Origin of the sequence: Flavobacterium chungbukense (assembly GCF_020805785.1) — a bacterium.
GTDB classification, from domain to species: domain Bacteria; phylum Bacteroidota; class Bacteroidia; order Flavobacteriales; family Flavobacteriaceae; genus Flavobacterium; species Flavobacterium chungbukense.
The window spans coordinates 57672-115342 of record NZ_JAJGZV010000007.1; the positions used below are offsets into that span (position 1 = coordinate 57672).

At 32.3% G+C, this 57671-nt stretch carries 52 protein-coding genes and 1 tRNA gene (1 of these 53 only partly in view); 23 read left to right on the forward strand and 30 right to left on the reverse strand.

Annotation, left to right across the window (positions count from 1 at the left end):
* The 3 genes in view from LL966_RS18005 to LL966_RS18015 are tightly spaced (at most 39 nt apart) and all read right to left on the reverse strand, a layout consistent with a single transcriptional unit that may run on beyond the window.
* A protein-coding gene (locus tag LL966_RS18005; protein WP_229355145.1) for a bifunctional UDP-3-O-[3-hydroxymyristoyl] N-acetylglucosamine deacetylase/3-hydroxyacyl-ACP dehydratase crosses the window boundary here: on the reverse strand, positions 1 to 691 show its 5' portion. The gene continues 698 nt to the left of window position 1, outside the view; only the first 691 of its 1389 coding nucleotides appear in the window; the start codon lies at positions 689 to 691; the stop codon falls past the left edge of the window.
* Positions 684 to 1727, reverse strand: coding sequence for a UDP-3-O-(3-hydroxymyristoyl)glucosamine N-acyltransferase (gene lpxD / locus LL966_RS18010; protein ID WP_229355146.1), 1044 nt, complete (start codon positions 1725 to 1727; stop codon positions 684 to 686). The genes LL966_RS18005 and lpxD overlap by 8 nt, the downstream gene beginning before the upstream one ends.
* Before the next feature lie 39 nt (positions 1728 to 1766).
* Positions 1767 to 2996, reverse strand: a complete 1230-nt coding sequence (locus LL966_RS18015; RefSeq protein WP_229355147.1) for an HD domain-containing protein — start codon at positions 2994 to 2996, stop codon at positions 1767 to 1769.
* 226 nt (positions 2997 to 3222) lie between these two features.
* On the opposite strand from LL966_RS18015, the gene porX reads away from it, so the two are divergent.
* The 4 genes from porX to LL966_RS18035 all read left to right on the forward strand — a co-directional run bounded on the left by porX (position 3223) and on the right by LL966_RS18035 (position 7050).
* A complete protein-coding gene (porX, locus tag LL966_RS18020; RefSeq protein ID WP_229355148.1) occupies positions 3223 to 4776 on the forward strand; it encodes a T9SS response regulator signal transducer PorX in 1554 nt (517 codons plus the stop codon).
* 102 nt (positions 4777 to 4878) lie between these two features.
* Positions 4879 to 5286: a tRNA (adenosine(37)-N6)-threonylcarbamoyltransferase complex ATPase subunit type 1 TsaE gene (tsaE, locus tag LL966_RS18025; protein WP_229355150.1), complete on the forward strand. Its 408-nt coding sequence runs from the start codon at positions 4879 to 4881 to the stop codon at positions 5284 to 5286.
* 153 nt (positions 5287 to 5439) lie between these two features.
* Positions 5440 to 6639, forward strand: coding sequence for an alanine dehydrogenase (locus LL966_RS18030; protein WP_229355151.1), 1200 nt, complete (start codon positions 5440 to 5442; stop codon positions 6637 to 6639).
* Positions 6640 to 6675: 36 nt separating this feature from the next.
* A complete protein-coding gene (locus LL966_RS18035; RefSeq protein ID WP_229355153.1) occupies positions 6676 to 7050 on the forward strand; it encodes a DUF4258 domain-containing protein in 375 nt (124 codons plus the stop codon).
* Positions 7051 to 7204: 154 nt separating this feature from the next.
* Here the strand turns inward: LL966_RS18035 and LL966_RS18040 are convergent, their stop codons facing one another.
* Complete coding sequence (locus LL966_RS18040; RefSeq protein ID WP_229355154.1) at positions 7205 to 7870, reverse strand: uracil-DNA glycosylase; 666 nt, start codon at positions 7868 to 7870, stop codon at positions 7205 to 7207.
* A gap of 180 nt (positions 7871 to 8050) precedes the next feature.
* On the opposite strand from LL966_RS18040, the gene LL966_RS18045 reads away from it, so the two are divergent.
* Both LL966_RS18045 and LL966_RS18050 read left to right on the forward strand, forming a co-directional pair.
* A complete protein-coding gene (locus LL966_RS18045; RefSeq protein ID WP_229355155.1) occupies positions 8051 to 10204 on the forward strand; it encodes an endonuclease MutS2 in 2154 nt (717 codons plus the stop codon).
* 271 nt (positions 10205 to 10475) lie between these two features.
* Entirely contained in the window at positions 10476 to 10889 is a 414-nt protein-coding gene (locus tag LL966_RS18050; RefSeq protein WP_229355156.1) for a thiol-disulfide oxidoreductase DCC family protein, read from the forward strand.
* A gap of 327 nt (positions 10890 to 11216) precedes the next feature.
* On the opposite strand, the gene ettA is transcribed toward LL966_RS18050, so the two are convergent.
* The 3 genes from ettA to holA all read right to left on the reverse strand — a co-directional run bounded on the left by ettA (position 11217) and on the right by holA (position 14206).
* Entirely contained in the window at positions 11217 to 12908 is a 1692-nt protein-coding gene (gene ettA, locus LL966_RS18055) for an energy-dependent translational throttle protein EttA (protein ID WP_229355157.1), read from the reverse strand.
* A 47-nt stretch (positions 12909 to 12955) separates the two neighbouring features.
* Positions 12956 to 13138 (reverse strand): CAL67264 family membrane protein, encoded by a 183-nt coding sequence (locus tag LL966_RS18060; RefSeq protein WP_229355158.1) that lies wholly within the window; start codon positions 13136 to 13138, stop codon positions 12956 to 12958.
* Positions 13139 to 13201: 63 nt separating this feature from the next.
* On the reverse strand, positions 13202 to 14206 hold the full coding sequence (gene holA / locus LL966_RS18065; RefSeq protein ID WP_229355159.1) for a DNA polymerase III subunit delta: 1005 nt from the start codon (positions 14204 to 14206) through the stop codon (positions 13202 to 13204).
* A gap of 104 nt (positions 14207 to 14310) precedes the next feature.
* Here holA and LL966_RS18070 point away from each other — a divergent pair, with 104 nt between their 5' ends.
* Genes LL966_RS18070 through LL966_RS18080 form a run of 3 tightly spaced genes read left to right on the forward strand, consistent with a single transcriptional unit; the run spans position 14311 to position 16675 of the window.
* Positions 14311 to 14763, forward strand: a complete 453-nt coding sequence (locus tag LL966_RS18070; RefSeq protein WP_229355161.1) for a type I restriction enzyme HsdR N-terminal domain-containing protein — start codon at positions 14311 to 14313, stop codon at positions 14761 to 14763.
* A 26-nt stretch (positions 14764 to 14789) separates the two neighbouring features.
* The gene (locus LL966_RS18075; protein ID WP_229355162.1) at positions 14790 to 15809 is read left to right on the forward strand and encodes a glycosyltransferase family 2 protein; all 1020 of its coding nucleotides are present in this window, start codon (positions 14790 to 14792) and stop codon (positions 15807 to 15809) included.
* Between the two features lie 32 nt (positions 15810 to 15841).
* Positions 15842 to 16675 (forward strand): OmpA/MotB family protein, encoded by an 834-nt coding sequence (locus LL966_RS18080; RefSeq protein WP_113678730.1) that lies wholly within the window; start codon positions 15842 to 15844, stop codon positions 16673 to 16675.
* Positions 16676 to 16865: 190 nt separating this feature from the next.
* Here LL966_RS18080 and LL966_RS18085 read toward each other — a convergent pair whose 3' ends face one another.
* The 4 genes from LL966_RS18085 to LL966_RS18100 form a co-directional block, all read right to left on the reverse strand.
* Positions 16866 to 17486: an L-threonylcarbamoyladenylate synthase gene (locus tag LL966_RS18085; protein ID WP_229355164.1), complete on the reverse strand. Its 621-nt coding sequence runs from the start codon at positions 17484 to 17486 to the stop codon at positions 16866 to 16868.
* Positions 17487 to 17629: 143 nt separating this feature from the next.
* Positions 17630 to 18043: a hypothetical protein gene (locus tag LL966_RS18090; RefSeq protein ID WP_229355166.1), complete on the reverse strand. Its 414-nt coding sequence runs from the start codon at positions 18041 to 18043 to the stop codon at positions 17630 to 17632.
* A 1-nt stretch (position 18044) separates the two neighbouring features.
* Positions 18045 to 20384, reverse strand: a complete 2340-nt coding sequence (locus tag LL966_RS18095) for an ATP-dependent helicase (protein WP_229355167.1) — start codon at positions 20382 to 20384, stop codon at positions 18045 to 18047.
* A gap of 298 nt (positions 20385 to 20682) precedes the next feature.
* The gene (locus LL966_RS18100) at positions 20683 to 21450 is read right to left on the reverse strand and encodes a sulfite exporter TauE/SafE family protein (RefSeq protein ID WP_229355168.1); all 768 of its coding nucleotides are present in this window, start codon (positions 21448 to 21450) and stop codon (positions 20683 to 20685) included.
* Positions 21451 to 21574: 124 nt separating this feature from the next.
* On the opposite strand from LL966_RS18100, the gene LL966_RS18105 reads away from it, so the two are divergent.
* The gene (locus LL966_RS18105; RefSeq protein ID WP_229355169.1) at positions 21575 to 22099 is read left to right on the forward strand and encodes a DUF7935 family protein; all 525 of its coding nucleotides are present in this window, start codon (positions 21575 to 21577) and stop codon (positions 22097 to 22099) included.
* A 68-nt stretch (positions 22100 to 22167) separates the two neighbouring features.
* Here the strand turns inward: LL966_RS18105 and LL966_RS18110 are convergent, their stop codons facing one another.
* From LL966_RS18110 to LL966_RS18120, 3 genes are all read right to left on the reverse strand, one after another.
* Positions 22168 to 23076, reverse strand: coding sequence for a patatin-like phospholipase family protein (locus tag LL966_RS18110; protein ID WP_229355170.1), 909 nt, complete (start codon positions 23074 to 23076; stop codon positions 22168 to 22170).
* A 122-nt stretch (positions 23077 to 23198) separates the two neighbouring features.
* Positions 23199 to 25259 carry a M1 family metallopeptidase gene (locus LL966_RS18115; protein ID WP_229355171.1) on the reverse strand — a complete coding sequence of 687 codons (2061 nt, stop codon included), beginning with the start codon at positions 25257 to 25259 and terminating at the stop codon, positions 23199 to 23201.
* Between the two features lie 7 nt (positions 25260 to 25266).
* Positions 25267 to 25905, reverse strand: a complete 639-nt coding sequence (locus tag LL966_RS18120; protein ID WP_229355173.1) for a transposase — start codon at positions 25903 to 25905, stop codon at positions 25267 to 25269.
* Between the two features lie 85 nt (positions 25906 to 25990).
* Between LL966_RS18120 and LL966_RS18125 the strand changes: the two genes are divergently transcribed.
* Complete coding sequence (locus LL966_RS18125) at positions 25991 to 26734, forward strand: Dph6-related ATP pyrophosphatase (protein ID WP_229355175.1); 744 nt, start codon at positions 25991 to 25993, stop codon at positions 26732 to 26734.
* A 1-nt stretch (position 26735) separates the two neighbouring features.
* Here the strand turns inward: LL966_RS18125 and LL966_RS18130 are convergent, their stop codons facing one another.
* From LL966_RS18130 to LL966_RS18140, 3 genes are all read right to left on the reverse strand, one after another.
* Positions 26736 to 27128, reverse strand: a complete 393-nt coding sequence (locus LL966_RS18130) for a DUF4348 domain-containing protein (protein WP_229355177.1) — start codon at positions 27126 to 27128, stop codon at positions 26736 to 26738.
* Complete coding sequence (locus LL966_RS18135) at positions 27128 to 27667, reverse strand: DUF1697 domain-containing protein (RefSeq protein ID WP_229355179.1); 540 nt, start codon at positions 27665 to 27667, stop codon at positions 27128 to 27130. Before LL966_RS18135 ends, LL966_RS18130 begins: the two co-directional genes overlap by 1 nt.
* A 78-nt stretch (positions 27668 to 27745) precedes the next feature.
* Positions 27746 to 28150: a hypothetical protein gene (locus LL966_RS18140; RefSeq protein WP_229355181.1), complete on the reverse strand. Its 405-nt coding sequence runs from the start codon at positions 28148 to 28150 to the stop codon at positions 27746 to 27748.
* Between the two features lie 422 nt (positions 28151 to 28572).
* Here LL966_RS18140 and recG point away from each other — a divergent pair, with 422 nt between their 5' ends.
* Positions 28573 to 30681, forward strand: a complete 2109-nt coding sequence (gene recG / locus LL966_RS18145; RefSeq protein ID WP_229355182.1) for an ATP-dependent DNA helicase RecG — start codon at positions 28573 to 28575, stop codon at positions 30679 to 30681.
* A 334-nt stretch (positions 30682 to 31015) separates the two neighbouring features.
* Here the strand turns inward: recG and LL966_RS18150 are convergent, their stop codons facing one another.
* Genes LL966_RS18150 through LL966_RS18165 form a run of 4 tightly spaced genes read right to left on the reverse strand, consistent with a single transcriptional unit; the run spans position 31016 to position 33535 of the window.
* Positions 31016 to 31618 carry a PAS domain-containing protein gene (locus tag LL966_RS18150; protein WP_229355184.1) on the reverse strand — a complete coding sequence of 201 codons (603 nt, stop codon included), beginning with the start codon at positions 31616 to 31618 and terminating at the stop codon, positions 31016 to 31018.
* Between the two features lie 44 nt (positions 31619 to 31662).
* Positions 31663 to 32007 carry a hypothetical protein gene (locus LL966_RS18155; RefSeq protein WP_229355186.1) on the reverse strand — a complete coding sequence of 115 codons (345 nt, stop codon included), beginning with the start codon at positions 32005 to 32007 and terminating at the stop codon, positions 31663 to 31665.
* A 38-nt stretch (positions 32008 to 32045) separates the two neighbouring features.
* A complete protein-coding gene (locus LL966_RS18160; RefSeq protein WP_229355187.1) occupies positions 32046 to 32906 on the reverse strand; it encodes a histidine kinase in 861 nt (286 codons plus the stop codon).
* Positions 32907 to 32935: 29 nt separating this feature from the next.
* On the reverse strand, positions 32936 to 33535 hold the full coding sequence (locus tag LL966_RS18165) for a peroxiredoxin family protein (protein ID WP_229355189.1): 600 nt from the start codon (positions 33533 to 33535) through the stop codon (positions 32936 to 32938).
* Positions 33536 to 34022: 487 nt separating this feature from the next.
* On the opposite strand from LL966_RS18165, the gene LL966_RS18170 reads away from it, so the two are divergent.
* The 5 genes from LL966_RS18170 (at position 34023) to LL966_RS18190 (ending at position 41699) form a co-directional block, all read left to right on the forward strand.
* Entirely contained in the window at positions 34023 to 35081 is a 1059-nt protein-coding gene (locus LL966_RS18170) for an efflux RND transporter periplasmic adaptor subunit (RefSeq protein ID WP_229355191.1), read from the forward strand.
* Positions 35082 to 35173: 92 nt separating this feature from the next.
* Complete coding sequence (locus tag LL966_RS18175) at positions 35174 to 38272, forward strand: efflux RND transporter permease subunit (RefSeq protein WP_229355193.1); 3099 nt, start codon at positions 35174 to 35176, stop codon at positions 38270 to 38272.
* A 65-nt stretch (positions 38273 to 38337) separates the two neighbouring features.
* Positions 38338 to 39648 carry a TolC family protein gene (locus LL966_RS18180; RefSeq protein WP_229355195.1) on the forward strand — a complete coding sequence of 437 codons (1311 nt, stop codon included), beginning with the start codon at positions 38338 to 38340 and terminating at the stop codon, positions 39646 to 39648.
* Positions 39649 to 39838: 190 nt separating this feature from the next.
* The gene (locus LL966_RS18185) at positions 39839 to 40702 is read left to right on the forward strand and encodes a bestrophin family protein (protein ID WP_229355197.1); all 864 of its coding nucleotides are present in this window, start codon (positions 39839 to 39841) and stop codon (positions 40700 to 40702) included.
* Positions 40703 to 40775: 73 nt separating this feature from the next.
* Positions 40776 to 41699, forward strand: coding sequence for an AraC family transcriptional regulator (locus LL966_RS18190; RefSeq protein ID WP_229355199.1), 924 nt, complete (start codon positions 40776 to 40778; stop codon positions 41697 to 41699).
* Between the two features lie 74 nt (positions 41700 to 41773).
* Here LL966_RS18190 and LL966_RS18195 read toward each other — a convergent pair whose 3' ends face one another.
* Positions 41774 to 42148, reverse strand: a complete 375-nt coding sequence (locus tag LL966_RS18195; RefSeq protein ID WP_229355201.1) for a DUF779 domain-containing protein — start codon at positions 42146 to 42148, stop codon at positions 41774 to 41776.
* A 234-nt stretch (positions 42149 to 42382) separates the two neighbouring features.
* On the reverse strand, positions 42383 to 43888 hold the full coding sequence (locus LL966_RS18200; protein ID WP_229355203.1) for an aldehyde dehydrogenase family protein: 1506 nt from the start codon (positions 43886 to 43888) through the stop codon (positions 42383 to 42385).
* Between the two features lie 273 nt (positions 43889 to 44161).
* On the opposite strand from LL966_RS18200, the gene pheT reads away from it, so the two are divergent.
* Positions 44162 to 46582 (forward strand): phenylalanine--tRNA ligase subunit beta, encoded by a 2421-nt coding sequence (gene pheT, locus LL966_RS18205; RefSeq protein WP_229355205.1) that lies wholly within the window; start codon positions 44162 to 44164, stop codon positions 46580 to 46582.
* A 148-nt stretch (positions 46583 to 46730) separates the two neighbouring features.
* Here the strand turns inward: pheT and LL966_RS18210 are convergent, their stop codons facing one another.
* The 4 genes from LL966_RS18210 to LL966_RS18225 all read right to left on the reverse strand — a co-directional run bounded on the left by LL966_RS18210 (position 46731) and on the right by LL966_RS18225 (position 52210).
* A complete protein-coding gene (locus tag LL966_RS18210) occupies positions 46731 to 47105 on the reverse strand; it encodes a hypothetical protein (protein ID WP_229355206.1) in 375 nt (124 codons plus the stop codon).
* A gap of 37 nt (positions 47106 to 47142) precedes the next feature.
* Positions 47143 to 47967, reverse strand: a complete 825-nt coding sequence (locus LL966_RS18215; protein ID WP_229355207.1) for an N-acetylmuramidase domain-containing protein — start codon at positions 47965 to 47967, stop codon at positions 47143 to 47145.
* Complete coding sequence (locus LL966_RS18220) at positions 47964 to 50117, reverse strand: hypothetical protein (RefSeq protein WP_229355208.1); 2154 nt, start codon at positions 50115 to 50117, stop codon at positions 47964 to 47966. The genes LL966_RS18215 and LL966_RS18220 overlap by 4 nt, the downstream gene beginning before the upstream one ends.
* 77 nt (positions 50118 to 50194) lie before the next feature.
* Complete coding sequence (locus LL966_RS18225; protein WP_229355209.1) at positions 50195 to 52210, reverse strand: hypothetical protein; 2016 nt, start codon at positions 52208 to 52210, stop codon at positions 50195 to 50197.
* A gap of 263 nt (positions 52211 to 52473) precedes the next feature.
* Here LL966_RS18225 and LL966_RS18230 point away from each other — a divergent pair, with 263 nt between their 5' ends.
* From LL966_RS18230 to LL966_RS18245, 4 genes are read left to right on the forward strand one after another with little or no spacing between them, the layout of a single operon-like run.
* Complete coding sequence (locus LL966_RS18230; protein ID WP_229355210.1) at positions 52474 to 52905, forward strand: hypothetical protein; 432 nt, start codon at positions 52474 to 52476, stop codon at positions 52903 to 52905.
* Positions 52906 to 52912: 7 nt separating this feature from the next.
* On the forward strand, positions 52913 to 53560 hold the full coding sequence (locus LL966_RS18235; RefSeq protein WP_229355211.1) for a hypothetical protein: 648 nt from the start codon (positions 52913 to 52915) through the stop codon (positions 53558 to 53560).
* A complete protein-coding gene (locus LL966_RS18240) occupies positions 53533 to 54315 on the forward strand; it encodes a sensor histidine kinase (protein ID WP_229355212.1) in 783 nt (260 codons plus the stop codon). The genes LL966_RS18235 and LL966_RS18240 overlap by 28 nt, the downstream gene beginning before the upstream one ends.
* On the forward strand, positions 54305 to 54955 hold the full coding sequence (locus LL966_RS18245) for a response regulator transcription factor (protein WP_229355214.1): 651 nt from the start codon (positions 54305 to 54307) through the stop codon (positions 54953 to 54955). The genes LL966_RS18240 and LL966_RS18245 overlap by 11 nt, the downstream gene beginning before the upstream one ends.
* 1 nt (position 54956) lies before the next feature.
* Here LL966_RS18245 and LL966_RS18250 read toward each other — a convergent pair whose 3' ends face one another.
* Entirely contained in the window at positions 54957 to 55469 is a 513-nt protein-coding gene (locus tag LL966_RS18250; protein ID WP_229355215.1) for an adenine phosphoribosyltransferase, read from the reverse strand.
* Positions 55470 to 55581: 112 nt separating this feature from the next.
* On the opposite strand from LL966_RS18250, the gene LL966_RS18255 reads away from it, so the two are divergent.
* A tRNA-Arg gene (locus LL966_RS18255) sits at positions 55582 to 55655 on the forward strand.
* On the opposite strand, the gene LL966_RS18260 is transcribed toward LL966_RS18255, so the two are convergent.
* Together LL966_RS18260 and LL966_RS18265 are read right to left on the reverse strand one after the other, a co-directional pair.
* On the reverse strand, positions 55621 to 57171 hold the full coding sequence (locus tag LL966_RS18260) for a recombinase family protein (RefSeq protein WP_229355216.1): 1551 nt from the start codon (positions 57169 to 57171) through the stop codon (positions 55621 to 55623). The genes LL966_RS18255 and LL966_RS18260 overlap by 35 nt on opposite strands.
* On the reverse strand, positions 57168 to 57332 hold the full coding sequence (locus LL966_RS18265) for a hypothetical protein (RefSeq protein WP_180860250.1): 165 nt from the start codon (positions 57330 to 57332) through the stop codon (positions 57168 to 57170). The genes LL966_RS18260 and LL966_RS18265 overlap by 4 nt, the downstream gene beginning before the upstream one ends.
* Positions 57333 to 57671: the final 339 nt, after the last annotated feature.

The following is a 57671-nucleotide window of genomic DNA, read 5'->3' on the forward strand; positions in this document are numbered from 1 at the left end:
TCTTTAAATTCTCCATTGTAGACTCCGAAATCTCTTTATCTACATAAACAATTGCGTTATTTAAATCTCCTCCTTTAATTAAACCATGCTCTAATAAAGATTCTAGTTCATGTAAAAAACTAAATGTTCTTGAGCTTGCAATTTCTTGTTTAAAATCAGAAAGACTTTTTAGAGTAGCGTTTTGTGTTCCTAATACTTTAGTACCAAAGTCTACCATTGTAGTTACTTGGTATTCGTCACTTGGCATAACCAAAATTTCACTTCCTGTAGCTTCATCAGTAAACGAAATAACTTCTTTTACTACATAAACATTACGACTAGCATCTTGCTCTTCGATTCCTGCTTTTTCGATTGCTTCTACAAAATATTTTGATGAACCATCCATAATTGGTAGTTCAGAGGCATTCAATTCAATAATAATATTATCCAAATCACATCCAACTACAGCAGCTAAAACGTGCTCTGGAGTTTGAATTTTAACTCCTAATTTCTCAAGGTTAGTCCCTCTTTGAGTATTAACAACATAATTAGCATCAGCTTCAATGACTGGTTGACCTTGCAAATCTACTCTTACAAAAGTGAAACCATTATTAACGGGTGCAGGTTTAAAAGTCATTGTAACTTCTTTTCCAGTGTGTAAACCAACTCCTGTTAGCGAAATTTCATTTTTGATGGTCTTCTGTTTAACCATTATTTCCATTTTTTGGGTTTATTATTTGTTTTTTTAATTCTTCAACTTCGGCCACAATTTTAGGCAGATTCTTAAAATGAACATATGATTTATTAAAATCAGTATATCCAAGTGATGGAGTTCCTTGCAAAACTTCATCATCTTTAATGTTTCTTGCAACTCCTGACTGCGCCTGAAGTCTAACATTATTACCTATAATTAAATGACCTGCGATACCTACCTGACCTCCGATCATGCAGTTTTCTCCAATTTTTGTAGAACCTGCAACACCGCTTTGAGCAGCTATCACAGTATTTTTTCCAATTTCGACATTGTGAGCAATCTGAATCTGGTTATCTAACTTTACTCCTTTTCTAATAATTGTAGAACCAAGAGTTGCTCTGTCAATTGTTGTATTTGCACCAACATCAACATTATCTTCTAAAATAACATTCCCAATTTGTGGCACTTTACTGTATTCTCCATTTTCATTTGGCGCAAATCCGAAACCGTCGGCACCAATTATAACGCCTGAATGAATGGTGCAATTATTTCCAATAACTGTTTCTGAATAAATTTTCGCGCCAGCAAAAATGAATACATTATCGCCTATCACAACATTATCGCCAATAAAACTATTTGGATAAATTTTTACATTGTCACCTAAAACAACATTTTGACCAACATAACTAAAGCTTCCTAAATAGAGATTTTCTCCATATTTAGTTCCTTCAGACATAAATGACTGAGGTTCGATACCTGTTTTGTTTAATTTAACCTGATTATAAAAGTGTAAAAGTTTAGAAAATGCCGCATAAGCATCTTCCACTTTAATTAAGGTAGTAGTAATTTCTTGCTCTGGTACAAAGCTGTCGTTAACAATAGTAACGGTTGCTTTTGTACTATATATATAATTGATATACTTGGGATTAGCCAAAAAAGTAAGCGATCCATTTTCGCCTTCTTCGATTTTGGAAAGCTTAGAAACTTCTGCATTGGGATCCCCAACAACTTCTCCTTCTAAAATTCCTGCTATTTGTTCTGCTGTAAATTTCATCGCGACAAAAATATAAAAAATAGATTTTAAATGTTAATTTTAGATAAGTTGTTTTGGAAAACAGATATAATATTTTGTTACCAATTTAGATAACGATTTCAAATTCAGCTGATCAGAAGCTTCAACAACATCTTCAATTGTTTTATCTTTTTTCAAAATTCGAATAGGTTCCGCTTCTTTACTATAAGCTTGATTTTTAATTTTCCCTCTAAAAATAAAATAACCTGCGTCTAATTGACTGATATGATGCTGATTTGCAAATTTTTCTTTTAAAGATTGGGATTCTTCCACAGAAACTTTCTCAGCACTCATCTTGATTTTTAGTAAATCTCTATTTATGATCATCTTACTTAAAGTGCTCAATACAAAATCGTCATTTCGCTGCCACGCTTTTAAGGCACTAATGATATCAAAATCATCTAATTGCGAAAACAAATCAAGTCTTTCTGCATCAAAATTCTCAAGAGTTATTTTATTATGCATAAAATACGAAAGAGGCTCACTGCAAGGCAAATTGACTCCTTTTAAAATGAGTTCTTTTGCTCTCTTTAATACTTTCATCAAAATTAGTTCGGCAACTAAACTCGTTTTATGCAAATAGGCTTGCCAGTACATTAATCGACGTGAAAGCAGGAATTTCTCGACAGAATAAATTCCTTTTTCTTCGATAACTAATACATCGTTTTCAACATTCATCATCTGAATCAATCGTTCAGAATTCACATTTCCTTCTGCAACTCCAGTGTAAAAACTATCACGCTTTAAATAATCCATTCGATCCATATCTAATTGACTTGAAATCAATTGCAACATGAATTTTCTATGATACTCTCCTTTAAACACCTGAATTGCTAAACTCAATCTTCCATCAAATTCTTCGTTAAGCTGATTCATAAACAATAACGAAATTGCCTCATGATGAACATCTTCAACAATACTTCTCTCCATTGCATGAGAAAATGGTCCGTGCCCAATATCGTGCAATAAAATTGCTATCAATAAAGCATTTTCTTCTTCTTCTGAAATGACAACATCTTTAAAACGAAGCGTATCGATTGCTTTTTTCATCAAATGCATACATCCTAGAGCATGATGAAATCGGGTATGATTAGCGCCTGGATATACCAAATATGACAATCCCATTTGCGAGATTCGACGAAGACGTTGAAAATAAGGATGCTGAATTAAATCGTAAACAAGCTCATTCGGAATCGTGATAAAACCATATATGGGATCGTTGAATATTTTTAGTTTATTGATATGAGTCACTATTGCGATATTTTTTAGGTCAACAAATATAAGTAAATAAGTATAAAGAGGTTGGTGTTTTTTATTTAAAAATGAATGCCAAAATAGAGATGATTTTCAATATTATACATAAAAAAAAGATAAAAATCGAGTTAAAATCATCGTGATTCTTTAAGAACTTTATACTATTTTTAATACTTTTTAAGTTCTATAACTTTAAATTGCAGTAAAAATTATTAATTGATTTATGGATAAGATAAAAATACTTTGGGTCGATGATGAAATCGATCTTTTAAAGCCCCACATATTATTTCTAGAAAAAAAGAATTACGAAGTTACAACTTGTAATAATGGTCTCGATGCCATTGCTTTGTTTGAAGAAAACAGCTTCGATATTGTTTTTTTGGATGAAAACATGCCCGGAATGAGCGGATTGGAAACACTTTCTGAAATGAAAGAAAAAAAATCTGCTATTCCTATGATTATGATAACCAAAAGTGAAGAAGAATACATAATGGAAGAAGCCATTGGTTCTAAAATCGCCGATTATCTGATCAAGCCTGTAAACCCAAACCAGATTTTATTGAGTTTGAAGAAAAACTTAGAGGATTCAAGATTAATTACCGAAAAAACGACTTTAGATTATCAAAAAGAATTCAGAAAAATTGCGATGGAATTAGCCATGGTAAATTCTTATGAAGATTGGATTGAATTGTATAAAAAATTACTTTTTTGGGAATTAAAACTAGAAGACATCAATGATACGGCTATGATCGAGATTCTAGAATCTCAAAAAGTAGAAGCCAACTCTCAGTTCGGAAAATTTATAGAAAGAAATTACGAAGATTGGTTTGCTCCAAAAGCAGATAAACCAATACAATCGAATACTTTATTTAAAGAATTGGTTGTTCCAGAAATTAAAAAGAAAGACAAACCCATTCTTTTTGTTGTAATCGACAATCTTCGTTACGATCAATGGAAATCTTTCGAATCTGTAGTTTCTAATTATTACAAATTAGAAAAAGAAGTTCCTTATTACTCTATTCTTCCAACCGCGACACAATATGCCAGAAACTCAATTTTCTCAGGCTTAATGCCCTTAGAAATGGAAAAACAATTTCCGCAATATTGGAAAAATGATGTAGAAGATGGAGGAAAAAATCTTTATGAAGCTGAATTTTTATCTGCTCAATTAAAAAGATTGGGCTTAAATATCAAAGAAGACTATTTTAAAATCACTAATTATTCTGGCGGAAAAAAATTAGCAGAAAACTTCAAAGCCTTAAAAGGAAACGACTTAGTAACGGTAGTTTACAATTTCGTTGATATGCTTTCGCACGCTAAAACCGAAATGGAAGTTGTTAAGGAATTAGCTTCAGATGATAAAGCTTACCGTTCCTTAACACTTAGCTGGTTTAAAAACTCTCCATTATTAGAGATTATTCAGCAAGCACAACTTTTAGGTTTCAAATTAATCTTAACAACCGATCACGGAACAATTAATGTAAAAAATCCGTCTAAAGTTGTGGGAGATAAAAATACAAGTCTAAATTTGCGATACAAAACTGGACGTAGTTTAACATACGAACAAAAAGATGTGTATGTAGTTAAAGAACCTAAAACAATTGGCCTTCCTGCTATAAACATGAGCAGTTCGTTTATTTTTGCTAAGAATGATTTCTTTCTAGCATATGTAAACAACTACAATCATTATGTGAGTTATTATAAAAACACATACCAGCATGGTGGAATTTCGTTAGAAGAAATGATTATTCCGTTCTTGGTTTTTAATCCTAAATAAAAGTATATCGCCACAAATTTCACTAATTTCCACTAATTTTAATTTAAAAGAAAAATTAATTCGTGAAAATTCGTGAAATTCGTGGCAAAAATAAAACATACAATGAACATCGTTTTTTCATTAGATCAAATTCAAGAAGTTGCGCAGCAGATTATCGATTCAAATCCTAAAAAAATCATTCTTTTTAATGGAGAAATGGGAGTTGGAAAAACTACACTAATTAAACAATTGTGCAAAAGCTTAGGAGTTGAAGACGCAACAAGCAGTCCTACTTTTTCTTTAGTTAACGAATACTACACTACTAATAATCAGACAGTTTATCATTTTGATTTTTATCGATTAAATAAAGAAACGGAAGCACTCGATATGGGAGTTGATGATTATTTGTATTCTGGAAATTGGTGTTTTATAGAATGGTCAGAAAAAATTGCTAATTTAATTCCAGAAGAACATTCTACTATAGATATTGAATTGCTTTCAGACGGAAAAAGAGAGCTTAAATTAGCCTAAATCTTGATCAAATCCAAAGTTTACATAATTTGTAAATTACTAAAACAAGAACAATAAATTTCTTAACATTCTCGATATGCAGTATTAGCAGAATTTTTGCACTAATTTTAAAACTTTTTACGTAATTTGTACCTTTAATTTTTTGCACAATCCATGTCAATTACCTTAACTCCATTTACAAAACAACAATTAATACCACAGGAAGAAAAACTTGAGGTTGGTCGTTTTAAAAGAGAACTTTTTATAGGAATTCCTAAAGAAACAAGTTATCAGGAACGTCGTATTTGCTTAACTCCTGATGCTGTAAACTCACTTACATATGCAGGACACCGCGTTATGATTGAATCTGGAGCCGGAGAAAGTTCAAGTTACACAGACAAGGAATATGCAGATGCTGGCGCAGAAATTACAAAAGATGCCAAAAGAGTTTTTGGTTGTCCATTCTTATTAAAGGTAGAACCGCCAACATTAGCCGAAATTGAAATGATAAATCCTGAAACGGTTATTATTTCTGCAATTCAGTTAAAGACCAAAAAGAAAACATATTTTGAGGCGCTGGCACAAAAGAAAATCACAGCTCTTGCTTTTGAATACATTAAAGATGAAGATGGATCTTATCCTGCAGTAAAATCTTTAAGTGAAATTGCGGGAACTGCTTCAATCCTTATTGCGGCAGAATTAATGATTACTGACGAATTTGGAAAAGGACTTTTGTTTGGAAACATTACAGGCGTACCTCCTACTGAAGTTGTAATTTTAGGCGCTGGAACTGTTGGTGAATTTGCCGCAAAAACAGCAATTGGACTTGGAGCAAATGTTAAAGTTTTTGATAATTCAATTACAAAACTACGTCGTTTACAAAATAATTTAAATCAAAGAATTTTCACTTCAACTATACAACAAAAAGGCTTATTAAAAGCTTTAAGACGTTGTGACGTGGCAATTGGCGCAATGCGCGGAAAAGAACGTTGTCCGATTGTAGTTAACGAAACAATGGTGGAACATATGAAAAAAGGTGCGGTAATTGTCGATGTTAGCATTGATACGGGCGGATGTTTCGAAACTTCCGAAGTTACAACGCACGAAAAACCTACTTTTATAAAAAGCAATGTTTTACATTATTGCGTACCTAATATTCCATCAAGATATTCTAAAACCGCTTCATTATCAATTAGTAACATCTTAACACCATATCTTCATCAGATAGCCGAAGATGGTGGCATAGAAAGTGCCATAAGATGCAACAAGGGACTTAAAAATGGAATTTATCTTTATCACGGAATCCTAACTAATAAAGCCATTGGTGATTGGTTCGATTTACCCGATAACGATATTAATTTACTTGTATTTTAAGGGAAGTTTAATGTACCTTTGCAAAAAAATTATTTCATGAAGTTCGTACACCGTTTTGCATATTATTTGATTGGTCTTGTAATGGGATGTTTTGTTGTAGCAGCTATTTTTAGCGGAAAAGACACTCGTTGTAATTATTTTCCAAATGCTCGAGTTTTAAATAACCTTAGAACAAAACCTTTTCAATATTCCGAAAAAGCTGTTCAAACTTTAAATGAAAAATGGGTTGATACAGCAGATGTTAAAAACACATTGACTTACGGAGATGTCGATTTTGATAAAAGCAATGTTCCGTTCAATAAAGGAAAACTTTATATCATTGAAGGAAAAACAGTAAAAAATCAGGAAATTATTCTAAAAGTGGTGAATTATGAAAACAAAGCCGTTTTAGAAGAAATTATAAAAAAGTAATAAAAAATTAAGTCTTTTGTTTCTTGCAGATTATGCAGATTCAAAAGATTTTTTTTTGCAAAAGCATTTCTTGCAAAGACACAAAGACACAAAGACACAAAGTTTTTCTCTCTGTCTCTTTGTAACTCTGAAACTTTGTCCCTTTTAAAAAAAATTACCACTCAATTTCTTTTAATCCTTTCGATTTTAGAAATTCATTTGCTTGGCTAAAATGTTTATTTCCAAACCAAAAACCTCTGTTCGCACTCAAAGGTGAAGGATGTCCTGATTTTAAAATATAATGTTTAGAAGCATCTATCAAAGCTGATTTTTTCTGAGCAAATCCTCCCCAAAGTAAAAACACAACATTTTCTTTTTCAGCAGAAATTTGTTTGATAACGGCATCCGTAAATTTTTCCCAGCCTTTACCTTGATGGCTTCCTGCTTCAGATTGCCTCACGGTTAAAGTAGCATTTAAAAGAAAAACTCCCTGATCTGCCCAACGTTCTAAATTTCCTGTATTAGGTACAGGTATATTTAAATCACTTTCAATTTCTTTGAATATATTTTGAAGTGATGGAGGAAATGGAATTCCGTCATTTACAGAAAAACATAATCCATTTGCCTGATTTGGTCCATGATATGGATCTTGCCCAATAATAACAACTTTTACTTGATCAAAATGACAATGGTCAAAAGCTGAAAAAATTTGGCTTCCCTTCGGATAACAGATTTTAGTTGCATATTCCGTCTTTACAAAATCAATTAATTCATTAAAATAGGATTTTTCAAATTCTTCATTCAAAACGGGTTTCCAAGAAGGATGCATTTTTACGTCCATAATTTTTTTATGCTAATTTCAGAAATAAATACTTAAAATCAAAAATTCAAAACGCTAAGTAAAAATGAAAGCCAATCAAAAAACGCATAATTCATAACTTATCACTCATAATTAATAAGTAACAATTCACAATTGATGAATGTTTTCGTACTTTTGCCTTTACTTTCATAAAGTTATTAAATGATCAGTATTACCGAAAAAACATTACAAGACTTACAATTTCCAACCGTACTTGAAACCATTTCAGATGGATGCAACACCGATATTGGAAAAGAAAAGGCTTTGCAAATAAAACCAATTAGAGACAAAGAAGAACTGATGCAAACATCAGAGTATGTTTCTTCTTTTCAAAATAATAACGCAATTCCTAATCATGGTTTTGACGCCATTACACACGAAATTAAGTTTTTAGCTATTGAAGATAGTTTTCTTGAAGTAGGCAGTTTTAGAAAAATTGCCAATCTTTCTGCAACAACAAATGTCTTACTGAATTTCTTAAAAAAATTCAATGACTATTATCCAAATTTAAATGCTAGAGCTTCGCGTGTAGAATTAACCAAAGATATTATCACTTCGATCGATGCAATTGTAGATAAATATGGAGAAATAAAAGACAATGCTTCTCCAGCTCTTTCTGGAATCCGTCAGAATATGAATCTAGTTCGCGGTAAAGTCAATCAAAGTTTTGGTTCGGCTTTAACGCAATATAATGGTTTAGGATATTTGGACGATATTAAAGAAAGTTTTGTGCAAAACCGTAGAGTTTTAGCAGTTTTAGCTATGTATCGCCGTAAAGTAAAAGGTTCAATTTTAGGAAGTTCCAAAACTGGAAGTATCGCATATATAGAACCCGAAGCTACTTTGAAATATTCAAGAGAATTAGCAAATTTAGAATACGAAGAAAAAGAAGAAATTACAAGAATTTTAAAAAATCTATCCAACGTAATTCGCCCTTATCTTCCTTTATTAATTGAATATCAAGACTTTTTGAGCGATATAGATGTCGTTGCCGGAAAGGCAAAATATGCCAATCGCATCAACGGAATTCTTCCTGCAATTACAGAAGAAAGAAGATTGTTTTTTAGAGAAGCGTATCATCCCATTTTATATTTAAATAACAAACAAAAAAAGGAAATTACACATCCGCAGACCATTGAGTTAAAACAAGAAAACCGAATTATTGTAATTTCTGGACCAAATGCTGGAGGAAAAACCATTTCCTTAAAAACAGTTGGTTTATTGCAATTAATGCTGCAATCTGGAATTTTAATTCCAGTTCACGAAAGAAGTGAAACTTTCTTGTTCGACAGAATCTTGACTGATATTGGTGATAATCAATCTATTGAAAATCATTTAAGTACTTATAGTTACCGATTAAAAAACATGAATTATTTCTTAAAAAAATGCAACAAGAAAACCATGTTTTTGATTGATGAATTTGGTACAGGTTCTGATCCGGAATTGGGGGGAGCTTTAGCAGAAATTTTCTTGGAAGAATTTTATCATCGTGAAGCATTCGGAATTATCACGACGCATTATTCAAATTTAAAAATTTTAGCAAACGAATTGCCATACGCAACTAATGCGAATATGATGTTTGACGAAAAGTCTCTTGAACCAATGTACAAATTGGCTTTAGGTCAAGCAGGAAGTTCGTTTACATTTGAAGTTGCTCAAAAAAATGGAATCCCGTTTGGATTGATTAATCGTGCAAAAAAGAAAATCGAAGTTGGAAAAGTTCGTTTTGATAAAACTATCGCGACTCTTCAAAAAGAAAGATCGAAACTCGAAAAAACTTCTTTGAATTTAAAAGAAGAAGAAACTCGTGCTCGTGAGGAAAGTAAAAAGATGGAAAACATCAATACCAAAATCCAACAAAAATTAGAAAGCTATCAGGAATTATATGATAGTAATCAGAAGATAATTTATATAGGACAAAAAATTGATGATATTGCTGAGAAATATTTCAATAATAAAAACAAAAAAGAATTGATTGGAGAGTTCTTGAAAATTGTTGAGATTGAAAATTCAAAACGTAAAAAAGCAACTCCGAAAGAAGTAAAAGCAAAAGTTGAAAAACAAAAAGAAATTATTGCTGAAGTTAATGTAAAAGTTGAGGAAATTCGAAAAGAGAAAAAAGAAAAGAAACTCAAACCTATTATCGAAAAACCAAGACCTATTTTAAAAGTTGGCGACCGAGTAAGAATGCTTGACGGAAGATCCGTTGGAAGTATAGATGCTATTGAAAAAAATAAGGCAACTGTTAATTACGGAATTTTTACTTCTAAAGTAAGTTTGGAAGAATTGGAATTGGTTGAAGCTGTTAAAAAATAATATTTTTTAGTTTTTCAGTTCCAGTCGCAGTTTTAGACTGAAAAAGTGATAAATTTTAGTTAAAATTAAAATAAAGCGATTTTAGGGACGATTATATAAATTACAATAAAAGACATTAATAAATTTTAAAAGCTGATTAAAAAAGAGATAATGAAGTGGTTTTTTATTGATAAAATTTATTAAAAATAAAAATCTAATAAATTATTCTAATGAAACGCAATTGTTTAAATTTTTAGCGTTTATAATTAATACAACTAGATATACAATAATAATGGATGATATTCCAAATAATAAAAAAATAATTCTTTTTGATGGAGTTTGTAACCTCTGTGATTCTGCGGTGCAATTTATTATTAAGCATGACAAAAAAGATATCTTTAGATTTGTAGCCTTGCAATCAGAATTAGGAATTTCAATTTGTAAATATCTGGGAATTAGTTTTTCAAAAATGGATAGTATTATTTTGTACAATCCAGGTGTTGCCTATTTTTATAAATCTTCTGCAGTAATCGAAATAGCAAAACATTTTGGTGGCTTATGGAAATTAACTCCTGTTTTTAGAATCGTACCTATCTTCATTAGTGACAGAATTTACGATTATGTTGCGAAGAACCGCTACAACTGGTATGGCAAAAAAGAAAGCTGTCTAATACCAACTCCGGAATTGAAATCTAAGTTTCTTTAAGAAATTCCAAAATTCTGAAATCCCAAATTCCAATTTCCAATTTCCACAATATTGTCATTTCGACGAAGGAGACCCGAGCGATAGCGAACAGGCGAAGCAAATCTTCGCAAGTAACTCTGTAACGAAAACCTAATCTTTGTCGAGCTTCTCACGAAGATTTTTCCTCCATCGAAATGAAATACTTTATCTAAAAAATATATTGAATTCAAGCCCGACAGGTTTTAAAAACCTGTCGGGCTTTCTTTGCTGATATAATTCAAAATAAAATCCCAAACTCCGGTAAATTTGGAATTTGGGATTTTTTATCTTTGAAATCATTAGAACTTATTATCTAATCAATTTCTTGTATTTCAGACGTTTCGGAGTTAAATCACCGCCAAGACGTTTCTTTTTATTTTCTTCATAATCAGTAAAACTTCCTTCAAAGAAATAAACTTCAGAATCTCCTTCAAAAGCTAAAATATGTGTACAAATTCTATCTAAGAACCATCTATCGTGAGAAATAATTACAGCACAACCTGCAAAATTTTCTAAACCTTCTTCTAATGCACGAAGTGTATTTACGTCAAGATCATTCGTAGGCTCATCCAGCAAAAGCACATTTCCTTCTTCTTTTAATGTCATTGCTAAGTGCAAACGGTTACGCTCACCACCTGATAACATTGAAACTTTTTTATTTTGTTCGCCTCCACCAAAGTTGAAACGAGATAAATAGGCTCTAGAATTTACTTGCTTACCTCCCATCATGATCAATTCTTGACCGTCAGCAAAGTTCTCCCAAATCGATTTATTCGGATCAATATTAGAGTGCGACTGATCTACATAAGCGATTTTTACAGTCTCTCCAACTGAAAATTCTCCGCTGTCAGTAGCTTGTTCTCCCATTATCATTTTGAAAATAGTCGATTTACCAGCACCGTTTGGCCCGATAATTCCAACAATACCAGCTTGTGGCAAAGTAAAATTCAAATTATCATATAGTAATTTTTCACCAAACGCTTTTGCAACATTTTTGGCTTCAATAACATTAGTTCCTAAACGAGGACCATTTGGAATGTAGATTTCTAATTTTTCATCCAATTGTTTTTGATCTTCATTTAATAATTTGTCGTAGTTCTGCAAACGAGCTTTTTGTTTCGTCTGACGACCTTTTGCTCCTTGGCGAACCCAGTCCAACTCACGCTCTAAAGTTTTTCTACGTTTAGATGCCACTTTTTCTTCTTGAGCTAAACGATTTGATTTTTGATCTAACCAAGAAGAATAGTTTCCTTTCCATGGAATACCTTCTCCTCTATCTAGCTCTAAAATCCATCCAGCTACATTATCTAAGAAATAACGGTCGTGCGTTACTGCAATTACAGTTCCTGCATATTGTGCTAAATGTTGCTCTAACCACAGAACTGACTCAGCGTCAAGGTGGTTGGTAGGCTCATCTAAAAGCAATACATCTGGTTGTTGTAATAACAAACGACATAAAGCTACACGACGGCGCTCACCTCCAGAAAGGTTTTTGATTGGTGTATCACCTTCTGGCGTACGCAATGCATCCATTGCAATTTCTAATTTTGTATCGATTTCCCATGCACCTAAAGCATCAATTTTATCTTGCAAAGCTGCTTGACGGTCCATCAATTTATCCATTTTATCTGGGTCTGAGTAATTTTCTTCAAGACCAAATAAATCATTAATTTTATTATATTCTTCTAAAACCGCCATTGTTTCAGCTGCACCTTCGCGAACAATTTCGATAACAGTTTTAGAATCATCAAGAATTGGTTCCTGCTCTAAATAACCAACTGTATAACCAGGCTGAAAAACCACATCACCTTGGTAATTTTTATCAACTCCTGCAATAATTTTTAAAAGAGAAGATTTTCCAGAACCATTAAGACCCAAAATACCAATCTTTGCACCATAAAAGAAACTTAGATAAATATTTTTAAGTACCGGTTTGTCCGCTCCTTGATAGGTTTTACTCAATTTTTGCATTGAGAAAATTACTTTCTTATCGTCTGACATTTTTTATATTATTATATTAATTTTTATATTCTCAATTCAAATCTAAATTAAACTCTACCTTTTAACGCATTGAATACCCAAGCATTAGCAAAAAAACCAACTCCTACAGCACCAAATCCCCAGCCAGAAACATCACTGTATCTAAAGACTCCGAGAGCGATAAGCAACAATCCCATAAGTACCATTATAAAAGTAGCCCATCCTAAAATGGTATTTTTATTCATTCCCATAATTGTGTAATTATTTTAAGTAGTAAATTTTTTAGAAACGCAAATATCGTGAATTTTAACGGCTTAATTAAATATTTTATAAAGCATTTCTTTAAGTAAATCTGATTGAGGCAAAGCATTGGCTCCCACACCTTTGCTCTTTACATCAATATCTCGCAAAGCACCAACAATCTGACTTACTTTTCTCATTGGATAATTTTTTACTGCCAAATCATATTCTTTCAAAAAATACGGATTTACACCAAGAACGGCTGCAACATTTTTAGGATTCTTATCTTTTAATCCGTGGTATTTTAAAAGCTGTACAAAAAAACCAAATACCAATCCGGTAGTCATTACTAATGGATATTCCTTTGGATTGTGAGCAAAATTCTCTGCTATTTTATACGCGTTCAACTGATTGCGTTCTCCAATTGCTTTTCTAAGTTCAAAAACATTATAATCTTTACTAAAACCAATGTTTTCTTCAATGTGTTCCGCAGTAATCATCGTGCCTTGCGGTAAAATAATCTGCAATTTTTCAAGTTCATTATTAATTTTACTCAAGTCAGTTCCTAAAAATTCAACCAACATAGCATTTGCCTTTGGATCTATAGTATATTTTTTTCCAGCTAAAACGCGTTTTATCCAATCTCCAACCTGATTTTCGTATAATTTTTTGCTTTCGTAAACTATACCTTTCTGAGCTAATAGTTTTGTAACTTTTTTACGTTTATCAAGCGTTTTATATTTATAACAAAAAACCAAAACAGTAGTTTCCATCGGATTATCTACATAAGATTCAATTTTATCAATTGTTCTTGATAAATCCTGAGCTTCTTTAACAATAACAACCTGACGATCAGCCATCATCGGATAGCGTTTAGCTGTTGAAACAATTTCATCTATAGAAACATCTCTTCCGTACAAAACAGTCTGGTTAAATCCCTTTTCTTCTTCTGCTAAAACATTTTGTTCAATATATTCAGATAATTTATCTATATAATAAGGTTCTTCACCCATCAAAAAATAAATTGGCTTAATATTTCCGGCTTTTATATCATTAACGATTTTTACAACTTCGTCCATTAAATCTTTTGTTTCAAGTTTAAAGTTTCAAGTTACGTTTCAAAACTTGAAACTTTATCCCGAGACTTCGGGAGAAACCTAAAACTATTTTATATTTTTGCTTTATGCAGCGATTAAATTTTCCAATCTATAGTTTTCGATTCAAAAATAGCGAAAATAAAATGTCTATTTTTGATGAAATAAGAAAAAAATTTATAATTCTTACACCAGAAGAATGGGTCCGCCAGCACGTTGTTCATTTTTTGATGCACGAAAAAAAATATCCAAAATCGCTTATCAATGTAGAGAAAGTTTTAACTGTCAATGGATTAAGAAAACGTTATGACGTGGTAGTATTTAATTCCGATGGTACCATACATATATTAGTAGAATGTAAAGCTCCTAAAGTAAAAATTTCTCAAGCAACTTTTGATCAAATTGCACGTTATAATATGACAATGCAGGCACGGTTTTTGAATGTCACAAACGGACTAAACCATTTTTATTGTCAAATGGATTTTGAAAACGAAAAATATGAGTTTTTGAGAAACCTTCCTGACTATAAAGAAAACCATTAAAAACGAATAAATAACTAAAAATACTTTTGGATAAAATAGCAGTTGTCATTTTAAATTGGAACGGGGTAAAATTGCTTGAGCAGTTTTTACCTTCTGTTATTCAGTTTTCAGAAGGCGCAACAATTTACATTGCAGATAATGCTTCTACAGATAATTCTGTTGAATTTATTACACAAAATTTCCCAACCGTAAAAATTGTAAAAAACTCAAGCAATCATGGTTTTGCAAAAGGCTACAATGATGCTCTAAAACATATAGATGCAGAAATCTATGCATTAGTGAATTCCGATATTGAAGTAACTGAAAATTGGCTAAAACCAATTCTTGAAACTTTTGATAACGAAAAACAAACCGCTATTATCCAGCCAAAAATTCTAGATTTTAAAAACAAAGAGTACTTTGAATATGCTGGTGCTGCTGGAGGTTTTATAGACAAATATGGTTTTCCATTCTGTAGAGGAAGAGTATTTGAAACTGTAGAAAAAGACAATGGACAATATGATGATAATATTGAATTGTTTTGGGCTTCTGGTGCTTGTTTTTTTATCCGAAAAAATGTTTACCATGAACTAGGCGGATTTGACGAGAGCTTTTTTGCACACCAAGAAGAAATTGATTTGTGCTGGAGAGCGTCAAACGAAGGGCACATTATTAGATACAACTCTCAATCGGTTGTTTATCATGTTGGAGGTGCTACTTTACAACAGGGAAATCCAAAAAAAACATTTTTGAATTTTAGAAATTCATTGCTAATGCTGGTCAAAAATCTGCCAAAAAGAGGATTGTTTTGGGTTATTTTCTTCCGAATGATTTTAGACGGAATTGCAGCTATCCGTTTTCTTACACAAGGTAAATTCGGGCATACTTTCGCCATTTTAAAGGCACATTTTTCATTTTATTGCTTATCTTTAAAATATCTTAAAAAACGTAAAGATTTTCAAATACAACAATACTATTTGGTAAAAAGCGTCGTTTTCCTTTATTATATAAGGAAATTGACCTTTTTTAAAGAAATCTTTAACAGTATTCAAAATATTAAAAACTAAATTTGTAATCAAGTCTAATTAAAATTAAATTTATGAGAAAAATAGTTATCGCACTATCAGTATTAATGGCCCTAACATCATGTGTTTCTAAAAAGAAATATGCTGAGTTGGAAGCAAAAAACAAAGAGACTCAAGATTTGTTAAACTCTTGTACTGTAAAATTAAATACGTGCTTAGAAGAAAAAGCTGGATTAGCTGCTACTGCTGAAAGCTACAAACAACATAATCAAGACTTAATCAATAGTTCTAAAGATTTAACAATCCTAACTACTAAAGGTGCTGAAAATCTAGAAAAATCTCTTGAAAGCTTGAAAGAAAAAGATTTAAAAATCTCTAGACTTCAAGATGCTTTAACTAAAAAAGACAGTGTTACTTTAGCTTTAGTTACAAGTTTAAAAGGAGCAGTTGGAATCAACGATCCAGACATCGAAATCAATGTTGAAAAAGGAGTTGTGTTTATCTCTATCGCAGATAAATTGTTATTCAAAAGCGGAAGTTATGAAGTAACTGATGCAGCAAAAGGTGTTTTAGCTAAAGTTGCAAAAGTGGTTAACGACAAACCAGATTTTGAATGTATGGTTGAAGGACACACAGATAATGTGCCGTACAAAAGTAACGGAATTATCTTAGATAACTGGGATTTAAGTGTTAAACGTTCTACTTCTATCGTTCGTGTATTAACAAACGATCTTGGTGTTAACCCAGCTAAATTAATTGCTGCAGGTAGAAGTTCTTACGTACCATTAGTTGCTAATGATTCTGCTGAAAACAAAGCACGTAACAGAAGAACTCGTATTGTAGTTATGCCAAAAATCGATCAATTCTATGATATGATTGAAAAAGAAATGAAAAAACAAGCTAAATAATTGTTTTTCAAATAGCATTAAAAACAAAAAAGCAGGTCGATTGACCTGCTTTTTTTGTGTTCTTAATTTTCTTTTTAATAACCAATTAAATACAAATCAAGAACGACATTATTTTAAATTAACTAACTAAATTTTAACTATAATAAAGTTAGGCATAATTTTTAAACTGTAATACAATTAAAGTTTTTTTTTACAAAATATCCACATCACCTTTTCCTTCTCTTACAATTACTGGTTCGTGTTCAGATAAATCGATGATTGTAGAACCAACATTATCTCCATATCCACCATCAACTACCAAATCTACAAGGTTTTGCCATTTTTCAAAAATTAGCTCTGGATCTGTAGTATACTCAATTACATCATCTTCATCACGTATCGAGGTAGAAACCACTGGATTTCCTAACTGACGTACAATTTCTAATATAATATTATTATCAGGAACACGAATACCAACTGTAGTTTTCTTTTTAAACTCTTTTGGCAAATTATTATTTCCAGGTAAAATAAATGTATATGGACCTGGCAATGCTCTCTTTAAAATTTTAAAAGTCGAAGTATCAATCTGACGAACATAATCGGATAGATTACTTAAGTCATGACAAATAAAAGAGAAATTTGCTTTCTCTAATTTGACACCTTTTATTTTTGCAATTTTTTCTAAAGCTCTAGAATTGGTAATATCACAACCCAAACCATAAACAGTATCTGTTGGATAAATAACCAATCCACCGTTCTGAAGCACTTTTACAACTTTTGCAATTGCAGCTTCACTTGGTTTATCTGGGTATATTTTTATGAATTCAGCCATAGTTTTTGTTTCAAGTTTTTATTGTTTCAAGTTTGTCAGGCTGAGCGAAGTCGAAGCCTTCGTTAGTAAATAAACTCTTCGACTTCAATCAGAGTGACAGATGTTTTCAAAATCAAATTTTAGAATACTATTCACTTAAGTTTTCAATAATCTATTAAATTTTCAAAATAGAAAACATCATTATTTTTAACTTTTGCGTTTGACGGTTTTTTGGAAAAAAACACCTCATTTAAATTAGTAAAAAGATAATTGATTTCAGTTACAATATGAGTTCTGGAATTTAGTTTATAATATTTACCATTGTGAGTCCACCAAGTTCCTCTTTCATTCCAAACTTTTACTTCACAATCTTTCATTGATGTAAATACAATAAAATACTTCCCATTTTCTTCTCTATTAATAATCCAGTATTTTTTACTAATTAGTGTTATACTATCAAAATCAGCTCCCTTCCAATATCCAATTAACTTTTTATCATTATTTGGCTTCAATGTCTCTGATTGTCCAAAAACATGCAAAGAAAACAAAAAGGTAAAACCAAATAATAAGATCTTCATACTAACCTACAACATCTAATTTAGCAAATCTCAACAGAAGTTTCTTAATTCCACCAACTTCAAATTTAATTTCTGCCTTTTTATCAGCTCCAACACCTTCAAGATTAATAACTTCTCCTTTTCCAAAGCGTTCGTGCATTACTATATTACCAACTGTCAATTTACTGTCAAATAAATTTGGAGCACTTACAGCATTCGGATTAGTTCCTGCAACTGGTTTTAATTTTCTAATAGTAAGATCCGGTTTCGGATTATTATCTGTAATATGTTTTGGAGGTGTTCCTCCAACTGGTTTTGACAATCTCAATTTAGATTTGTCCACATCTCCAAAAATATCTCCGTCGATTGGCGATTTGTAGCGGTAATTCGTTTCTGCTGGAGTCAAATATTCTAAAAACTGACCGTCAATTTCTTCAATAAAACGAGATGGTTCACTATCGGTTAATTTTCCCCAACGGTAACGAGAATTTGCATAAGTCAAATACGCCTGATGTTCTGCACGTGTTAAAGCTACGTAAAACAATCGACGTTCTTCTTCTAATTCACTTCTCGTACTCATACTCATGGCACTTGGAAACAAATCTTCTTCCATACCAACCACAAAAACATGAGGAAACTCCAATCCTTTTGCTAAGTGAATTGTCATCAGCGCTACACGATCTTCATCATTTGTATCTTTATCCAAATCTGTTGCCAAAGCCACATCTTCCATAAATTCAGAAAGTGCACCTCTTGCTCCATCAATTTCTCTTTGTCCCTCGGTAAAATCTTTAATACCGTTTAAAAGTTCTTCAATATTCTGAATTTTAGCCATTCCTTCTGGAGTAGCATCTTTCTTCAATTCTTGAACTAAACCAGTTTTCTTAGCAACGTGATCTGTTACATAAAATGCATCCTGATTTTGATCGATAACCTGAAAACTCTGAATCATGGTCACAAAATCTTTCAATTTGTTTTTAGTTCCAGCGTTTAGCTTAAGATCAATTTTATCGATATTCACCATTACTTCCCAAATCGAACGTTTGTAATGATTCGCGGCAATAGTCAATTTTTCTATTGTTGTATCTCCAATTCCACGAGCGGGATAATTAATCACACGAATTAAAGCCTCTTCATCTTTAGGATTAAGAACCAAACGCAAATAACATAAAACGTCTTTTATCTCTTTACGCTGATAAAATGACAAACCTCCGTAAATTCTATACGGAATATCACGTTTTCTTAAAGCATCCTCCATTGCACGCGATTGCGCATTGGTACGATACAAAATCGCAAAAGATCCATTGTGAAGCTGGTTCTGCATTTTTTGCTCAAAAATAGTACTCGCAACAAAACGCCCTTCTTCAGCATCTGTCAAACTTCTGTGGACTTTAATTTTTGGTCCAAAATCATTCGCAGTCCAAACTACTTTATCCAGTTTGGTTTTATTGTGTTCCATTACCGTATTTGCGGCTTCCACAATATTTCTTGTCGAACGGTAATTCTGCTCTAGACGGAACATTATAACGCCTTCGTAATCTTTCTGGAAATTCAGAATATTATTGATATTCGCGCCACGGAACGCATAAATACTTTGCGCATCATCTCCAACCACACAAATATTCTGAAACCTGTCTGATAAAGCTCTAACAATCAAATACTGAGAATGATTTGTATCTTGGTACTCATCAACTAGAATATAACGAAAACGATCTTGATATTTGGCTAAAACTTCTGGAAAACGAGTCAACAACTCATTGGTTTTCAACAACAAATCATCAAAATCCATTGCGCCAGCCTTGAAACAACGATCTACATATTGCTGATAAATCTCTCCTAATCTTGGTCTTTTTGCCATTGCATCAGCTTCAACCAATTCAGGATTATTAAAATAAGCTTTAACCGTAATCAAACTATTTTTATAACTAGATATACGACCTAAAATTTGCTTTGGTTTGTAAATATCGCGATCCAGCTGCATTTCTTTAATAATAGAAGAAATCAATCTGGCCGAATCCTGAGAATCATAAATGGTAAAATTGGAAGGATATCCTAAATGATCCGATTCTGCACGAAGAATACGCGCAAAAATGGAGTGAAAAGTTCCCATCCAAAGATTTTTTGCTTCACTCGCTCCTACAATATCCGAAATCCTATGTTTCATTTCGCGGGCTGCTTTATTGGTAAAAGTCAGCGACAAAATATTGAAGGCGTCAATTCCTTGCGCCATCAAGTAAGCAATTCTAATTGTTAAAACACGGGTTTTTCCCGAACCTGCACCAGCAATAATAATCATTGGCCCGTCTTTCTTTAAAACAGGCGCTCTCTGCGCTTCGTTGAGCTGGTCAATATATTTCTGCATGTAATTTTCTCCTTTTATGCAAAATTAAGAATTAATACTCTAAATAGCTACTAAGATACTGAGGTTCTAAGATGCTAAGCTTTTTTGTTTTTTGAAGCCAAACAATTGGCATTTTTTCTAACATGGTTTCCCGCTTTCGGCTTTATCTCTTCGCTACGCTACGAGGATATCGCCTCAATCGGGGCTAGATTTAAACAGTTTTTTTTAGATACTAAGGTACTAAGTTTCTTAGGCTCTAAGTTTTTTTTTCGACAAAGAGAAAAATCTTAGAACCTTAGCATCTCAGAACCTCAGAATCTTATTTAAAAAACACATCATAAGCAAAACGAATCAAAGTTCCGACAACTACAACCAAAAAGAAAATTCTAATAAAACCGTTTCCTTTATTAATTGCTAGTTTTGCGCCAAGCCAACCTCCAAGTCCGTTGCTAATTGCCATCGGAATTGCGATTGACCAGATGATTTTTCCTTTAATCATAAATAGACAAATCGAACCGAAATTCGTTGCTAAGTTTACCATTTTAGCATTCGCGGAAGCGTGAAGAAAATCAAAACCTAAAAGCGCTATAAAAGCTACAACAAAAAAGCTTCCCGTTCCTGGACCAATAAATCCGTCATAAAATCCAACAATTATACTGATTACAACAGCATAAATTATTTGCTTCGTTTCTGAATGATCTTTAGCGACATGCTGACCAAAATTTTTCTTTGCGTAAGTATAAATGAATAGTAACGATAAAACAATCAACAACAACGGTTTCATAAAATCGTTACTCACCATTGTCAATATCGTAGAACCTAAAAATGCAGACGGAACAGCTAAACACATCATTGTGATTAGCAATTTCCACTGTATTACTACTTTCTTCAAATATTGAAAAGCCGCAAAAGCAGTTCCGCTAAAAGCTGGAATTTTTAAGGTGCCAATTACAGTCGAAACTGGAAGATTAGGTAATAGAATTAATCCCATTGGCGTCTGAATTAAACCGCCGCCACCTACAATGGCATCAATAAATCCTGCCGCAAAAGCTGCTAAACAAAGAAAAAATATTAAATACAAATCCATCAAAAAGATATTTCAAAAACATAAAAAAACAAGTTGCAAAAGTACGCGTTCCTTTTTGTTTATTAGTATAAATTTAAAGTGGATTTATCCTCAAAAAGTATATTTTTGTTTAAAAATTATTCAAATGGATTTCAACAAAATTATTGAACTTGCAAGTTATACTTTACCGGCTTTAGTTACAGGAGTTGTAGCATATCGCTTTTTCGAATTACACATAAAAAACAATGACAGAAAACGTGCTTTTTTATTAAATAAACAAGCTCATAAAGAATCGCTTCCTGTACGTTTGCAAGCTTACGAGCGCATGACTTTATTTTTGGAACGTATTAATTTAACTAAATTATTAATTAGAATTTCTCCTATTTCTCAAAACAAACACGATTATGAAAACTTCGTAATCGATCAAATTGAGCAAGAATTCGAACATAATCTAACACAGCAGATTTATATGTCTGATGACTGTTGGACAATTATTACTACGGCTAAAAATGCCACTATTCAAATGATTCGTAAAGCTGCTATGAGCGACAAAGTAGATAATGCAGATAAACTTAGAGAAGTGATTTTGAATGATTTGTTAGAGAAACAATCGCCAAGTATTGCCGCTTTGAGTTTTATCAAAAGTGAAGTTGCAGAGCTTTGGTATTAAAAAATATTGCAGATTTTAGATTTTAGAAGGTAGATTAAGGTTATCAATCTACCTTCTAAAATCTAAAATTAAATAAAAATCTTGTTATCACTCATAACTTCAGACTTATTCTGAGCATACTCATAGCCTTGCTCCCACCATTCTTTCATAACATCTTTGTTAAAAATCAAAGCGTTATCAGTTAATTTTATTGGCGTGTAATATAAGTTAAGCTTCACATTCTTATTGTTTGCCATAAGTTTTCCTATAGCAATATCGTGTTTTTCAACTTGATCTAAGGCAATTCTAAACAGATCAATCATTAATGAAAACGGATTTTTACCTATTACCGTTTTAGTTGTATTTACCTCTGTTTCCAGTACAATTACATCAATTTCAGTTGCGCCTCTGTTAATTGCTTCGCGTATGGGAACCAAACTTGAAAACCCACCATCGCCATACTCACAGTTGTTTTTTTCAACAATACTCATAAACGGAACATAGTTACTTGAAATCCAAGACCATTCGCAAAACTCCTCGTAAGTACAATCTTTTATTGATTTGTATTCCGATTCGTTTGTTGTAAAATTAGTTACAGTTACAATGACATCTGTCTTTAATTTTTTAAGCTTATTAAAATCTGAAAGCAAAAAATTATTACGAATATATTTCTTTAAACCTTTGCTTTCGCCAAAAGTTCGCTTTCCCTTAAAAAACTGGCGCAGAACATTAAAGTGATTAATTGTAACAATATCAACCCCGTCTTTGTTTTTTACCACAAACGGACAAATATTAAAAATACTTGCCATGGTAACGTTGGTATAAACGGAATGAATTTTTTTGATGTGTCCGAGAGCTAAATGTGGGATCAATAGACTTCCTGTTGAAGTCCCTAAAAACAAATCGTACTCATGTTTTTTCTCTTCTATTAAATATTGGGCAACACCGCCAGCAAAAGCGCCTTTACTACCGCCACCAGAAATAACCAATGCTCTCATAAATTGTAATGTAGGTTTTGTTTTTGGATTTTATTTTAGAGAAAAGAATATAGAAAATAGAATAAAGACCTCTATTCAATATATTTTCTATATTCTTTTTTCTATATTCTTTTTTCTATTTTCTATTCTTTCAACAAACGATCTAATTGAAATTGTTCATCGGGTGTCAAATTAGGCAAAATTCTATTAAATGAAGCACGCATTTCAGGATTTTTTATTAGAAGGCGAATTGTATCTCTTCCAAACTTTGAAAACTGCCACATATGATGCGTTGTGGCTTTTACTAAATTACTCAAAACCTGATCGTTAATAATTTTAAAAGCGATTAATTTTTCTAAAGCATTTTGTCTTGTAGTAGCTTCGTATTTTGTAGACGAAAATGCTATCAATTCATTGATCAAAGCTTCTGGATCACTGCTGTAATTTGTTGTTGACAACGCCAAAGAAAGCCATAAAGTACGCAGATTAAAGTCGTTGAATCCGATCCAATCTTTTGTTTTATTTAAATATTCTGTTCTGTGTTCTGGAAAATTTCTCCATAACCAGTACAAAGCAACTTCTTGTGTCTGATAGGATTTATCGTCTAGCAAAGTTTCATAGTTTGATCTAAAATCTTCTGGAATCTTGGTCAGTGTTTCTGCCACATTTTGACGAATCTGAATATCATTGGTTTCTAATGCTAAAAGTAAAAGCGGTTTCTTTACTTCGTATTTTTCATTTTGCAACTGATCTACTACGGCTACTTTCACCGATCGATAAACATTTGATTCTAAAATATTTTTTAAAACATCAATTTTATCCGTTATGAGTGTTTTTTTAAATTTATCGATTTCTAAACGTTTCTGAATCGTCTTGTTTTTACTCAATAAAGCATTGGCTGTTGGAGTATCAAAAGCGGTAGATTCTAGCCAAGTTTTTTGAAATTTATCCAAATCAAAATCTGAAACTTTTCTTATTTCGTCGAAGAAATTTTGAGTATTTACAGTTTGATAGGCGTACTTGCTCAAGTAACTTTTAATGGCTTTTTTAAACGCTTTGTCACCAATCGATTCGTGCAAAACGAATAATGTCCACGCTCCTTTTTCATAAAAAGTCAATGAACTTGCTTTTGGATTTAAAACCGGAATTGTATCTGTTCTTGAAGCAAACTTAATTTGTTGTGCTGTATCGTATAATTTCGAATAAAAGTAGTCTTCTCCGTAAATGTCTTTTTCGGCAAGCAAAGCAAAATAAGTCGCAAAACCTTCTTGCAACCAATGATGGGTACTGCTTTCTGCGGTAACTAAATCTCCAAACCAATGATGAGCCAATTCGTGCGCATCAACATTGGTATAATTTCTATCACAAAATCCGATGGAGTCTACCACGTAACGCGTTGCAAAAAGAGTCGATGTTGTATTTTCCATCCCTGCATATAAAAAATCTCTAACAGGAAGCTGTCTGTTGATTTGCCATGGATATTTTACACCAATTTCTTTTTCTAAAAAGTCAAAAATTCGTTTAGAATAACGATATGTTGGCTCAAATCGATTTGAATCTTTAGGTTCGTAATAGTATTCTAGCGGAATTTTAGTTTTCGACTTAAATTCTTTCTTGTCAAATTTTCCAATTGCCAGCATCAATAAATACGAACTCATTGGTTTCTGCATTTGATATTGCCAATAATTCAGTTTCCCATTTGTTGTTTTTTCTTTCAAAAGTCCGTTTGAAACAACCTGATAATCTTTGTCATAAGAAACTCCGAGATTGAAAATTAGTTTTTCATTTACGTCATCAAAACTTGGGAACCAATTACTGGTGTATCTGCCCTGCCCTTGTGTCCAGATTTGCACTTCGCTATTTTCAACATCAACAAAATATAATGCTTGTTTCGGTTTAGCAGTATAATTAAAACTCAAATGATTTTCTCCTTTTTTAAAAGGAAAAACCAATTTTAATTGCTTTGTTGTATTTATAAAAACGATTTCTTTTTCATTGATTTTCACATTTGAAAATTCCATGTTTTTTGCATCAAGCGATATGGTGTCGCAATCTCTTAAAACCTCAAATTGAAAATCAACAGCACCAGAAATTGTTTTTTCTTTTGGGTTCAAGGTCAGCTTTCCTGAAACAGATTTAAAATCAACATATTGAGTTTGCTGTGCAAAAAGGAAACTGGTAAATAATAGAAAAATGTATTTCATTGAAGTTTTATTTTAAAGAATCTGTTTCCCAAGAGATTGGATTGCATTTTATATAATCGTAAATCTTTACGAACGTTTTGTAATTTCTAACAATATGATCGTGATAATTGGTTTGCCAAATCGATGCAGTTCCATTTATCTGTTTTGTTGTAATAGATTTGAAAATTGCGACAAACGAGGAAATAGAATTTGATTTTCGGGAAAATTTAGATTCAGATATATTATTAACTGTTGTCGATATGCTGGGTGTAGACGCACTGCGGTGCGTCTCTACGATATGCGTTGTGTTAATGCCTGTTTTTTCTTCAGATTGGAACTTTAGAAGCGCACCGCAGTGCGTCTCCGCAACGTTTGTCGACAAAGATTCAATAGGTGTTTGAATTTTAATTAACAAATGAATATGATTTGGCATAATAATCCAATTATGAAAAAACCAATTTTTACGAATCTTAATAGATCTTAAAAGTTCTTTCTCAATAATCTTTCCATTTTCATTTAAAATCATCTTTTGTTCCTCAATATTTCCAAAAAGGCATTCTCTATTTTGTGTTACAATTGTAACGAAATAAACTGCCTCGCTAGAATAATCCCAGTTTTTTAATCTATTTGAATCTAATTTAAATGAATCCTTATATAATTTTATCATTTGACATGTAAAATTCCAAAGTTACAAACCTTTCATCAACAAATAGAATGAAATTTGTAAGTTTACCGTATTAAAATTCCAAATTGTGTCTGTACCTAAAAAAGCCTTATTTAATTGGAGCAGCGGAAAAGATTCTGCTCTAGCTTTGCATAAAATCCTTCAAAATCCTGATTATAAAATTGAATATTTACTTACAAGCGTAAACCAACATTATCAGCGAATTTCTATGCACGGCGTTCGTGTTGACTTATTACAGGCACAAGCAGAAAGTATTGGAATTCCGTTAAAAATAATGGAAATTCCAGAAATGCCCACGATGGAAGTTTATGAAAATGTAATGACCGAAACTTTATCAGAATTAAAAAATAACGGTATAACTCATTCTGTTTTTGGTGATATTTTCTTAGAAGATTTGCGTCAATATCGTGAAAATCAATTAGCAAAAATCGACTTTAAAGGCGTTTTTCCGATTTGGAAAATTCCAACTAAAGAGTTGATTCAAGAATTTGTTTCTTTAGGGTTTAAAACTATTGTGGTTTGTGTAAACGAAAAATATTTGGATAAAAGTTTTGTTGGCAGAATAATCGATCAGGATTTCATAAATGATTTACCAGAAAATGTTGATGTTTGCGGCGAAAATGGCGAGTTTCACACCTTTGCTTTTGACGGACCTATTTTTTCAAAACCAATTGAGTTTGAAATTGGTGAAATTGTGTATCGCAAATATGAAAAACCAAAAACACAAGAATCATCTAATACTGCATGCGATACAAATGACGAAACTGCTTTTGATTTTGGTTTTTGGTACTGCGATTTGATAAAAAAATAAATTAAGTAGATTCGTCAATCCAAGTTTTTAAGTACCATAAGCCTTTTCTTTTTATGAAAATATAATCTACAAAAATCCCATTATCAATTCCTCTTCTTTTAATAATATAATTACTGTTTTTTAAAATATTTTTATGCTCATAACGGCTGCCTTTGTCATTTAATACAATCGGAATGTATTCATTTTTCATAATGATGTATTCCATTAATTCAAAATCGTCATTATTTAATTTTACTGTCAAAGGAAAATTGATGCGGCTTAAATGAAAATTTCTATCCGAAGTAAATTTCTTTAAAAATGAACTAAAAGATTCGTCTGATGTAACGTTTTTATGCTGCGCTAAAAGTGGATTAATTACCAAAAACAAGCCAAGTAAAACAATTATTTTCTTCATTATTCTGAATACATTTTAAGCAAATTGGTAACTGTATTCCAATTCCGCATTGTAGCTGTTACGTTTAGTTTTTTCTCAATATATTTTTGATCAAATCGAGTTTTTCCGGCTCCAACAGCATATTTAACAAAAATTTTGTTTTCGTCAATACTTGCTTCATCAGGTTTAAACTGACTGATTTTTAAATCGTTTATGTTTTCTTTTTTTAAATTCGTAGAGACAAAAGCAACGTAAAGTTTTTTGGTATCAATATCTTTCTCTTTCAAATAGGGATTATTTTCAAAACAAGATTCCAGGTTTTCTTTGGTAACCATAACAACAGGAACTTCATGTCCGAAAACTTTAAAAATCTCCTGTTTAATCATAAAGCCAACTTTTGAAGCTTCTTCTTCAGTATCAATAAAAACATTTCCAGATTGCAGATACGTTCGAACATTTTGAAAACCAATATTTTCTAACATTGTTTTCAAAGCTTCCATTTTCATCATATTATGTCCCGAAACATTGATTCCGCGTAAAAGTGCTAAGTGTGTAGTCATAATCTAAATTTATTAAAAAAAGAAAAAGTATTCAATTCTTAAACTGAATACTTTTAATTCTACGCAAACTTACGGTTTTTATTTTGCTTTCTTAAATGCCTTGTATCTCCCGCATGCTGATGCCTGATCAACCAAATAATCAGTTTCTTGTAATTTATAATTTTCAATTAATGCACCACTTGTGCAATTTGATATCGATTCGTTAGCGCTCGGATAAGTTAAAACAAAACTGGTTCCTGTTTCATTTTTTATAATCTCATATTGCCCCGATAGAGATTTATTACCATTAGTAGACGGTATTGTTTTAACAAACTTTTTATCTTTTTTAAATACATAATAAACCTCGAAACCAGGAATAGAATTAGCGGCAGGATCTGGAACCTCCATCCATTTTCCATAATAAACTGAATTAGGAGAGGCATCGTCTTTAGAACAAGAGATAAGTGAAATCAGTAATACAATTAGTAGTCCATTTTTTTTCATTTTTACTAGTTTTAAGGGTTCGTTTATTATTAAGATTTTACTTCCTTAAAATAGTTGCTTCACTATATTGCAACTTAACAATAAGATAATATTCAAGCATTTATAAATCACTTCTGCTTTTCAAATTGAAATCAAAAAAAACTCCGCCAAAAAAATAGTGACGGAGCCTTAAACAATTTGAATTAGTAAGCATTGTTTAAATAATGTATTGCTAAGATTGCACTGATTGCAAAAGGTTGCGTCTGAAATGAAAATTTAACTTTAAAAAAAATTCAAATGCCTGAAAACTATAATTGATTTTCAAATTTCCTAATTAAAATCTATCTTCGCTTTCTAAAGAGAAAAGAGTCAAGAACAAAGAAAAATTGAATATACTTTGTCTTTTTTCTTTCTTCTTGACTCTATAAAATCTAAATCTCAGAATGTCTAATAATCTCCTAGAAACTCCAATTGAATACTTAAAAGGCGTTGGTCCAAGTCGCGGGCAATTGCTTCGCAAAGAATTGGGCATTCATAAATATGGAGATTTGGTTAATTTTTTTCCAAATAGATACATTGACAGAACACGATATTATAAGATTAATGAATTGCAGAATACCGGTTCTGAAGTTCAGATTATTGGAAAAATAATTCACATCAAGACGGTTGAATTTGCTAAAAATAAAAAGCGTCTTGTGGCAACTTTTGTAGATGATACAGGACAAATTGACCTAAATTGGTTTCAAGGCCATAAATGGATTCGAGAAAGCTTAAAACTGAATGAAACCATTGTAATCTTTGGAAAATGTTCTCTTTACGGAAGCCAATTTAGTATGGCGCATCCTGAAATTGAATTATTAAGCGAACATGAAAAAAGCCTTCGTTCGGCAATGCAACCAGTTTATCCATCAACTGAAGCTTTGGCTAATAAAGGCATTTCAAATCGAACCATTAATAAAATAATGGAACAGCTTTTTCTAGAAACGCAAGCTTTGTTTACAGAAACCTTTCCTCCTTTCTTAATCGAAGAATTAAAACTGATTCCGAGAAGAGCGGCATTATTTAATATTCATTTTCCGAAGAGTGCAGAAATTTTAGCTAAAGCACAATTCCGATTAAAGTTTGAAGAATTATTTTTCATTCAGCTTCAGTTAATTACTAAAAATCTAATTAGAAAACATAAAATAAAGGGACATCCTTTTGCTAAAGTTGGAGAACTTTTTAATGAGTTCTATCAAAATCATTTGCCATTTGATTTAACAAATGCTCAAAAAAGAGTAATCAAAGAAATTCGAACCGATATGGGAAGCAATGCCCAAATGAATCGTCTTTTGCAAGGAGATGTTGGTTCTGGAAAAACAATTGTTGCCTTTATGAGCATGCTATTAGCAATTGATAATGGTTTTCAAGCCTGTCTGATGGCTCCAACTGAAATTTTGGCCAATCAGCATTTTCTTGGTTTATCGGAATTTTCTCAAACACTAAATATCAATATTAGAATTCTGACTGGCTCTACTAAAACTTCAGAAAGAAAGATTATTCACGAAGAATTAGAAAGTGGTGAACTTAAAATTTTAATCGGAACTCATGCTTTATTGGAAGATAAAGTAAAATTTCAGAATTTGGGACTTGCTGTAATTGATGAACAACATCGTTTTGGAGTTGAACAACGTTCCAAGTTATGGAAGAAAAATGATATTCCGCCACACGTTTTAGTAATGACAGCAACACCGATTCCGCGAACATTGGCAATGAGTTTATACGGTGATCTGGATATTTCTGTAATCGATGAATTGCCTCCTGGAAGAAAGCCAATTCAAACCGTTCATCGATTTGATTCGAATCGTTTGAAAGTCTGGAAATTTCTTCGTGATGAAATTGCAAAAGGAAGACAAATATATATTGTATATCCGTTAATTCAAGAATCTGAAAAAATGGATTATAAAGATTTAATGGATGGTTACGAGAGTATTTCGCGTGATTTTCCGCTTCCTCAATATTCAATTTCGATTTTGCATGGAAAAATGAAACCTGCAGATAAAGATTCAGAAATGAAACGTTTTTCTGAAGGGAAAACCAATATTATGGTTGCCACAACCGTTATTGAAGTTGGAGTAAATGTACCAAATGCCAGTGTAATGATTATTGAAAGTGCAGAAAGATTTGGACTTTCGCAATTACACCAATTACGCGGACGTGTCGGACGTGGCGCCGAACAAAGTTATTGCATTTTAATGACCGGACATAAATTAAGTTCTGACAGCAAAACCAGAATGGAAACTATGGTTCAGACCAATGATGGTTTCGAAATTGCCGAAGTCGATCTTAAACTTCGTGGACCAGGTGATTTAATGGGAACCCAGCAAAGCGGTGTTCTAAATCTTCAAATTGCAGATATTGTAAAAGATAGAGAAATTTTATCTTTAGCTCGTAATTACGCTATGAAAATCTTAAAAGAAGATTCTGCACTGCAAAAACCAGAAAATGCCATTCTGAGAGCCATTTTCATCGAATTGACTAAGAAGAAAAATATTTGGAATTATATTTCTTAAGGTCCTGAGGCCCTGAGGTTCTGAGGTTCTGAGGTTCTGAGGTTCTGAGGTTCTGAGGTTCTGAGGTTCTGAGGTTCTGAGGTTCTGAGGTTCTGAGGTTCTGAGGTTCTGAGGTTCTGAGGTTCTGAGGTTCTGAGGTTCAAAATCTTCGATTTTGAACATTTTCAAGATAAAGAAAACCTTAGAAGCTTAGAACCTTAGCACCTTAGAAGCTTCAAAAAAAACTTCACTGCATCAGACTCAAAACATTTTTAAGTTTTATTCAGGTGATTTAGATTTGTTGGGGGGCAAATTTAAGGTTGAATATCTGCTGACACAATGAAGTATTTCTATGTTATTTCTTGGAATCGCTTTTCTTTTCAAAAAGACCACTGAATAAGCCTTTGCTTATCTTATTTTTATCGTCTTTTCCGGTAGCAATCAAATGATCAATGTATTCCATGTAAGTTTTTTTTCGCTCTTCGAGAAAACCTACCAAATATTCTTCAGAAGCTTGAATACTTGTTGTTTCTTCAATTTGCAATAATTTTTTATACAATGGTTCTATAAATTTTACGATAATTTCATTTGGAACAGATTTTCTCGTTCCAAAAAAACCTACTATTTCGCCATCAGTATCTGCAACGATTTTAAAATCGGTAATAACCCAGTAATAACGGCCCGTTTTAGCCATATTTTTGATAATTACATGAATATTTTCACTCGATTTAATACTGTCCCACAGAAATTTAAAAATGACTTTTGGCATATCTGGATGTCGAATAATATTGTGCGGCTGGCCAATAAGTTCAAATTCGTCATAACCAGAAACATCTATAAAGTCTTCATTGGCATATAAAATGGTTCCTTTTTTGTCGGTTTTACTAAGCAGTACTTTATTCCTATTCCAATCTACTTCTCTGTCTGAAGGCGTTGGTCGATTTATTCTGGTATCCATAAATTTTTGTATTTAAGTTAATACACAATTCAATAACAAATATTTTAGTTCAATTCAATTTCTAAAACAAGCAGAATATTTCTGATTTTATGAAAAACAGTTTCTAACTCATTTGCAAGCCATTGTGGTATTTCATTGTCAACTACTAAATTAAGACGATGAATATCGCCAGTAATCTGAATTAACTTTTTATATTGAAAATCAATATTTTGTACTTGAGAATTATTTCTATGACCTTTCAAAATTTCTGCGACTTCTTTGGCAAATTTGGTTTCAGCACCAATTTTGTCTATTGAATTTAATGTTATGCTTTCTCTAAAAAAATCATCAATAGTTCTCTTCAAATTATGCAGCGTCGGCACTGCAGTTGGAAAATCATGCTTAAACATACAGCGGTTATAAAATTAATCTTGTTTTGGGAATTGTTTTAAATTGAATTTCTGCTGTTTGTAGATTTGACATGAATATCATTGACTAAATCATCAATTTTTTTCGCACTTTCTCTCATCATTTCAAGGTAAGATAGCAGTTTATCATTATCCGTATGTCCTTTTGAAACATCGATAAGTTTTAAAACCGAATTAACTGGAAGTTTAAGATCTAAAGTAGTTCTATGAATAAAATCGTTATAATCTTTTGTAGCCGTCATTGAACTGTATTTTGCAGAAGCCAATTTCATATTTTCCAATTCATATTCATCTGAAATTTTAGAAATATGATTTTCGCTATGTTCTTTAAAATAATAAGCCCAATAACCATTCATAAAAAAAACAACAGCAGCCAAAACAGTATGAATTGCAAGAGTTTCAATATCAAAATTAACTTGAGAAAAGTACACTTGAAGTCCTGTTGCATCATTATATATATAATTCTGTAAATAGGCTAATCCCGCGTGATGCAATACAACTAGTAAGGTTAAAGGAATCTGAAGTTTCCAGTTTTGGTAAATAATTAGAATTGTACTAGCAATAAATACTGTAAAGTGCATTTCGAACATTCCGTGCATCTGGTAAATATATTGTGCCATAAAAATAGCTAGCACAACAGACAAAACATATTGATAAAACTTAGAGTTTTTCATGAAAAATTTAGCCGAATAATACGCAAGAAGATTCAGTGTACCAACTCCGACACCAATTTCAAAAGTATCGTATTTAAAAGACAATCCTATACCGAGAAGAAAATAAACGGCAAGAACATAATTGATAATTGTATCTGATTTTTGTGTCATTGTAGACATAAAACTGTGCAGATAATCTTGTTCATTCAAACTAGCTTTTGGTTTCATAGATTTAAGTTTTTGTTTTTTGGATAGTTTTATTTAGTGCATTTTGGTAACGAACATCCGTAGGCTTTAAGAGCCAAAGCATTAAAAGTGGGACCAGTCTTTTTTCTCAACAAAGAATCAATTGCCATTTGGGCATAATTACTTTTAGCATCTGTACAATATCTAGTTTTATTGTAGTTGCCACGATAATACAAGTTGTGCGAAGGATCAAGTAAAACCGCTTGAGGCGTCGAGAAAACACCACATTTTTTCGCAATAGCTTCATCAAAATAAACAGGAATTTCGGCATCAAACTTTTCCTGAATTTCAGCAATTGTAAAATTCTTTTGCTTATTTAAAACCACAATTTTAAAATTAATCTGATCGCCATACTTTTTAATCAAATCACTGACATGAGGAACATTAAAACGGGAACAAGGACAATATGGATTGAAGAAGTGTATAAAAACAGGTTTATTATCAAAGGCACAACACGGTCCTAATTCCACTTTAGACCCCATTGCTATTGCATGATAATTTTTTGGAACTGGTGTTGGAAGGCTGTATTTGAATTCATTCTGCCAAAACAAATATCCAATTGCAAGAACTAATAATGTAAACCATAAACTCAAAAGTAATGTTTTCTTCATAAATCTTTTTTAAATTATTTAAAACACCAAAAGGTAAACATTTGTTAACATAATTAACTAACAAATACATTAAAAATCCTAAAAAACAACTTTCATTCTTACATTTTAACATAAAAAACTAATCAAAATACCAGTATTTCTGTACTAACCAATAATTTTGTTTAATATACCAATGTTACAAATAAAATCGACAAAGTGCAAAAAAAATCAGACAAAATACATAAAATTTATTTTCAGAATAGAAGAGACTCAAACAATACATCACTTCAATTCTAATATTACAAACAAACTATAATCTTACAAACACTCATTTTTTTCAAAAAAATTAAACATTAATTAAACCTTTGACCATCTTTTGAGTCTAAAAGCAAACCTTTGTACATACAAATGTTAAATTAAAGCTAACAGCTTTCGATTTCACAACAAAAAGTTAAATTTGTAAGCTTACTAAAAACACAAACCTAAAATTTATATTCACCTCAATTTTATGAAAGTAAAACACCTCATTTACACCCTTTTAATTATTGCAATTGGCGGCTTTATCAGTTACAGAATTATATCAAATAAGAGTAAAAACGACGACTCTAAAAAATTTAATGATAAAAATTCTCCAACAACTGTTAATGGAATCGTAATAAAAACAGCCACTTTCGACAATAATTTGTCACTTACGGGATCTATTGAAGCTAACGAACAAATAGAAATTCATAGTGAGGTTTCTGGAATTGTAGAAGGAATATTTTTTAATGAAGGTTCATTTGTAAACAAAGGACAAGTGCTTTTCAAAGTAAATGATATTGAACTAAAAGCCCAATTGAGACAGGCTGTAACCAAAGAAGGTCTGGCTGCTGAAAATGAAAGAAGAGCAAAATTACTTCTTCAAAAAGAAGCAATTAGCCAAGAAGAAGCTGATATTGCAAGAGCTGACCATGCTTCGGCTCAGGCTCAAAGTCAATTGATTAAAGCTCAAATTTTTAAAACATCTGTTAGAGCTCCTTTTTCAGGAAAAATCGGTTTGCGTTCTATTTCACCTGGAACTTATATTACACCAACGGTTTTAGTAGCAAAATTGGTAAATACAGGTAAATTAAAAATTACGTTTTCTATTCCTGAAAAATATGCATCGCAAGTAAAATCAGGATCTACAATTGATTTTAACGTTTCTGGATCTGATAAAACTTATAATGCAAAAATTTATGCCATAGAACCAGAAGTTGCTGTTGCTACTCGTACACTGCAAATTCGCGCTATCGCTGACAATACAGACGGAAAACTTTTCCCAGGAACTTTCGCAGATATTAAATTACCTTTAAATATTATTAAAGACGCTATCGTTGTACCTTCTCAAGCTATCGTTCCAGTTCAGGACGGTAAAAAAGTTTTTGTAGCAGATCACGGAAAAGCAAAAGAAGTAATGGTAGATGCAACAACCAGAACCGATTCTTCTATTTTGATTTTAGCAGGTTTAAAAGCAGGAGACACTTTAATTACAAGCGGTGTAATGTCTTTGAAAAATGAAGCGCCAATTAAAGTAAAAGTAAAATAGTTATAAGACTTGAATATAGATTTAATGATAGAAGTAAGATTTAGCGATAAATCTGATATCTAAAATCAACAATCTAAAATCTAAAATCACACATGAGTTTATCTACTACTAGTATAAAAAGACCTGTTTTAACCATTGTACTGAATCTGTTAATTATACTTTTCGGTTTTATTGGTTATACTTTTTTGGGTGTTCGAGAATTTCCTTCGATTGACCCTGCACAGGTTTCTATTCGTACCAATTACACGGGTGCCAATTCTGACATTATAGAATCCCAAATTACGGAACCTTTAGAAAAAGCAGTAAATGCAATTGACGGAATCCGAAATATTACTTCTTCAAGTAATCAAGGAAGCAGTAACATTACAATAGAATTTAATCTTGATAAAGATTTAGAAGAAGCTGCAAACGATGTTCGTGACAAAGTTTCGCAAGCCATCAGAAGTTTACCGCAAGATATAGATGCTCCGCCTGTAGTCTCTAAAGCAGATGCAGATAGCGAATCTATTATTTCTATGACTGTACAAAGTGACACACGAAGTTCTTTAGAATTGAGTGACTATGCTGAAAATGTCATTTCACAACGATTAGAGACAATTCCGGGCGTAAGTGCTGTACAAATTTGGGGACAAAAACGTTACGCTATGCGCTTATGGATCGATCCTGCAAAATTAGCAGCCTACGGCTGTACAGTTGCAGAAGTTCGTACGGCATTAAATGCTCAAAACGTCGAATTACCTTCAGGAAAATTAACGGGAAACAATACCGAATTAACGGTAAAAACAGTTGGAAATCTCTCTAAACCGGAAGAATTCAACAATATTATCATTCGTACAGATGGTGATAAAATTGTTCGCTTAAGTGATATTGGAGGTGCCGAATTAGGGCCAGAAAACATAGAGACTTCTTTAATGTCTTCTGGACTTCCAATGATTGGTATGGCAATTGTGCCAATGCCCGGAGCTAATTATTTGGATATTTCAACAGAATTTTACAAAAAATTCGAAGCTTTAAAAAAAGATTTACCAAAAGATATCAAACTTAACATTGCCCTTGATAATACTCGATTTGTTAAAAAATCTGTTTTAGAAGTTGCCGAGACTTTAGGAATTTCAATCATATTGGTTATTATTATTATTTATTTGTTTTTTAGAGACTGGGCAATTGCTTTCAGACCTTTAATTGATATTCCTGTATCATTAATTGCAACATTTTTTATTATGTGGCTTTTCGGTTTTTCAATTAATGTATTGACACTTTTAGCTATTGTTCTCGCAACAGGTCTTGTGGTAGATGACGGAATCGTGGTGACTGAAAATATTTTCAAAAAAGTAGAAGAAGGAATGTCGCCTATTGAAGCAGCTATTAAAGGTTCTAACGAAATTTTTTATGCCGTAATTTCGATTTCAGTTACTCTTGCAGCGGTATTTTTACCTGTGATTTTCTTAGAAGGATTTGTCGGACGATTATTTAGAGAATTTGGAGTCGTCATTGGAGCTGCGGTATTAATTTCTGCCTTTGTTTCATTGACATTAACACCTATGTTGAATGCTTATTTGATGAAAGGCGGAGAACAAAAAAAATCGAAATTCTACATTAAAACTGAACCTTTCTTTGAAAAAATGAATAGCAGTTATGCTGAAGCTTTGTCAAAATTTATGGCAAAAAAATGGATAAGCTTCCCTATTCTAATTGCTTGTTTTGGAATCATTTATTTATTTTTTACGATCCTTCCGAAAGAAACTGCTCCTTATGACGACAGAAGCTCTGTAACAATGCGTATGACTACCCCAGAAGGTTCTTCCTACGATTATACGTACCGCTTTATGCAGGAAATATCACAATTGGTTGATGATTCTATTCCAGAAAAAAAAGTAAGCTTAGTTATTACCGCCGGAGGTTCCGGAGGTTCTGCAACTAACTCAGGTTTCGTAAGGCTTTCACTCACAGAACCTGAAGAAAGAGACAGATCTCAAAAAGATATTGCCGATAAATTAAACAAATGGACAAAAAAATATCCTGATGCTAAAATTTCTGTAATTCAGCAGCCTACAATTGCAGTAAACAGACGTGGAGGTTTGCCAATTCAGTACATTATTCAGGCTCCAAATTTTGATAAATTAAGAGAAAAGATTCCGTTGTTTATGGCAGAAGTTGGAAAGAGCGATGTTTTTTCTACTACCGATGTTAACTTGAAATTTAACAAACCAGAGGTCAACGTAACCATTGATCGTGCAAAAGCAGAAAGTTTAGGAATTTCGATTTTAGATATTGCACAAACTTTACAGCTTTCTTTAAGCGGACAACGTTTCGGATATTTCATCAAAAATGGAAAACAATATCAGGTAATTGGCCAATTCGATCAAAAAGACAGATCAAAACCATTGGATTTAACATCGATGTTCGTTAAAAACAAAAATGGCGAATTGATTCAAATGGATAACGTTGTAAAAGTTTACGAACAGAGTAATCCCCCACAATTGTATCACAACAATCGTTATATGTCGGCTACAGTTGCCGCTGGTTTAGCACCAGGAAAAAGTATGGGCGACGGAATTCAAGAAATGGACAGAATTAAAGCGAAGGTATTAGATGAAACTTTTACCACCGATTTAGCTGGAGAATCTCGAGATTTCGTAGAAAGTAGTTCTAATACTTCTTTCGCCTTCGGATTAGCTTTACTATTGATTTTCTTAATCTTAGCAGCGCAATTCGAAAGTTTTATTGATCCGTTTATTATCATTTTAACGGTTCCAATGGCAGTTGCGGGTGCGCTATTTTCATTGTGGTTATTCAATCAAACTTGGAATATTTTTAGCCAGATTGGTACAGTAATGTTAATTGGTCTGGTAACCAAAAATGGTATTTTAATTGTAGAATTTGCCAATCAGTTAAGAGAACAAGGAAAACCGAAATTAGAAGCTATTTTAGAGGCTTCAGAAGCACGTTTACGTCCAATTTTAATGACGAGTTTAGCTATTGCATTAGGAGCACTTCCAATTGCAATGTCTTTGGGTGCTGCGTCAACCAGCAGAATTGGTATGGGAGTTGTAATTGTAGGGGGAACAATCTTTTCGTTAGCTTTAACGCTTTTCGTAATTCCTGCAATATATTTAATGTGGTCTAAAGCCAGAAAGCATTATCCAGAATTTGACCATATTGACGAATACGAAAAAGAAAGTATAAAATAGAAACCAAAATAATCACGAATTTTACAAATAAAAACTTCGTGATTATCTGGTAAAAGAAAGTAAACATGAATATTAAAAATATATACTGGACTTTGACTATTCTGTTTGTTTGCATAATACAAGCAAATGCACAGGAAGTTCTAACTATTGAACAGGCTATGAGTATAGCTTTGGAGAATAATTTTGAGATTAAAATCGCTAAAAATAATTCCAAAATAAACGAAACTAACGTAACCATTGGAAATGCAGGAATGCTTCCAACTGCAACGGCTTCTGTTGTAGATAACAACAACCTAACGAATTCAACTCAAGTTCGTCAGGATGGTACGTCAACTACATTAAATAATGCCAAAAACAACAGTTTAAATTATGGAGTAAGTTTAGGATGGACGGTTTTTGATGGCATGAAAATGTTTGCAAGATATGATCAATTAAAAGAGCTTCAAAAATTAGGCGATGCCGAACTTAAAAGAACTATTTTAGTTAAAATAGGACAAGTAAATTCTGCTTATTATGACTTAGTGCAGCAACAATATCAATTAGCAGCTTTAGACACCACAATTGTAATTTCAAAGCAAAGATTAACCTTGGCTCAGAATAGATTCAGCATTGGTAAAGCTTCGAAATTAGAAGTACTAAATGCTCAAGTCGATTTAAATACTGATCAGGTAGCCATGCTAAGACAAAAAGAATCTTATGCAAATGCTAAAATTTTATTGAATCAATATTTAGCTCGTGATCCAAAAATTGATTTTAAAGTTGTTGATACTGTTACAGTTGATAATAAATTAGTTTTAGTTGATTTAATGGATTTAGCGCAAAAACAAAATCCTGCACTAGAATCGCAAATTATCAACAAGCGTATTGCTGAATTACAATTAAAACAAATAAAAGCTGACCGCTACCCTACTCTAAGATTAACTACCGGTTATAACTTTTCTGAAAGCGAGTCAAGTTTAGGTTTTACCAGCGAAAATTCATCACGAGGTTTAAATTACGGATTCAATGCTTCAATGAATATTTTTGATGGTTTCAATCAGCATCGTAATGAAAAAGTGGCTAAAATGCAGATTGAAAACACACAAATTGCGATAGAACAGCAAAATATGATTTTGAATACACAATTAAGCACGGCTTTTCAAACGTATTTAACCAATTTAGAATTAATTGATTTGGAAGAAGACAATGAAGCAATAGCTAAACAAAATTTAGATATTACGCTTGATAAATTCAAAATAGGAACTATTACTACTCTAGATTTTAGAACGGCTCAGTTGAATTACGTCAATGCAAAAGTACGTTACAGCAACGCACAATACGAAGCAAAATTATCTGAAATTGCCTTAAAAGAATTAGCTGGAAATATTACTTTTTAATTTTCTAACTAATTAGATTAGAATTGAAGAATCTATGAATAAAAAAAACAGTGGTTTAAACTGATTTTTATCTGCTAATCTGCTAAATCTGCGAGCAAAAATTTAACTCATAGATTTAGCAGATTTTTTTTTTTACTCCAAGCTAAATTAGGTCAATTTTTAATTTAAATTTGTTTCAAAACAAACTTAAATGATTTCGTACAACACCAAGGATTGGTTTACTTTTATTTTTCATTTTCATAAATCAGATACCGTTCGCAAACTGTTTCCAATTATGATCGCCATCGGAATTTATTCTGCTGTTGTCGGATATCTTGAAGTTGAATATTTTAAGGTTACAAAAAACGATTATATCCACAATATTCCGATCATGCACGGAATGCTTGGTTTTGTTATATCCCTTTTACTTGTTTTTAGAACCAATACCGCTTATGATCGCTGGTGGGAAGGCCGAAAACTTTGGGGCGGACTTGTAAATAACAGCCGTAATTTTGCTATAAAACTTTCCGCTATTCTAAAAGAAGAAAATGATAGAAAGTTTTTTAGAAAATACATTCCAATGTATGCTGACATTTTGCACAAACATTTAAAAGATGAAGAAACCAGCAAAATGTTGTTTGAAGATGTTGATTTAGAATTGGACAATCACAAACACAAACCAAATCAGTTGAAAAGAATCATGTATCATAAGATTAATGATTTGTATGATGCTCAAAAAATTTCTGGAGATCAATTGATTACTTTAAATAATGAATTAGTTGCTTTTACAGATATTTGCGGGGCATGCGAAAGAATCAAAAATACACCTATTCCCTACTCTTACAGCGCTTTTATCAAAAAGTTTATCTTTTTTTACACCATGACACTTCCTTTTGGGTATTCGGTAAGTTTAGGTTATTTTGTTGCTCCTGTAGTTGTTTTTATATTTTATGTTTTGGCGAGTTTGGAGTTAATTGCCGAAGAAATTGAAGATCCGTTTGGTGATGATGAAAATGATCTTCCAACGAAAAAGATTTCCGAAAATATCAAGAAACACGTAGAAGAATTGATTTAATAAAACGTTAAATCTGCCATTTACATTCTTATTTTCATTAAATTTAATGTCTTCACCAAAAACTTAAATTTCAATGAATAACCAGCGATTTTTAGTCAATCCCCTTCAACTATCACAAGAAAAATCGTTAAAGACTCTTGTTGAAAATAGAACTATTTACAATCTTAGTCATTGCGAATTAAATTTGTTTGAAACTTACGAATCGACTAAAATGGTTCCGTTAAAATTTAATGATTTGGTTGTGACGAGTATGCTTCGCGGCAAAAAAGTCATGCATCTTTTTGATGATCCAGAATTTGAATATCTTCCAGGCCAAACGGTGATTGTTCCTTCGAATGTAGAAATGAAAATAGATTTTCCTGAAGCATCTAAAAACAACCCGACACAATGTCTTGCCTTAGCGATTGATCACGCAAAAATTACTGAAATCTTAAACTTCCTTAACGAACAATATCCTAAAGAAGGAAATAATATGTTCTGGCAGTTAAACTATCAGAATTATTTCTTTTATAATAATGTTGAAATGGCGACAACCATCAATAAACTCATTAAAGAATGCATGAGTACGTCGATTACCAAAGATATTTTAGCAGATTTGACTTTAAAAGAATTATTAATCCGAATTATTCAGACACAAACCGTAAAATCTTTAGACGAAGGAAAATTTATTGAAAGTAATAATCCAATCAAAGAAGTTACAGAATATATTAAACAGAATTTAAAAGAAAATATGAGCTTGAAATCGCTGAGCGAAAAAGCTTGTATGAGCACTACTTCTTTCTATCGTTTCTTCAAACGCGAACTTGGTATGAGTCCGATTGAATATATTTTGAATGAAAAAATAAAATGTGCTAAAAATCTATTGAAAAATCCAACTCTGCAAATTAATGAAGTTTGTTATTTAGCTGGTTTTGAGGATGCCAATTACTTCATCAGATTATTTAAAAAATACGAAGGAATCACACCGAAACAGTATCAGTTGCTTTATATCAATTAAAGATACTAAGGTTCTAAGATACTGAGATTCTAAGTTTTTTTTAGATGAAAACTGTGACTGTGACTGAATACTCTTTATTCAATCCTCAAAACAGGTTCTAAATCTTTCTCTTCTTCTGGAGTGAAAATTCTATACTCTATTTGAAATGTTTTTTTTAATGGTGTTTCTAAGGAAAAACCTCCAACTCCAAAGGCATCAATTACAGTTAAAGTAAAATGCGCGTGTTTCCAATATTCAAATAAATCTTTGTCAACCCAAAATTCGGTATCTTCAACTATGCCAATGCAAACGTCTCCCATCCTTTGGTAATAACCTCCTTTTTCGAAACACTGAGGCTGTGTGCCTTCACAACAACCGCCTGCTTGATAAAACATCAAATCACCGTGTTTTTCTTTTAGAACCTTTATTAATTCTATAGCTTTTTCTGTGGCATCTATTCGTCTAATCATCTTTTTTTCATTAAAATTTAAAAAGCAGTAAACTCTATGAAGAAATTTACTGCTTTGACATAACCAACTATTTATGTTTTACTTTCAATCAAACAGTAATTCGATTCTTTCGAATATTTTCAAATCAAAATTGCCTGGAGTGAGCTTACTTAATGTCATTAAATTTTCATTTAAAGCCCCATACATTCCGCTAACTTTTTCCTAAGAATACTCCAGGATTTTGATAGTTAGCTTTTAGAAAAATCCTAATTTCTTTTTGTCATAAGAAATCAGCATGTTTTTAGTTTGACGATATTGGCTTAACATCATTTTGTGGTTTTCACGACCAATTCCAGATTGTTTGTAACCTCCAAAAGGTGCTCCTGCCGGATAAGAATGGTATTGATTAATCCAAACACGACCCGATTGAATTGCTCTCGGAACCTGATAAATTTCATGCGCGTCTCTTGTCCAAACGCCTGCACCTAAACCATACATCGTATCGTTTGCAATTTCGATTGCTTCTTCAGTAGTTTTAAAAGTAGTAACCGCTAAAACAGGTCCGAAAATCTCTTCTTGAAAGATTCTCATTTTGTTATGACCTTTAAACAGCGTTGGTTTAATATAATAACCGCCCTCTAATTCTCCGCCTAATTTGTTTTCATCTCCTCCAGTTAAAACCTCTGCTCCTTCTTCTTTTCCTAATTTAATATAGGACATGATTTTCTCTTTCTGAACAATCGAAGTCTGCGCACCAATCATAGTCGATTTATCCAACGGATTTCCTGCAATGATTGCTTCTGTTCTCTCAATTACTTTTTTAATGAACTTATCGTAAATATCTTCGTGAATTAATAATCTTGAAGGACAAGTACATATTTCACCTTGATTTAAAGCAAATAAAACTGCACCTTCAACGGCTTTATCAAAGAAATCATCGTCGTGATCTGCTACAGAAGGGAAGAAAATATTTGGTGATTTTCCGCCTAATTCTAATGTTACCGGAATAATATTTTCGGTTGCATATTGCATTACCAAACGTCCTGTAGTAGTTGAACCTGTAAACGCTGCTTTCGCTACTTTTTTATTGGTAACCAACGGACGTCCTAATTCTGCTCCAAAACCATTAACGATGTTTAGAACTCCTGGAGGAAGAATATCTCCAATTAATTCCATTAAAACCATAATAGAAATTGGCGTGCTTTCTGCAGGTTTTAAAACGATTGTGTTTCCTGCCGCAAGTGCTGGCGCAATTTTCCAAACTGCCATTAAGATTGGAAAATTCCACGGAATAATCTGTGCTACAACACCAAGAGGTTCACTTAATGCTATGGAAACGGTTTGCGAATCTAATTCAGCGATTGAACTTTCTTCGGCACGTATTACACCAGCAAAATATCTAAAATGATCGATTGCTAATGGAATATCAGCGGCCAATGTTTCACGGATTGGTTTTCCGTTATCAATGGTTTCAACTGTTGCTATATATTCTAAATTGTCTTCAATTTTTTGTGCAATCTTATTTAGTAAAATACTTCTTTCGGTTACAGAAGTTTTTCCCCACGTTTTAAATGCTTCATAAGCCGTGTCTACTGCTAATTCTAAATCTGCTTTTCCAGAATGTGCTGCTTTTGTAAATACTTTTCCATCAATTGGAGAAACTACATCAAAGTATTCTCCTGTAATTGGTGCTACAAATTTTCCACCAATATAATTATCGTATTGTGCCTTAAATTCAGGTCTTTTTGCTGTGGTACTCATAATATTCCTTTTTTGATTTAAACCAAATTTAGGTTCATAAAAAGAAACAGAATAGCACTTTTCGTTCATCTTGTAGCACAAAAATTACACATTCGATTTTTTTAGTTAATTATAATATTTAATTAATAAAATTTTAATAGATAAATTATCAAAAGATTAATATATAGTATTTTCTTTCCAATAAAAATCAGCTAGAAAAAAGCCAATAATTTTTTCTTACTCCAACGCGCAATCCTTATATTTGTAACCTTATTCAAGAATTAAATCGTTACAATGAAAATATCTTACAATTGGTTAAAACAATTTATTAAAACAGATTGGACATCTGAACAAACTTCAGAATTACTTACAGATTTAGGTCTGGAAGTTGAAGTTGTTGAAAAATACCAATCAGTAAAAGGTGGCTTAGAAGGAGTTGTTGTTGGACACGTTCTTACTTGCGAAAAACATCCTGACGCTGATAGATTGAAAGTTACTACAGTTAATATTGGTTTAGAAGCTCCTGTACAAATTGTATGCGGTGCTGCAAACGTAGCTGCGGGACAAAAAGTACCAGTTGCTACAATCGGAACAATTTTATACGATAAAGAAGGTGCAGAATTCACCATTAAAAAAGGAAAAATCCGCGGACAAGAAAGTCACGGAATGATCTGTGCTGAAGATGAATTAGGTTTAGGAACAAGCCATGAGGGAATTATGGTTTTGGCTGAAGATTTAGTGCCTGGAACTCCAGCTTCTGAAGTTTTTCAAATAGCGAATGATGAAGTTTTCGAAATCGGATTGACACCAAACCGTGCCGATGCAATGAGCCATTATGGAACTGCTCGTGATTTAAGAGCTGGAATGTTGCAACGCGGTGTAAACATAGAATTGATTACGCCTTCGGTAAGCAATTTTAGAGTGGATATGCGTACACTTAAAATTGACGTAAATGTTGAAGATAATCATTTAGCACCAAGATATTGCGGTGTAACGATTTCTGGAATTTCTGTTCACGAATCTCCAAATTGGTTAAAAGACCGTTTAAAAGCTATTGGATTAACTCCAAAAAACAATATTGTTGACGTTACTAATTATGTGTTACATGAATTAGGACAGCCTTTGCATGCTTTCGATGCAGCTAAAATCAACGGAAAAATTATCGTTAAAACAGCTGAAGAAGGAACGAAGTTCGTTACACTTGATGATGTAGAAAGAACGCTTCATAAAGAAGATTTGATGATTTGCGACGAAAAAGGTCCGCTTTGTATTGCGGGTGTTTTTGGCGGAAAAAAATCTGGAGTTTCTGAAGGCACAACAACTATTTTCTTAGAAAGTGCTTATTTTGATCCGGTTAGCATTCGTAAAACAGCAAAAAGACATCAATTAAGTACAGATGCTTCTTTTAGATTTGAAAGAGGAATTGACCCAACGATTACAGAATATGCTTTAAAACGTGCCGCACTTTTAATTCAAGAAGTTGCAGGTGGAAAAATTACTTCTGATGTTGTAGAGGTTTATCCTAAAAAAGTGGAAGATTTTTCTGTTTTATTGAATTTCAGTCATGTATCTAAAATTATTGGACAGGAAATTTCAAAAGACACCATCAAAAAGATTTTAGTTTCTTTAGATATTAAAGTAAACAGCGTTTCTGATTCTGGTTTAGGCTTAACAATTCCTGCTTATCGTGTAGACGTGCAGCGTGAAATTGACGTAATCGAAGAAATCCTAAGAGTTTACGGTTACAACAACATTAATTTCTCTAAGAAATTTAATGCTACAGTAGCCAATTCACCAAGAACCGAAGATTATAAAGTACAAAATACGATTGCTTCTCAATTGAATTCTCAAGGTTTCCACGAAATGATGGCGAATTCATTGACAACGGCAGCTTATGCAAAATTATCGACTTCATTAAAAGAAGAGCATAATGTTTCTATGTTGAATCCGTTGAGCAGTGATTTAGCAACTTTACGCCAGTCTTTATTGTTTTCTGGACTTGAAGCTGTTTCATACAACATTAACAGAAGAAATTCGGATTTGAAATTATTTGAATTCGGAAAAACATATCATAAGTATTTGAATGGTTACGAAGAACACAAACATCTTTCTTTATTAGTTTCTGGAAACAGAAATAAAGAAAGCTGGACAAGTGCTCAAAAAAACACAGATTTCTTTTTATTGAAAGGATATGTAAAAGCAATTTTGTCTCGTTTAGGAATTGAAAAAATTTCGAATGCGCCAGTTCAATCAGATATTTATTCTGAGGGAACTGCTATTACGTACAATAATGATATTTTGGTTGAAATGGGTGTTATTAAAAAACCTATTTTGAAGAATTTCGGTATCAAACAAGATGTTTATTATGCTGATTTTAACTGGGATTTAGTTTTAAAAATCATTACAGGAAAAATTAAATATACGGAGATTCCTAAATATCCTGAAGTTCGTAGAGATTTAGCTTTATTAATTGATGAAAAAACAACTTACGAAAGCATTTTCAACTTGGCTAAACAAACAGAAAAATCACTTTTGAAAGACATTAATTTATTTGATGTTTACCAAGGTGATAAATTGCCAGAAGGAAAAAAATCATACGCATTAAGTTTTACTATTCAAGATAATAGCAAAACTTTAACTGACGCTCAAATTGACAAAATCATGTCTAAATTGCAACAGACTTTCGAAAGTGAGCTTGGAGCAACATTGAGATAAGTTTTTTTAACCGCAAAGAACGCGAAGATTTACGCAAAGTTCGCAAAGTTTTTTTTACAAAGCTTTGCGGACTTTGTGCTTTATAAAGCTTACAGAAAAAAACTTGCGCTCTTTGCGGTTAAAAAACTTGAAATTTGAAACAAAAATTCTAGCTGATTAAATAGCGATTCCAGATATGATCGCCGAGTTTTTGAATTCCAGTTCCTAGATTTTCTGTTTCTAGCTTGGCTCTTGAATTGTCATCAAAAATCATTTCTAGAAACAACTTTCCGTTTTCTTCGCAGACATTCCATTTTCCGTATTCTTTTGTAGACGATTGATTTGGAAGATAAAGTCCGCCACCTGAAACACTTCTGAAAGATTCCCTAATATAAACGGCACTAAAATCCGGATATAAATAAATTTGATATTTCTCTTCTTCATACCAGCCTCCACCAGAATAATCTCGGTCGCTTTTGGCTTTTTCTAATTTCAAAACTTTATTCGATAAAGAATTGATCATTTGATTTATTAAATAACTCATTTTTTTTAATTATTAATGGTTAATTGATAATTGTTAATTATCTCGAGTATTTCTGATACGCTCTCATCAATTTCTCGTCGTATTTATTGGTTTTGTAGGCTGGACCATTATATTTGAGAGCAAACGAAGCCCAGTTTTTATTTCTAAGTAATCCGATGAGATTATTCTTCTCAAGAAATAATCCAAAAGCTTTTAAATGTTCGCCCTCACTCTGATTCATTGCTTCTACAAATTCGTCTATATTTTTGTAACCTATTGAAAGCGCATTAAAACCCATAATTTGAAACAATCCCCAAGAAGCAGAACTATTTGCTGCGTCAATGATTTTTTTATCCTGACCTAGGTTTCTCGCTTTTTCAAGACGTGTATATTCTGCCGTTCCGCCAACGTAATATTTCTTCGTATAATTTTCGAATAAAATATCTTGAGTATTTGAATTCATATATAGTCTTGGATTGATTCCTCTTTTCTCCAATTCACGCCAGAAAATATGTCCTTCAAATAAGATTTTAGGACGACCGTCAATTAAAAAACCTTTTCCATTGCTTTCAACTTCATTAACCGCTTTTACAACTGCGAGTTCCAAATTAAACTGGTTAGAAAAATCGATTAAATCTTTTTCTGAAAGCAATTTGCTATTAGAAGAAAATCCGTTTTTATTTTTCTCTAAAAGTGAAGACCAGGTTTTCAATCCAACTACACCATCAACAACAAGATTATTCTTCGATTGAAAATCTTTGATCGCTTTGTCGGTTTCTGTTCCAAAATAATCGGAAACAATTACGTTGTACTTTAATTTAGCCAAAAGCTCATTTAAATAATAAACTTCTGGAGACTTTGCGCCTGCTTTTATAGTTCTCATGATTTTTTATTTATGGTGATTATTGATGCTTTTGAGAAATCAAAAACTTCATTTTTTGTACCAGTTAGATTGTCATTCTTATCAAAATAATTGACTTTATAGGAAATCAAAGTAGTATTCTCAATTGTATTTTTAATGATAAAATTGAACAGTATAGGTGTCGAAAACTCCGATTTTAAGCGTTCTACAGTAAACTTAGTTCCTGTTTCCTGAACTGTTAATTCAATCGTAATTCTATTTGTCGCAGCAGTCTGACCTTTAATTTGAACTTGAACATATCGATTATAAGCTGTTGATTGCGAAACAATCTGACTAAATTCGGAACTTATATTTTCTATATTTTCAAAATCAAAAAATACATTTTTCAATTGGCTAGAAGCATTCGGATTCAAAGCGGAAAAATCCAACAGTTGTGTATTGCCACTAATTAGTTCTGGATAAGTTTTAAAAAAAACACCATTACTGTAAGTCATGTTTTGATCGTAAACCAACAAAACAGAATTAAGCTTACAATTTGAAATTGATTGGTTTTCAATTTGTATTTTCTTTGCCGTATTATCAATTACAGTTCCTAAAATTTCACCAATTGTTTGCTCAATATTTAATTCTATAATACTGGAATCTTTAATTTCTTTATGTTTAAAATTGATGTTGGCATATTGTGAAATTGTATTATTCAAAGCGTTGATCATAATACTAGCTTCGGACAAATTTTCTGTAGAAAGATTGAATAAAAAGTGTTTTCCGTCTGTCGTAATATCCGATTGCTGCAGGAAATAATTACCGCTTACTTCATATTCTGCCGAAATATCATTGGGAAATAAAAACTGGATTTTATCAAAGAAATCCGTTGTGTCACCATCTAAAAAGTTGTTTTGAAGCAAAGCAATTTTCAATTTCGCCAAATCAAAATCGGAAAGATTTGGTCCGATAGCAAACTGAAAACTAATCTTTGAGATTTCTTCCGCAGTTCCCGTTCCTTCTTCATACGCATGAAAAATGGTTGAAATACAAGGCTTCATAGTATTTAAGTCTTTGGATAAACTGTAAACTTTAGCAATCAGCAAAAACGTATTCGGCTGAACCATAGATTTATAAATCGAAAGTTTACTGAAATTATATCCCGCAACAAAAATCTGCTTGAATTGAGAAAAATCTTCATTTAGGTTAAAAGGAATATTTACAAACCCGCCACTGATAGTTTTGTACAAACTTATTGCAGGATCAGCACCAATAGGGAAACTTAGGGTTTTATTGATTTTTAGCAAAAAAGTACTTTTGACGTATTCCTCTTGAACATTACTTTTGATACTATTATCCAATTGAATTCCTGATATAATCGTCTTTGGAGCAACTTTAGTTTGCAGATCATCTCTTACCATCAACGGACTGCTAATAATCGTGGATTTGGGCGTTAATGTCGCTCTAGGCGAACTCAAATCTGATTTAGTAACAATTTGGCTTTTTAAAATCGAAATATCTCTCGCAAACAGAAAATTTCTTTTTATTTTAGAATACCCTTTAAAATCGAAAAAAAGATCAAGATTACATTTTAAGTCATTTAGATTAGAAACAAGGTTTAAAAATGCAATTTTGACCGCTTCATCAATCAAATCAAATTGAATTTCTTGTGTTGCTGTATTGACAATCCCGTTAACTTTTATAAAATCTAGATTTACTTTTAGATTTAAAATTGCTTCTTTTAAATTCAGAGGAATACTTTTCTGATTGGCTTGCAAAGGCTTTTCTTTAATAGTATATTTCAAAGTTACTTTTCCCCGAAGTCCGCCTTTATTTCCCGATTTATCTGGCACATTTTCATAATAAAAAACAGTTCCGTTATTGGGTACAATTTCAATTTGAGGAAATAACAATGTAATTTCATTCTTAAAATAATCCTTAAAGGAATCGTTCTCTGTAATTGCTTTATCACCTTCAATGAGAGGAAAATAACTTTCAATAATCGGAAAAACTAAAATAGGTTTTATATCAATCGAATGAATTATCGGATGTTCAATAACCTTAAAATCATTTGCTTTATTAATGGCAATGGTAGAAAATGCTGTGCTAGGTTTGGCAGGTTCAAGATTAAACCTGTTTATGGGAACCAATTTGGTTCCTTCGAGCTTAAATGTATTTAAATCTGGCATAACGTTTTGGTTTAGTGATTAACATTTGAAGAAACAAAAGGGACATGACGCCCCTTTTGCTTACTAACTCAAAAAAACTATTCCATAAATGGAGCTCTGATTTTCTCAATATCTGCGTTTTGAGCATCAGTTCCTGTTGGGATTTCAAACAAAACATCTCCTTCTTGATAATCTATTTTGATGTAATCTGTAGAAATGGAAACTTTTTTAGATTTTTTACCGATTTTACCGCTACAAGTATATTTCACCTTGTATTCTGTTGGTTTAATAGTATAATCCAATTCATACCAAGCTCTGTACGGAATGGCATCTTCAAAATTATCAACGGTAAATTTGAACTTTTTAGAAGACATTTTATCTACCTTTAAAGTCACTTCAAGTGTATCGCAATCGTACAATTCTTCGGTTGATAACGTGTAATTAATCATGTTCTGAATTGGCAGCGGAACGAAGATTTTTGTTCCCTCAAACTCAAATTCTCTTTTAGTATCTTTAAGCTTGATTCTCTTATCCTTTTCGTACATTACTTCTTGACGAACTTTAATCTTAGAAGATCCATTATTTTTTACAAAATCAAATACAAATGCATTTTTTTCTTTTGATTTATCGTTCCATGTTGCAGGAAAAATGGCGTCGATTTCTTTACCCGATCTGCTCGTATTTTTCACATATGGAGTTCCTTCCGGCGCAATCATTCTTCCGGAACTTTTCCAGATTAATTTTCCTTTAGAATCCGGATATCCAACTTCAATAGAAACCTGACTTACCGGACTATCATTGACAATATCGCTGTCTTTGTCCAGTTTGATTAATCCTCCGTTTAAAGAAGCGATAACTTGAACTTTAGAAAAATCTTCATCCAATTGAATTTCAGTGATGTAATTTTTCAAATCTGTTTTTGCTTCAGCTCCCGATTTTAAAGTCAAAGGCGTTAGATTACCGCTAATTTTTGAATCTAAAACTTCAATGGCAGAGAATTTTATTTCATCTGTAAACTTTACTTCTCTTATTTGAGATCCGTGTTTTAGGCTCACTCCCACACTTCCGCCTCCAAAAAGAATTCTAAAAAATCCGCCTGGTTTTTCTGGAGCTGAAGCGGGTGTAAATTGCTTTTCTGGCGCATCAAAAATTTGTTTTTGAACCAATTGAAAAGCAAAATCTCTTTGTTTTTGAAAAAGCGCTTCTTCTAATTTTTTTCTTTCTTCGTTGGAAAACTGATTATCAGTGATGATTTCGCTGACAATTCCGCCTTGAGTTAAGATTTTTTCGTATTCACTTTCCCAATTTACATCAACAAAAGACCAGCTAACATTGGCTTTTGCTGAAAAATAAGTATGTACTTTTTTAACATCTACAGTTGTTTTAATTGTCGTTGTTGGCATGTAGCCTTTGTACTTAATTTTATTTTCGATAACCAAATTATTCGATCCGGCTTCTAATGCATTTTTGACTAAAGAAGCACTATAGCGTCCCATAAGTACTGAAAGCGCATTATCTCCCAATCCGAATGTGGTTCCTGCGCCTTCTCCTTGAATATTAAACGTCCACGGATTTGCACCTCCAAACGGATTATTTGGCGATTTTTCACCCACAACGTGCATCGTAATGGTGTTTTCTGTCAATTGAATTGGTCTGACATTGGTTTCATTAAAATCCCTGTCAACTCCTTTCAAATAAGAAAATAATCCAAAAAGTTTTGACTGTCTTTGATTGTTGTAATTCGTATGTAGCTTTTGCTTTAGTTTATCAATTGCTTTCTTCAATAAAGCTTCAGGCAAATCGATTGTACTGGTTAAAGTAGTATAAGCTCCTGCCTCTTCTTCCAATCCTTCTGCACCAATTACGGTAGACGAATCTCCTTCTGATTTAAAAACCTGCATCGCAAATTTGAATCTTCCGTCGGGATGTTTCGCCAAACGAGGCGCTTTTGGATAATAATAAAACTGCATTGGCAGACCGGCATCTCTCAATAATATATTGTTAGGATCTGGCGAGAAAAGCACTGCATAATCTGCTCCATCTTCTTTCTCTAAAAGAATTTCTACTGTTCCGGCTCCTGCATGAGGATAACCTAGGGCTGTTGGTCGTGACATAATTTTAAAATTTTAGTTAATTACTTAATGAGGTTTAAATTTTTGAATGCCCGTTTTTTACATTAAAACTGACGATGTAAAATTCTATCTTTATAAAATATTACGTAACAGCACTTTAACCCATTTTTTAGAATCATTTTCACCCAAATAAAAAAGGGTATATTTCCCCTTGCCACAACTTTACGTTTCAGATAATTTTGTCTCGATCAGTTTTTCAAAATACTAGTAACTAAATATTTAACCAATCAATAAATAATAGAACCATGAAAAATCCTCCTGCAAAGCCAAGTCAGCTAATTAGTAAAGAATTTGCTAAGCAATTAAATGTGAACTACAACAACAGAAAAGCTTCTCTTAGTGCCAAAAAAGCACAGAAAGAAGATGCTAATGCCATTTGGTATTCCTTAGAAGAACTAGAAAATTACATACATTACATAAAAACCAACGGAGCAAAAGACGGATATAATGTAGATGGAATCCGTTTCTACTTTGGTGTTTATCCTGATGATGAAAAACATGGAGAAAAAGCTGGATTAACAACTTTATTTTTAGTTCCAACTGGAAAAAAGATAGAACAAACCACTGCTAAAGTTCAAAGCTTCGCTTTTGCACAAGAAGCCTTATCTTCTGACATACAAAGCCTTGAACCAATGAATTATGGAAACATTGGAAGACCGCCAAGTTTAACCTATTAAAAAAACTATGTTTGAATTTTTAAGATCTTACATCATTTATCTGGCTTTTTTATCAGGACTTATTGGTTTATTTTCGCTTCCAAAACTTCCTGGTAATAAAGCTAAATTTTTAGTACTTTTAATCTGGTTTTCAATTCTAATTGAAATTGTGGGATATTATTTTACGTATTGGACAGGGTTACTGAATTATTACGTCTACAATTTCTACATGTTCGCCAGTTTTTCTGCCTATATTTTACTTTTACGAGCCTTACTTACTAAAATAAACAATAGACTTTTAGCCATTCTATTTCTGGTTTTATTTGCTGTTTCTTTCTTTCTAAACATTTTATATTTTAAAGAAGACACCAATCGATCCTTTACCTATAGTTTTGCAATTGGAGTATTATTAGTTTTAATATTATCCTGTTTATATTTAGTAGAAATTTTCAATTCAAACAAAATATTAAATTTTAAGAAGTCAGTTTTTTTCTGGTATGTTTTGGGAATACTCGTTTTTCATGTTCCTTTCACCCCTTTTATGCTGGCTATCAATTGGTTTTTAATCAAACAAGACGAATCTATATTTAGTTTAGTACTGTTTATTTTGAATTTCCTAGCACATTGCTGTTTTATAATCGGATTTATATGGAGCGAAAAGAAATACAATTATTAGTTATTTCCTTAGGTATTGTTTTCTTTACCCTAATTATCACTCTGGTGATTATTTTCTTTTATTTTTTAAAGAAGAGAAATAAATTTTTGGTAGAAAAAATGGAAGCCGATTTGTATTTCCAATCCGAACTCGTAAAGACACGAATTGAAATTAAAGACCAAACATTGTCCGAAATTAGCAAAGAATTGCATGATAATATTGGGCAGATCATTTCTGTGGCGATCATGCAACTGAATATTTCAATTAGCAATAAAAATGTTCAGATAAGTGAACTCAAAGACCTAAAAGCTGTTCTAGCCAAATCTTTGGATGAATTGAGAATTCTTTCGCGGATTATAAACAAAGACAATTTGCTGCAAAATAACTTTCTAGAAGCCATTCAGCAAGATTTAGAACGGATTAAAAAATTAAAGAAAATCAAATACAACTTTCATCAAACTGGAACGGTTCCCAGTATAAATGAAGAACATGAATTAATCATTTATCGCATTTTTCAAGAAGCGCTTCACAACAGTTTAAAACATTCTAGAAGCGATTTATTTGATGTTTATATCGAAACAACAGATTCGGTTTTTAAATTGAAACTAAAAGATTTCGGAATTGGATATGATCTTAAAAAATCAAATTCAGGAATCGGACTAAATAATATGAAATTGAGAGCCAAATTAATCGGCGCCAAATTAATCATAAATTCAGATCAGACAGGAACCGCCGTCACTATTGAATATCCATTAACTCAAGGCTATGAAAACTAACTCAAAAAATAAAATTCTGATTGTTGATGATCATTTACTATTTTCTCAATCTCTCGAATTATTAATTAAAAGTTTTGGCGATTACGAAGTAATTGAACGTTTTGAAAACGGAAAAGTTTTTATTGATTACATAGAAGAGAATTCTTCAACAGAAATCGATCTTATCTTACTAGATGTCAATATGCCAGTTTTAGACGGTTTGAGTACCATGAAATGGCTGAAAGATTATCGTCCAGATCTAAAAGTAATTGCTTTATCTGTGAACGATGATGAAGAAATCATTATTAAAATGATTACAAACGGTGCAAAAGGCTATTTATTGAAAGATACGTCGCCCGAAATATTTAAAGAAGCGATTGAATGTGTAATCGAAAAGGGTTTTTATTTCACCGAATTAGTTTCTGGAATGCTGATTAATAAAGTCAATAGCAGTGATAAAAAAATCAATTTAAAAGAAAAAGAGATTGTTTTTATCAAACATGCCTGCACCGAGATGACTTACAAAGAAATTGCATCAGAAATGTGTTTAAGTCCAAAGACTATTGACGGTTACCGAGAATCTCTTTTTGATAAACTTGAAATAAAAACCCGAATCGGATTAGTGCTTTATGCCATTAAGCATAAAATTGTTTTTGTTTGAATTAATAGGTTAAAGCGGCAAAAACGGGATATTCTTGAATTTTTTCTCTTCCATTAAGAAAAGTAAGTTCCATTAAGAAATTGCATTGAACAATTTCGCCACCTAATTTTTCTACCAATTCACAAACTGCCTTTGCGGTTCCTCCTGTTGCCAGGACATCATCGTGAATTAAAACTCGGTCTCCTTTTTTTATGGCATCTGTATGCATTTCTAAACTATCAAAACCATATTCTAATTCATAAGATGCAGAAATTCTATCAAAAGGAAGCTTTTTTGGTTTTCTTACGGGAACAAAACCAGCATTTAATTCTTGAGCAAGCAACATTCCGAAGAAAAAACCACGACTTTCGGCCCCAACAACCTTATCAATTTTTTGATTTTTTAAAGAATGAAGCAAAACTTTTAGGCAATTTGTTCTTGCTTCGGGGTTATTTAGTAAAGGAGTGATATCTTTAAACAAAATTCCTTCTTTTGGAAATCCCTGAATATCACGTATATAATTTTCAAACTGCATTTTTTTTTAATTTTATGTTATTTTTCCCTTGTTTATCTCACATTTATGTCTATCTTTGCACCCGCAATAAGCAATCAACAAAGCTACGAAAATTAGCTGATTGTAGCAAAAAGGCCTCGTGGCGCAACTGAATAGCGCATCTGATTACGGCTCAGAAGGTTACTGGTTTGAATCCAGTCGAGGTCACTCTATGGGACAAAAGATAAAAATCATCTTTTGTCCCATTTTTTTTTGCCTTTAACTCCTTGTTAATCATATAAATACCCTCTACAATTTTGTTCACTCTAGCGGTTTGTATTTTATTTTCACGAATCGTAAAATTTTCAGGATAAACCAAACCTATTAAGCTTCGAGCTTCCGAAAGATCCATATCCGCATAAGCCACATTCATTTTAATTAAGTTCTCAATGCCTTTATTTAAAAGGGATTCGATGCTGTGTCTATCTTTTGCAATGGAGGATAATTCCCTTTCAAGGTTTGTAATTCGTGCACTATAGTCATCCTTCATTAATTTATAATCATCCGAATCTATTTTTGATGTTAAAAGAAGATCCCTTGCATTACTTAATCGAAGTTCATAATCTTTAATCTGTTCTAAAAGTCGTCGTTTCTGTTCACCAGCATTATTAGCCAATTCTCGGTGAGTTTCAAATATTACAGATGTGTATATTTTTTTGACCTCTGGTATTGGCTGGTATTTTTTTAGGTCATCAATAAATAATTTATTGGCTATTTCAGAATTGATTCTAAATTTACACTGGGCTTCGCAATGATAATAATAGTAATGTTTATGTCTGCCTTTACACTTGCTTCCCTGAAGCTTTTTTTGGCACTTTGGACAATTAAAAAATCCTCTAAGGGGAAATTCTACAACTGTTTTAATTTTAGGTCTGTAAATACGGGATTTTCCATCTAAAATATCCTGAACATTATAGAAAAGACCTTCCGTAATTAAAGGCTCATGCTGTCCTGTAACTAACATGCTTTCTTCATCTTTATATTGGGGGACAAAAATTTTACCACAGTAAATTGGATTTCGAATTAAACCCCACATATTGCTTTTGGTTCTTGTAAAACCTCTTCTGCATGCAAGATGGTAAACCTGTTCAGTGTTAAACACTCCTCTTGCAATTTCTTCGAATATCCATCTCATTACTGATGCAGCCGGCTCTACAAGAGCAATATATTTAGTTCCGTCCTCTTTTGATTTATTTGCATAACCAAAGGGAGCAGTTCCCATATATCTTCCTTCTTTTTTAGCTCTTCGCATTCCATGAAAAGTATTTAAAGCCCGTCTGTCGTTCTCTACTTCTGGGGCAGCGAGATAAAAAGCAAGCATCATCTTATTTTCCGGAATAGATAAATCAAGAGGCTGTTCGATAGCTTGTGGCTCCACTCCAAGTTTTCGTAGAACACTTATCATTTGGTATGCGTCACCAGCATTTCTACTAAACCTGTCCCATTTTGTAAATAAGACAAAGTCGCATTTGTTTTTTTCTCTTTTAAGATTAAGAAGTAATTTATTCCATTGTGGTCTATTAAAGGTTTTGGCTGAATGATCTTCGTAAATAACATTACGAACTTCAATATAATTTATAGAACAATACTTACGTAGGACTTCTTCCTGATTTCTTTGTGAATATCCTTTCTCAGCCTGCTCGTCTGTGCTTACACGAATGTATAAATCTGCAATAATACTCATGATTCTAAAAATTTTGAAACGACCGCATGGGCCAATTTTCGTAAAAATAGCAAAATTTCAGTTGCTTCTTCAATTGTAACATTCATACCCTCAGAGTTTAACATTTGCATAGCTTTCTCTGGAGTTATTTTTCCTCTCATTTTTTCTTCTTCATTTTCCATCATCATTTAATTAAATAATAAAAGCCCTTTACGGGCTTTCATGGTTATTTACCTGTGTTCAATCGTAAAAGTAAATCTTGCTTCCTTGTGTTTTCTTAAACGAAGGCTCGTATTTAAGATATCCATAATCACTCAATTCCTGGATGCATCTGTGGTAAGTATGCGGTGAGGAAATCTTTGCTATTGGTGTTATATCATGTCTATAGACCTGTATTGGGTTTACAAACTGATTCTGCGTCCTATACTGAAGCAGAGACATGTAAATAGCAATATGTGTCGAGCTTATTCGAAAATCATTTTCAATTGCTGTAAAAAAGTCCGATAGCGGTTTTAAATTTT

Excerpts from the sequence above, each read along its gene's own strand:
- lpxD (WP_229355146.1), bottom strand. The coding sequence starts at position 1,727 with ATGAAATTTACAGCAGAACAAATAGCAGGAATTTTAGAAGGAGAAGTT.
- porX (WP_229355148.1), top strand. The coding sequence starts at position 3,223 with ATGGATAAGATAAAAATACTTTGGGTCGATGATGAAATCGATCTTTTA.
- tsaE (WP_229355150.1), top strand. The coding sequence starts at position 4,879 with ATGAACATCGTTTTTTCATTAGATCAAATTCAAGAAGTTGCGCAGCAG.
- LL966_RS18030 (WP_229355151.1), top strand. The coding sequence starts at position 5,440 with ATGTCAATTACCTTAACTCCATTTACAAAACAACAATTAATACCACAG.
- LL966_RS18035 (WP_229355153.1), top strand. The coding sequence starts at position 6,676 with ATGAAGTTCGTACACCGTTTTGCATATTATTTGATTGGTCTTGTAATG.
- LL966_RS18040 (WP_229355154.1), bottom strand. The coding sequence starts at position 7,870 with ATGGACGTAAAAATGCATCCTTCTTGGAAACCCGTTTTGAATGAAGAA.
- LL966_RS18045 (WP_229355155.1), top strand. The coding sequence starts at position 8,051 with ATGATCAGTATTACCGAAAAAACATTACAAGACTTACAATTTCCAACC.
- LL966_RS18050 (WP_229355156.1), top strand. The coding sequence starts at position 10,476 with ATGGATGATATTCCAAATAATAAAAAAATAATTCTTTTTGATGGAGTT.
- ettA (WP_229355157.1), bottom strand. The coding sequence starts at position 12,908 with ATGTCAGACGATAAGAAAGTAATTTTCTCAATGCAAAAATTGAGTAAA.
- LL966_RS18060 (WP_229355158.1), bottom strand. The coding sequence starts at position 13,138 with ATGGGAATGAATAAAAATACCATTTTAGGATGGGCTACTTTTATAATG.
- holA (WP_229355159.1), bottom strand. The coding sequence starts at position 14,206 with ATGGACGAAGTTGTAAAAATCGTTAATGATATAAAAGCCGGAAATATT.
- LL966_RS18070 (WP_229355161.1), top strand. The coding sequence starts at position 14,311 with ATGCAGCGATTAAATTTTCCAATCTATAGTTTTCGATTCAAAAATAGC.
- LL966_RS18080 (WP_113678730.1), top strand. The coding sequence starts at position 15,842 with ATGAGAAAAATAGTTATCGCACTATCAGTATTAATGGCCCTAACATCA.
- LL966_RS18085 (WP_229355164.1), bottom strand. The coding sequence starts at position 17,486 with ATGGCTGAATTCATAAAAATATACCCAGATAAACCAAGTGAAGCTGCA.
- LL966_RS18090 (WP_229355166.1), bottom strand. The coding sequence starts at position 18,043 with ATGAAGATCTTATTATTTGGTTTTACCTTTTTGTTTTCTTTGCATGTT.
- LL966_RS18095 (WP_229355167.1), bottom strand. The coding sequence starts at position 20,384 with ATGCAGAAATATATTGACCAGCTCAACGAAGCGCAGAGAGCGCCTGTT.
- LL966_RS18100 (WP_229355168.1), bottom strand. The coding sequence starts at position 21,450 with ATGGATTTGTATTTAATATTTTTTCTTTGTTTAGCAGCTTTTGCGGCA.
- LL966_RS18105 (WP_229355169.1), top strand. The coding sequence starts at position 21,575 with ATGGATTTCAACAAAATTATTGAACTTGCAAGTTATACTTTACCGGCT.
- LL966_RS18110 (WP_229355170.1), bottom strand. The coding sequence starts at position 23,076 with ATGAGAGCATTGGTTATTTCTGGTGGCGGTAGTAAAGGCGCTTTTGCT.
- LL966_RS18115 (WP_229355171.1), bottom strand. The coding sequence starts at position 25,259 with ATGAAATACATTTTTCTATTATTTACCAGTTTCCTTTTTGCACAGCAA.
- LL966_RS18120 (WP_229355173.1), bottom strand. The coding sequence starts at position 25,905 with ATGATAAAATTATATAAGGATTCATTTAAATTAGATTCAAATAGATTA.
- LL966_RS18130 (WP_229355177.1), bottom strand. The coding sequence starts at position 27,128 with ATGAAGAAAATAATTGTTTTACTTGGCTTGTTTTTGGTAATTAATCCA.
- LL966_RS18135 (WP_229355179.1), bottom strand. The coding sequence starts at position 27,667 with ATGACTACACACTTAGCACTTTTACGCGGAATCAATGTTTCGGGACAT.
- LL966_RS18140 (WP_229355181.1), bottom strand. The coding sequence starts at position 28,150 with ATGAAAAAAAATGGACTACTAATTGTATTACTGATTTCACTTATCTCT.
- recG (WP_229355182.1), top strand. The coding sequence starts at position 28,573 with ATGTCTAATAATCTCCTAGAAACTCCAATTGAATACTTAAAAGGCGTT.
- LL966_RS18150 (WP_229355184.1), bottom strand. The coding sequence starts at position 31,618 with ATGGATACCAGAATAAATCGACCAACGCCTTCAGACAGAGAAGTAGAT.
- LL966_RS18155 (WP_229355186.1), bottom strand. The coding sequence starts at position 32,007 with ATGTTTAAGCATGATTTTCCAACTGCAGTGCCGACGCTGCATAATTTG.
- LL966_RS18160 (WP_229355187.1), bottom strand. The coding sequence starts at position 32,906 with ATGAAACCAAAAGCTAGTTTGAATGAACAAGATTATCTGCACAGTTTT.
- LL966_RS18165 (WP_229355189.1), bottom strand. The coding sequence starts at position 33,535 with ATGAAGAAAACATTACTTTTGAGTTTATGGTTTACATTATTAGTTCTT.
- LL966_RS18170 (WP_229355191.1), top strand. The coding sequence starts at position 34,023 with ATGAAAGTAAAACACCTCATTTACACCCTTTTAATTATTGCAATTGGC.
- LL966_RS18175 (WP_229355193.1), top strand. The coding sequence starts at position 35,174 with ATGAGTTTATCTACTACTAGTATAAAAAGACCTGTTTTAACCATTGTA.
- LL966_RS18180 (WP_229355195.1), top strand. The coding sequence starts at position 38,338 with ATGAATATTAAAAATATATACTGGACTTTGACTATTCTGTTTGTTTGC.
- LL966_RS18185 (WP_229355197.1), top strand. The coding sequence starts at position 39,839 with ATGATTTCGTACAACACCAAGGATTGGTTTACTTTTATTTTTCATTTT.
- LL966_RS18190 (WP_229355199.1), top strand. The coding sequence starts at position 40,776 with ATGAATAACCAGCGATTTTTAGTCAATCCCCTTCAACTATCACAAGAA.
- LL966_RS18195 (WP_229355201.1), bottom strand. The coding sequence starts at position 42,148 with ATGATTAGACGAATAGATGCCACAGAAAAAGCTATAGAATTAATAAAG.
- LL966_RS18200 (WP_229355203.1), bottom strand. The coding sequence starts at position 43,888 with ATGAGTACCACAGCAAAAAGACCTGAATTTAAGGCACAATACGATAAT.
- pheT (WP_229355205.1), top strand. The coding sequence starts at position 44,162 with ATGAAAATATCTTACAATTGGTTAAAACAATTTATTAAAACAGATTGG.
- LL966_RS18210 (WP_229355206.1), bottom strand. The coding sequence starts at position 47,105 with ATGAGTTATTTAATAAATCAAATGATCAATTCTTTATCGAATAAAGTT.
- LL966_RS18215 (WP_229355207.1), bottom strand. The coding sequence starts at position 47,967 with ATGAGAACTATAAAAGCAGGCGCAAAGTCTCCAGAAGTTTATTATTTA.
- LL966_RS18220 (WP_229355208.1), bottom strand. The coding sequence starts at position 50,117 with ATGCCAGATTTAAATACATTTAAGCTCGAAGGAACCAAATTGGTTCCC.
- LL966_RS18225 (WP_229355209.1), bottom strand. The coding sequence starts at position 52,210 with ATGTCACGACCAACAGCCCTAGGTTATCCTCATGCAGGAGCCGGAACA.
- LL966_RS18230 (WP_229355210.1), top strand. The coding sequence starts at position 52,474 with ATGAAAAATCCTCCTGCAAAGCCAAGTCAGCTAATTAGTAAAGAATTT.
- LL966_RS18235 (WP_229355211.1), top strand. The coding sequence starts at position 52,913 with ATGTTTGAATTTTTAAGATCTTACATCATTTATCTGGCTTTTTTATCA.
- LL966_RS18240 (WP_229355212.1), top strand. The coding sequence starts at position 53,533 with ATGGAGCGAAAAGAAATACAATTATTAGTTATTTCCTTAGGTATTGTT.
- LL966_RS18245 (WP_229355214.1), top strand. The coding sequence starts at position 54,305 with ATGAAAACTAACTCAAAAAATAAAATTCTGATTGTTGATGATCATTTA.
- LL966_RS18250 (WP_229355215.1), bottom strand. The coding sequence starts at position 55,469 with ATGCAGTTTGAAAATTATATACGTGATATTCAGGGATTTCCAAAAGAA.
- LL966_RS18260 (WP_229355216.1), bottom strand. The coding sequence starts at position 57,171 with ATGAGTATTATTGCAGATTTATACATTCGTGTAAGCACAGACGAGCAG.
- LL966_RS18265 (WP_180860250.1), bottom strand. The coding sequence starts at position 57,332 with ATGGAAAATGAAGAAGAAAAAATGAGAGGAAAAATAACTCCAGAGAAA.